Here is a 57,671-nt window from a genome sequence, read left to right as displayed (position 1 = left end):
ATATTCATTATGGAGGTGTGAATGTTTCCGCAGAAGTGCTGGCTCATAAGCCTATGGTAGAAAAATATGCCAAAGAATATGGCGTTGAAGAATATGTCAACATACTTCTTGCGATTATACAGGTGGAATCGGGCGGTACTGCGGAAGATGTTATGCAGTCCTCGGAATCCCTCGGTCTTCCACCTAATTCATTGAGTACAGAAGAATCCATTAAGCAAGGTGTGAAGTATTTCAGTGAATTATTAGCCAGTAGCGAAAGGCTCAGTGTAGATTTAGAATCGGTTATCCAGTCCTACAATTATGGTGGTGGTTTCTTAGGGTATGTGGCTAATCGTGGAAATAAATATACCTTTGAACTGGCTCAAAGTTTCTCAAAAGAGTATTCAGGTGGCGAAAAAGTGTCTTACCCCAATCCCATAGCCATACCTATCAATGGGGGCTGGCGATACAACTATGGCAATATGTTTTATGTGCAACTGGTAACGCAGTATCTTGTCACAACAGAGTTTGATGATGATACGGTACAAGCCATCATGGACGAAGCACTGAAATATGAGGGCTGGCGATACGTTTACGGTGGAGCTTCCCCGACTACTTCTTTTGATTGTAGCGGACTGACACAATGGACGTATGGAAAAGCTGGAATTAACTTACCACGAACCGCACAACAGCAATATGATGTGACCCAGCATATCCCACTATCGGAAGCACAAGCTGGCGATTTGGTTTTCTTTCATTCTACCTATAACGCTGGCTCTTATATTACTCATGTTGGGATATACCTTGGCAATAACCGTATGTTTCATGCAGGCGACCCAATCGGTTATGCCGACTTAACAAGCCCCTACTGGCAACAGCATTTAGTGGGAGCAGGACGAATCAAACAATGAGAAAGGAAGATTTAATGATGAAATTTAGAAAAAATCAGAATAAAGAAAAACAGATACCAAAGGAAAAGAAACCTCGTGTCTACTATAAGGTCAATCCTCATAAAAAGGTTGTGATTGCCTTGTGGGTACTTTTAGGGCTTAGTTTCAGCTTTGCGATATTCAAGCACTTTACAGCTATAGATACTCATACTATTCACGAAACAACTATCATAGAAAAGGAATACGTTGATACTCATCATGTAGAAAATTTTGTAGAGAACTTTGCGAAAGTCTACTATTCATGGGAGCAATCCGATAAGTCCATTGATAATCGAATGGAAAGTCTAAAAGGCTATCTGACAGATGAACTTCAAGCTCTCAATGTTGATACAGTACGCAAAGATATTCCTGTATCGTCTTCTGTAAGAGGATTTCAGATATGGACGGTAGAGCCAACTGGCGACAATGAGTTTAATGTAACCTACAGTGTAGACCAGCTCATTACAGAGGGAGAAAATACAAAGACCGTCCACTCTGCTTATATAGTGAGTGTCTATGTAGATGGTTCTGGAAATATGGTACTGGTTAAGAATCCGACCATTACCAACATACCTAAGAAATCAAGTTATAAACCAAAAGCCATTGAAAGTGAGGGGACGGTTGATTCCATTACAACCAATGAAATCAATGAGTTTTTAACGACGTTCTTCAAGCTCTATCCTACAGCGACAGCCAGTGAACTTTCCTACTATGTGAATGACGGGATATTAAAACCAATCGGAAAAGAGTACATCTTTCAAGAACTGGTAAATCCTATTCACAATCGTAAGGATAATCAAGTCACGGTATCGCTGACAGTGGAGTATATCGACCAGCAGACCAAAGCAACGCAGGTATCTCAATTTGATTTGGTACTTGAAAAGAACGGGAGTAATTGGAAGATTATAGAATAACAAATATTGGTACATTATTACAGCTATTTTGTAATCACGTACTCTCTTTGATAAAAAATTGGAGATTCCTTTACAAATATGCTCTTACGTGCTATTATTTAAGTATCTATTTAAAAGGAGTTAATAAATATGCGGCAAGGTATTCTTAAATAAACTGTCAATTTGATAGTGGGAACAAATAATTGGATGTCCTTTTTTAGGAGGGCTTAGTTTTTTGTACCCAGTTTAAGAATACCTTTATCATGTGATTCTAAAGTATCCAGAGAATATCTGTATGCTTTGTATACCTATGGTTATGCATAAAAATCCCAGTGATAAAAGTATTTATCACTGGGATTTTTATGCCCTTTTGGGTTTTTGAATGGAGGAAAATCACATGAAAATTATTAATATTGGAGTTTTAGCTCATGTTGATGCAGGAAAAACTACCTTAACAGAAAGCTTATTATATAACAGTGGAGCGATTACAGAATTAGGAAGCGTGGACAAAGGTACAACGAGGACGGATAATACGCTTTTAGAACGTCAGAGAGGAATTACAATTCAGACAGGAATAACCTCTTTTCAGTGGGAAAATACGAAGGTGAACATCATAGACACGCCAGGACATATGGATTTCTTAGCAGAAGTATATCGTTCATTATCAGTTTTAGATGGGGCAATTCTACTGATTTCTGCAAAAGATGGCGTACAAGCACAAACTCGTATATTATTTCATGCACTTAGGAAAATGGGGATTCCCACAATCTTTTTTATCAATAAGATTGACCAAAATGGAATTGATTTATCAACGGTTTATCAGGATATTAAAGAGAAACTTTCTGCCGAAATTGTAATCAAACAGAAGGTAGAACTGTATCCTAATATGTGTGTGACGAACTTTACCGAATCTGAACAATGGGATACGGTAATAGAGGGAAACGATGACCTTTTAGAGAAATATATGTCCGGTAAATCATTAGAAGCATTGGAACTCGAACAAGAGGAAAGCATAAGATTTCAGAATTGTTCTCTGTTCCCTCTTTATCATGGAAGTGCAAAAAGTAATATAGGGATTGATAACCTTATAGAAGTTATTACTAATAAATTTTATTCATCAACACATCGAGGTCCGTCTGAACTTTGCGGAAATGTTTTCAAAATTGAATATACAAAAAAAAGACAACGTCTTGCATATATACGCCTTTATAGTGGAGTACTACATTTACGAGATTCGGTTAGAGTATCAGAAAAAGAAAAAATAAAAGTTACAGAAATGTATACTTCAATAAATGGTGAATTATGTAAGATTGATAGAGCTTATTCTGGAGAAATTGTTATTTTGCAAAATGAGTTTTTGAAGTTAAATAGTGTTCTTGGAGATACAAAACTATTGCCACAGAGAAAAAAGATTGAAAATCCGCACCCTCTACTACAAACAACTGTTGAACCGAGTAAACCTGAACAGAGAGAAATGTTGCTTGATGCCCTTTTGGAAATCTCAGATAGTGATCCGCTTCTACGATATTACGTGGATTCTACGACACATGAAATTATACTTTCTTTCTTAGGGAAAGTACAAATGGAAGTGATTAGTGCACTGTTGCAAGAAAAGTATCATGTGGAGATAGAACTAAAAGAGCCTACAGTCATTTATATGGAGAGACCGTTAAAAAATGCAGAATATACCATTCACATCGAAGTGCCGCCAAATCCTTTCTGGGCTTCCATTGGTTTATCTGTATCACCGCTTCCGTTGGGAAGTGGAATGCAGTATGAGAGCTCGGTTTCTCTTGGATACTTAAATCAATCATTTCAAAATGCAGTTATGGAAGGGATACGCTATGGTTGCGAACAAGGATTATATGGTTGGAATGTGACGGACTGTAAAATCTGTTTTAAGTATGGCTTATACTATAGCCCTGTTAGTACCCCAGCAGATTTTCGGATGCTTGCTCCTATTGTATTGGAACAAGTCTTAAAAAAAGCTGGAACAGAATTGTTAGAGCCATATCTTAGTTTTAAAATTTATGCGCCACAGGAATATCTTTCACGAGCATACAACGATGCTCCTAAATATTGTGCGAACATCGTAGACACTCAATTGAAAAATAATGAGGTCATTCTTAGTGGAGAAATCCCTGCTCGGTGTATTCAAGAATATCGTAGTGATTTAACTTTCTTTACAAATGGACGTAGTGTTTGTTTAACAGAGTTAAAAGGGTACCATGTTACTACCGGTGAACCTGTTTGCCAGCCCCGTCGTCCAAATAGTCGGATAGATAAAGTACGATATATGTTCAATAAAATAACTTAGTGTATTTTATGTTGTTATATAAATATGGTTTCTTGTTAAATAAGATGAAATATTTTTTAATAAAGATTTGAATTAAAGTGTAAAGGAGGAGATAGTTATTATAAACTACAAGTGGATATTGTGTCCTGTATGTGGAAATAAAACACGATTAAAGATAAGGGAAGATACTGAATTAAAAAAATTCCCCCTCTATTGTCCGAAATGCAGACAAGAAAATTTAATTGAAATAAAGCAGTTCAAAGTAACTGTGATTACAGAGCCAGACGCAAAGACGCAGAGCCGATAAAATGAGATTAATACAATCTCATTTTATCGGCTCTTTCCGTTATGTATGGATTCTTTTAATTAGTCTTCGATGTTTCTTGCTTCGTTGATACCGCTGGCTAAAGATTCCATTAAGGATAGTTCTTTGTCTGTAAAGCTATCCATGTATTTCTCTATCTGTAATCGTCGGGTGCTTTTTACCAAGTTATTAGCAGGTAAGAAAAATTCATCAACGGAAACATGAAGTAACGATACAAGGTCATAAAGAACTTGTATGCTGGGGTGTTGCCCTTTATTTTCAATATTAGTTAAGTACCGTGGGTCAATTTCAATCAATGCTCCCACTTGTTCACGAGTTAAACCTCGTTTCAATCGAGCTTCTTTAATGGCTAAACCAAAGGCTCTAAAATCATATTTATCTTCTTTTTTACGCATAGTAGACCACCTCTATACATTTTATTGTTCCTACTGAATTAAAAACAGGTATAGAAAAACGTGTTATATGGTTTATAGGTTTATATTTAATAAAAAGCACTACTAAACGCCAATAAAAAAAACCGTTATATGGTAGTGCTATTTACGCTGTTAAAATATTGTATATTACTTCCAAATGGCGGTTTGTTGGAGGTCAACGTCGCCATGAAGTACATCATATACAATAAATTTCCTTACATTGGGTTCTTGTCAAAAAAAGTCGTCTATCTGCAATAGATAAGTACGTCCACCAATGTGGTTTTATAAATCATATAGATAGAATAACAGAAGCATGTAAACAGAGAAATAAATCTGTTTATATGCTTTTTTGGCTATTCAGAACTTTTTTACAAAGTTTATTTATCAGTAATGCAACAAATCCCCCTTTCACATTGGGACTAAGAGTGAAAGGAGATAAACGAGCAAGGCTCACTTCCTTTCCTAGACAGAAAGGGGGTGAGAAACATGAAACCATCTTCTTTTCAGACCACAATAGAAAATCAGTTTGACTATATCTGTAAACGTGCTATGGAAGACGAGCGAAAGAATTATATGCTTTATCTTTCAAGGATTGCAAAGCGTGAGGTGTCCTTTTCGGATGTTGGCGATTATCTTGTTAGCCAGTTTGCGACAACAGATAACTATTCAACTGACTTTCAGATTTTTACACTCAATGGGTTATCAGTAGGCGTTGAAAATGATTTGTTGAGTGAAGCATTACGTGAGTTGCCAGACAAGAAACGTGAAATTCTACTGCTGTTTTACTTTATGGACATGAGCGATTCAGAAATTGCAGACCTGTTGAAATTGAACCGTTCTACTGTCTATCGGCATAGAACCAGTGGACTAGCCTTAATCAAGAAGTTTATGGAGGAGGAAAACGAAGAATGAGAAAAGAATATTCCAGAATTCCATTCCCATTGATTGTAAAGGCTTGTGATGGCGATACAGAAGCGATTAACCAGATTCTACATTATTACAGAGGGTACATTGCTAAACGCTCTCTACGGTTGATGAAAGATGAATATGGCAATCAAAGTATGGTCGTTGATGAGGTCTTACGTGGACGAATGGAAACCAGGTTGATTACAAAAATCCTGTCATTTGAGATTGAGTAGCACCGATTTATCTCTCTTTTCGTGGAAGTGCGGACGAGCTTTCCATACTTCCCGATTGGGGAGGTTTGTTATTCCATCAAAGCATATTGTCTTTCAGTATGTTTTGATAGGCTGACAAGCCATCTGTTCTTTGAAAACTGAATAACAGCAGTCGAATACATTTCGATAAGAAAAGAGCCAACGGAGCTGACCGCCATGACCTGCCCTGTAAAGATAGCGAGCGATTCATGTCAGTGATCCGAGAAGTAATCTTTAGCAGGATTGCCAGCGAAGACATTCTTATCGTAATAATGATACTCCTGTATCGTCATAGTCCGAGCGTTAAAAGCGTCGCAGGCAATGAGTACAGTTGGACGAGAACCGTGCAAGGGTGGAACTCCCGTGAGCTTTGCTAAAGCTGTTCGATTGCTTGTAAAACTACTTTTATGAAATCTAACGTGTGATTGGGAAAGGAGGATTTTATGAAGCAGACAGATATTCCTATCTGGGAGCGTTATACCCTGACCATTGAAGAAGCGTCTAAGTATTTCCGTATTGGCGAAAATAAGCTCCGTCGTTTGGCAGATGAAAATAAAAATGCTGATTGGCTGATTATGAATGGCAATCGTATTCAGATAAAGCGAAAACAGTTTGAAAAAATTATTGATAAATTGGACGCAATCTAGCGTCGCCAAAGGGTCTTGGATATGATAAAATAGCATCAAGTCGTATCAAGGCTCTTTCCATTTTGGAAAGGAGCGAAAGCCATGTCAGAGAAAAGACGTGACAATAAAGGTCGCATTTTAAAGACTGGGGAGAGCCAACGAAAAGACGGAAGATACTTATATAAATATGTAGATTCATTTGGAGAACCGCAATTTATCTACTCATGGAAACTGGTGGCTACAGACAGAGTACCAGCAGGAAAGCGTGATTGTGTTCCTCTTCGGGAAAAAGTTGCGGAGCTACTGAAAGACATTCATGATGGCATTGATGTTGTAGGAAAGAAAATGACACTTTGTCAGCTTTACGCAAAGCAGAATGCTCAAAGACCCAATGTGAAGAAAGGCACGCAAACTGGACGGAAATATCTGATGGATATTTTGACAAAGGACAAGTTAGGTGCAAGGAGCATAGACAGCATTAAACCGTCTGACGCTAAAGAATGGGCGATTAGAATGAGTGAAGATGGATATGCTTATCAAACCATCAATAACTATAAGCGTTCTTTAAGGGCTTCATTCTATATTGCGATTGAAGACGATTGTGTTCGGAAGAATCCCTTTGACTTCCAGCTAAATACCGTCATTGATGATGATACTGTTCCTAAAGTCGCATTGACAACGGAGCAGGAAGAAAAGCTGTTATCCTTTGCGAAAGCTGATAAGACCTACAGCAAGAATTATGATGAAATCCTGATACTCTTAAAAACGGGTCTTCGTATTTCAGAGTTTGGCGGTCTGACACTTCCAGATTTGGATTTTGAAAATCGTCTTGTCAAGGTAGACCATCAGTTACTACGAGATACTGAAAATGGATACTACATTGAAACTCCCAAGACTAAAAGTGGCGAACGACAAGTTCCTATGGTTGAAGAAGCCTATCAAGCGTTTCAGCGAGTGCTGGCGAATCGGAAGAACCGTAAATGTGTTGTGATTGATGGTTATAGTAATTTCCTTTTTCTCAATGGGAAAGACTATCCTAAAGTGGCAAGTGATTACAATGGTATGTTGAAAAACCTTGTCAAGAAATACAATAAATATCATGAGGATAAGCTACCCCATATCACTCCACACATTTTGCGTCATACGTTCTGCACTAACTATGCAAATGCAGGAATGAACCCAAAAGCATTGCAGTACATTATGGGGCATGCGAATATAAACATGACGCTGAACTATTACGCACATGCTACATTCGATTCTGCTATGGCAGAGATGAACCGCTTGGAAAAAAAGAAACAGCAGGAACGTCTTGTTGCTTAGTAGTACAGATGAATTTACTACTAATTTACCACTTCTGACAGCTAAGACATGAGGAAATATGCAAAGAAACGTGAAGTATCTTCCTACAGTAAAAATACTCGAAAGCACATAGAATAAGGCTTTACGAGCATTTAAGAAAATATAAAAAGATAATTAGAAATTTATACTTTGTTTCAAAGAAAAAAGAGATAACATTGATTAACAGTTTCATTTCTCCACCTCTTCTTCTCTCGCATTGGGATTCTCGGATTGAAAGACGTTTATTAACTCCTCTATGTCTTCCTTTGTTGCATAAGATTTAGCAAAAAGAAAGGCAGTCGATCGATAGGATAAAAAACGGTTTCTTTCTTTATTTTTTTGCTTCCATTTTTTCGTTGCACGCATTTGGCTTTTAGATGTTTTCTTTTCCATCCTAAACTCCCTTGCCGTGCAATTTTTCTATTACGTCTGATAGGATTCTACGATCAATAGGATTCAAATTTTCTTTATTTAAGTTCATTGTTAGATCATAGATAGATTGAACTTTCGGATTTGCTTCCTCACCTGCTCGCTCGTTATATCTTTCGTTGTAGTCGTGTATATTTATTGCAATATTTCTAATCTTGAATATTTGACTTTGATTTGTATTTAAATCAGTTAGCCTTATTTTTTTCTTCGATTGTGGCTCAATTTTATAACCGTTTAAAGTCGATTCATTGTGTACCATATCGAAAATAACGGTTTCTATTTCGTCTATACTTTTCCCGGAAAAACGATTGTTTTTTTTAGGATTATTTTCATCATTAATAAATAACTCGCTTACTGCGTCAGGTATAAACTCTTTGTAATTATCTATTATACTAAGAGCTTCTTTAACATTAATTTTTCCTGATAAAAAAGACTTCATATCGTCTTCTCTTAAATTGTTTTTTATTTTTGTATAGTCAGCTACTTGACGTTCTTTTAATCCTATATTTTCAGCAATAAGCTTTCTAGTAAGTCCCTTTACCGATGGGTCTAGCTTTTTTAATTCCTTAATATACTTTTCTAGAAAAACTATTTCACGGTATTTATCTTGTACAGATCGATTATTTTCATCATGGTTTGATTGCACAACGGCTATTTTAGCTTTTATGAGATCTAGGGAATTTTCAATCGGGAACAGAATACAAGGTACCATTGCGTCACCATGTATTGCTATTTTTGCTCTGCGATGTCCATCAATAATTGTATATTTGCCACTAGGATTCTCATATACTAATAAAGGTTTTTGGATTCCATATTGATCTATACTTTCTCTAAGTTTTTCATCATCCTCCGGATCCCTTTCATAAATTAGATTCTCTGGATCGATTAGAAGATCCTCGGGATCTAAAAGAATAATATTATTTGTTTCATTCATGTTAAGTTCCTTCTCCGTTTATTATTACTGTAATTATATCAGATAAATGTGCAATGACACCTATCTATGAGAGAGAACTTATAGTTATATGAGCCTCGCTTAACGCAAGGCTCTTGTTTTATTGTTCACTACTATCAGTCGGTGCTGCTTCTTCAGGAGACGCGACGATTTCGTTTGTGTTTCCGTCTTTGTTTATTTCTTCTTCGATCTTTGTTTTAACTTCTGCAACTAAAGCCTTCTCTTCCTTAGTGAAGGAAGTTTCCTTGGCTTCAGATTGTACTACGGATTCAGATTCTCCATTGATTTCATCGGTGATTTGACCTTTTACATCGTCAATCAGTTTCTTTTCTTCTTCATCCTTTCGTTCCTCAGCTATTTTTTGTTTTTCTGTTTCGTCAAAAGTATATTTTTCCTTACCTTTTAAATCTTTTCCGTATAGTTGTACAACAACGACTCGAGATACACCGCTATCTTCGTAGTTGCCTACTCCTACGCCTACGTTCCTGTCATACTCATTATGCTTCATAACCTCATTGTGTACAGGAGAATTAATAAAGTTATCCAAAGCACGTTTCATTTCTGATTCAGATAAAGTCCCACGTATATTCTGAATATTTTCACCGGCAAAGTCGTTCATTTTCTTAATTGCATCGCCATTCGTTCGAGTATGGCTAATGGTTCCGGTCGTCATTTTTTCATATACAATTTCAGCAACACGTTCTTTTGCAATTTTGACTAGTTCTTTATTGTCTTTGACTTTAGGAAGCCCGTTTTCTTTTCTGTAGTTATTCAAAAGATCGAGATGTTTTTGAGCCATAGCCTCATCATATCGAACTTTAACAGTAGCGGTTTTTCCATCTTTTAATTTGACGGTTATCTCTTCATATACGATTTCAGGCGTTTGTTCTGGGCTTTCATCTTGTTCTTTTTTATCAGAGTTCTCACCTTTTGAATTGAAGAGCTTATCAAAAGCTTCGTTGTCTTTGCTTAGATCGTCATAGATCTTTTTGTTAGATTCTTCATCTTTCAGAATGTCCAGGAGATCTAAAGTGCCTTCTTCTTTTTCCTTGGGTTCTTCAGGTCTTGTTCCAGGTTCTTCTGTTCCAGGGGTTTCTACACTGAAATCAAACAGTTTATCAAATACTTCGTTATCTTTGCTTAGATCATCATAAATCTTCTTATTCGATTCTTCATCTTTCAGAATGTCCAGGAGATCTAAAGTGCCTTCTTCTTTTTTCTTGGGTTCTTCAGGTCTTGTTCCAGGTTCTTCTACAGCTTTCGAATCTTTAACTGTGTCTTCGTCTTTCGTTAAGATATTACGAACATAATAGGTTCTGCCGGAGTCATATGCTTCTAATAGATTCTTTAGAGCTTGTTCATTTACTCCTTCGTTAGAGTAAATTACGTTAGATAAAGAAATTTCTAAGCCATTAACTAAAGCAGTCTTCTGATTTAACTTTAAGTGAATAATTTTTCCATCCTTTTCAAGAATTAGGACGCCATCTTTAACAATTACTTTAAATCCCATTTTTTCTAAGTCTGCAATTTTCAAATACTTAATTCCATTAATTTGAATCTTCTTGTCATTCGCATTCACAGGAGCATGGTTGGCATACGCTACCCCTGCTGAAGAGAGCATAGTTGTAGCTAATGTTACGGACAATACACTTTTGACTAACATTTTCTTTTTCATTTTAAACCTCCATACGAAATGTGATTGAGTTATATCTTGGTTAGATGATATCATGTGCGATTGCACATATCAACTAAGATTTTGTAAATTCTTCAGATTATGTTTTTAATCTTAGTGTAATAAAAACGATTCAAGCTTCGTTCGTAAAGCTATCTCTTCAAAAGTGAATGGATAAAAGAGTCATTAATCATTTTCTTTATTACACTAAAAGGGAGTAAATTACTAAATATTTAGGTTCTATCTTGAACCTACATGAATTGGTCTATAAATTAAAATCAAACAATTCTTTGATATCCGTTACTTATGGTTTGATAAACTTTTCGAAGTTTATTTTAAATTGAGTCTGACCAGAATTATAATAAAAAAATAGTGCCGGTGTTTCCACCAACACTATTAACACTATTTAATATAGAATTTCCTCTTACTTTCCTACTCGAACTGTCATCAGAATATCATCAATATAGTCGTAAGCTTTTTCGAAGTTTTCCCTTAGTGCCTTATCTTGAATTTCCGCTGGATCTCCTCGGAAATCTGCACCGTAGTAGATGCCATCTTTATGAGCAAGGATCACAGGACCATTACACCAATCAGTCCTCGGATTTTTGACTTTTGAAAGGCGAAAGAGAAAACCATCGCCACCTATTTGTTCATTCGACTTTTCATAGAAACAAAGCTCGTCGTTTTCGAGCTTGTAATCAATATTTGCATCTTTCGGTAAAATAAAGGACATATCTATTTCCTTGATGTAGATCCGTTTCGCTCCAGGAATATCCTTTTGAGGATAGCTTCCGACGGTGACGATGCGCTCGTTTGGCATCCATTGGACTGAAAGCCCCGTCGCCTCCCCTAAGTAACGCGCCGGAATAAATGTGCGATTTTTTTCTAGATATGGCGCGACATCCATCGCCACATCTTTTCCGTTTTGACGATAAGATTTTATTCCGATCGTCATCACGACTTTTTCTTTACCTTTCGTTAAAGTTGCTTCCTTTTTATCTTGATTCCACGACACGACATAGCCTAATTCTTCAGTGACCGCACGCAAAGGAAGAAACGTTCGATTGTGACGGATAACGGGCATCACATCTTCTTCTAAGGGTTCCCGCCCATTAACGTAAACTCCAACGTAACGTCCAACAGGAGAAGGTCCCTTCGCCAAGGCTACTGAAGGGAGAAGCAATAAACATGATAACAATACTGCCATCTTTTTCATTAAAGGCCTCCTACACTCATTCATCTATGCATTCATCTATCTATACGTTAAGCTATCTATGGATCATATGCCATTATACCGAATAGCTTTATACTGACTCTCTACTTTCGATTTTGAACGTATTGTATGAGATACTCGATCATATCCATTTAATTTCGTTGCTTCATACAATACATAGTCCCCGTTGCTGTCACGCTTTTCAAATAACATAACGTGTTCTTCCGGATAATTCAGGGCATCTCCTGGTTGCAGACTGCTATACGAAATCCGTCTTGCCACATTTTCAATTGTAGTTGTGCCTCTTTTGGATGTTAGGCCCCAACATCTACTTACATATCCTGAGCAATCTAAACCAAAGGTATTTCCAACTTTGCCAGACCTTGTATTAATATTTCCTGCTCTGCCACCATTCTTTAACCCTCGAATAAACGATTCCTTAGTGTCAAAGCCACCCCAACAGTATGGCATACAAGTATATGTTCCAGCGCCATTAATATAACTAGGTTTAGAGTAACCTCTCATTGCACTGATGTTTCTACTGGTACATTTCCACGAGAAAGATGTATGGTATGAACGAGCAATATTCATAATTTGACTCCTCGAAATTGAGGCCTGCACCGGAGAAGGCACTACTTCAGGGGAAATCTCAATTCCACTCTTCTTATCAATAGTTTCTGGTTGGCCTTCTACAGTAGTTGCTACTATCTTCAAAACTTCTTGATTTTCTTTTGCATTATAAATTTTTCCATTATCAAAAATAAAGGGCTCTAGCATATCTGCGTGTGTTATTGCTTCTTCTTCATTGATAATATTACTATTTGGATCTATTTCATCCAAAATACTCGTGCTTTTCCCATTTATATTTACGGTTTTACTAACCAAAAAATTTCCCTTTTCATTTACACCAAGTAATTTGGCTCCATATAGGGGATAGTTAGAGATAATCTTTAGATTAGCTAATAGCTCATTATTTAAGTTCGAAACTGTCATAGTTCCGTTGTACGCATTTTCGCTATTCTTTTCTAAAGCAAAAGTATAAATATATTCATTGGAAATTCGACCAATAAAATTATTCACAGCTACAAACCTTTTACCTTGATCCATATATTGAATTGTGTGCTCTGTATCATCAAAAAGCGTAATATAGATACAACCATTCACAACTTCAAATTCGGAGATAGCCTCATTTTTCCCTAGATCAATGTCCTTGATTTTGGAACTACCGTTTACTCCAATTATCTCAATCTGTCCATTTGCTATATCTAAAATATAGATATTGCCTTTATCTTCGCATATCATCGATGGAGACTCTAAGCGGACTGATGCATCCATTCTTCCTTCTGTAGAGGATACTTTACTTACTTTATTTTTCGCATTATCCAAGATAAATATATTTTCTTGTTCCACATCAAAATCCGTTGGACCATATTGATTACCTTCTTGGTCATAGTAAATACCAAAAGAGGAATCTTGTCTATTATTTTGGGCATTGTTCTTATTCAATATAGATATTGCATGGTTCATGTGTAATACAGGGATTTGCTGATGGATCGACTCTATTGGTTCTTCCAAAACAACTTCTTCTTGTGCATGTACAGGGATGCTAGACGCTACTAAACATAAAGCAACAATCGCAAACCTAATATTATTTTTAAAAGTCATCCTGACCACCTTTCTAATAGAAAAATTTTACAAAACAACAGAATTACACACTACTCCAACAATACAGATTAAAAATCACCCCCTATTAAAATTCCTAGTGCTAAAGTACTAAAAGGTTTTCCTCTTGTTTAATTATACAACCTTTTACCATGCCCCGCAATGTCTTTTTCCTGCCAATGCTATAGGAAATCTCTAGAAATAGACCCTTTCATCTACTTTCTGTCATATTAATGACTTACCAATTCACAAATCGTTCTTTATCTAGACAGCTCTTTTTATATCTTTTGATTTTCAATTTTCTTTAATGCTATTTTCTTTGCCTGCTCATAGCTAAGTTTTGTCTTGTCTACTTTACTTAGCTTTTCCAAAAACAAAGGCTGATAAACGTTAGCTTGCCCAATGAAGCTTTCCATCTCAATAATATTTTTAAAATCAGGCATTCTAGACTTTTTTCCTTGTAGGATCTCCTTATATAGCTTCTTCATATAGAGAATAACTTTATAGTCTCTATCGATATTTTCAAAATGGAAAATTTCTTCTAAATTAATTGATTTAGGAATTTTAAAGTACGTCAAACTATTAATCGTATCTAGATAAAAGTCTCTAAACTCTTTCTCCATCTTTTCTTTTTCTTCTTTCAGAGTATAGAACTCTCCGTCAAGATAATCTGAAAGAAGACCATATTTAATTTTCAAGTTTATTGACCTATCCCAATATAATGTGCCTATCTTTTGAGCTTGAAAATAAATTTGAATTATATTAGATCTACTTTCAGTTTCTCCAAGTAATTGCTGAATCTTTGTTTCATAGACCAACTCTAGGGGCGTTACTAGCTCTAATATCATTTTTTCGCTTATACCTAGAACTATTCCTTCTTCATTTTTAAAGACTATTATAATTCTCGTTAGTTTCCCCATGAGATTTATTTCATAGGCATCGATGATATCTTTTTGTTCTAATTCTGTCTCAAAAGCTTTTAGATCTATCTTTTGACCTATTACATCATTCACCCTAGAAATAAAGTCATTTATTGCTTCATATCTTATGGCATTAATTTCTTCTTCAAAATTGACAATCTCATCGCTAAAAAGTGAATAGCTTGACTCCATGAAGGCTGAATATAGATCGTTTAAAATCGTTTCATCTTCTATAAATAGAAAATATTGAAAAAAAGCCTTTAAATAGGACTCGGTATCTTCACCTATCTCTCTAGCGATCATCTCTATCTTCGAATCTGTCATGCTTGGTCACCTCTTTATTTGTTTTCTCAGAAAGTTCAAGCTTCCCTGTTTCTTTAAGTTTGTGGATGTGTTGAGAAAGATCTAGTGAAGTGATATTAAGTTTTATAAAGTCTTCTAATGACTGTTCTCTTCTTATATCTATGATCTCACCATTTAACTTTGTAATTAGCTCGGGTTGATCGAGTAAATTACAAGATATATCTATTTTCCGTTGACCATCAATCTTTTTGGTCATGAGATGTACATCTCCTAGGTCGGTAAAATCAATATCTGAATAACCCTGAGAGGCAATACAAAAATCTGATAATTTCTCTTTAGCTTCTTCCAGAGACTGATCGAATGAAATATCTCCATCATTGAATTTCAGATTAATTTCCGTAAGCCTATTCATTTTCTCTACATATTCCTCCTCATTTATAAATGGTTTTAACACTTCTTCTTTGGCAGTTTCTAAGTTTCTTTGTTGTTCTTTTAGTCGCTCTTCCGTACTATTTATTAGTTCCTTAAAATATTCCGGAGATGTCATGTTTTTTATTCTTGTGATATTCCAGTGCCCCGCCTTCGAAGCGAGTTCTTTATAGTTACGTTCCTCTCCTGCGATATTTAAAATATATTGCTTGTCGATAGAACTGTAATCTATGAAGATTTTAAATCCTTCATACTCTGCAAATGGTGTTGTTTTCTTAATACTTCCCTGATAAGACTCTATAAAGGCTTTTGCAGCCTCTTTTTCATCTTTATATACATTTCCATTAATTTTAATTTCAAAAGGCTTATTCTCGCTTCTACGAGCTCTTTCTAAATCCTTATTTATAACATTCATGTTATTTTCAAGTTTTTTCATGGTTTCAGGATATACATTTGCTATTTGATTTTTAAGTTGATTTATATTCTGCAAATAACCAGCTTTTTCAATGCTCAATCGATTAACATCATTTTCTAGTTCCATCTTTTCTTTAATCAAAGGATTGTTAGCACATAAAGCTTTTATCTCCGCATAGTTTAAGGTGATTTCATCTACGTCTTCAATGGATCGAAGAGCCGATTCTTCTGTCATTAATTGACTGATAAATCGTTGCTTGTTCTCTAGAATTTGATACATATAGGCATCGAATGTTCCTTCGGTAATATAAGTGTATTCGAATACTTCCTTATTTTCATTTCCTTGTCTTACCATGCGACCAAGCCGTTGTTCTCTATCTGCCGGTCTCCACGGGCAATCTAAATGGTGTAAGGCGATAGCCCTGTCTTGCATATTCGTACCGGTTCCCATTTTTTGAGTAGTACCGATGATGACTCTAACATCGCCTGAACGAACCTTCGCAAATAGCTTTTCTTTTTCTGCAGGAGTATTGGCATCATGTATAAAGGCAATTTCTTGGCTTTTGAGACCTTTTTTAATGAGTTTTTCCTTAAGATCATGATGAACATTAAATTCATCTTTATTCGGAACAGATAAATCAGAAAATACAATTTGTGTGGATTTACTATCCATAGTTTGATTATAGATTTCTACAATCTTATCGACGCAAGCATTCACTTTACTGTTGTCTTCATCTGGCAGCATCGGGTCAAATACCCTTTGATCAAGTGCCAGTTTACGCCCGTCGTTCGTGATCTTTAGCATATTGTCAATTCTAGGATCAATCCCGGATTTTACCTTGTCAGCTCTGGAAGAGAGATCTTCGATAATCTCTTTTTGTAATTCGCTAGGCTTTACCTTTACTACTTCAGACTTTAGATCAGGAACCGGCAAATCTAAGCTTTCAGGCATCTTTATATCTGCAAAATTTAAAAATTGTTTTTTTAGTTCTGGCATATTATTGAATCGATTAAATTTTGTTTTCATCTTATAGCTTGTACCATCGACCGATAGTTCAAGCACATTTTTAATCTCTCCAAAGGTGGAAGCCCAAGCGTCAAAATCCAATAATCCGGTTCGGACAAGATCTTCATTGTTCAAATACTTTTGCATAACAAAAAGTTCGCACATAGAATTTGAAACAGGTGTCCCGGTTAAAAAAAGAAGACCTTTACGACCGGTCTTCTCATCTAAATATTTAGTTTTCATATAGAGGTCATATGCCTTTTGAGACGCACTATTGCTAATTCCACTTACTCCTGTTAAACTCGTGGGAATTTGTAAATTCTTGAATTCGTGAGCTTCGTCCACAACTAGCTTGTCAATTCCCATTTCCTCAAAGTTGACAATATCATCACGGCGTTTTTCTTTCATTAACGCCTTTATTTTCGACTCTAGTTTTTTCTTCTTTTGCTGTAATTGCTTGACGGAAAACCCTTGTGTGTATTTATTGCAAGAATTTAGTTTTAGATCGAGTTCTTTCAATTGTTCTTGTAGGAATCTTTTTTCATATTCTTGCGACACGGGAATCATACCGAACTGACTGTGTCCTACAATAACGGCATCATAATTTCCACTGGCGATTTTCGCCATTAATTTATGCCTATTCTTTTTTTCAAAATCCTTTTTTGTCGCCACAAGGACCTTTGCGTCTGGATATAATTTTAAGAAGTCTCTACCCCACTGCTCCGTTAAGTGATTGGGTACGGCGATCATAGCCTTAGATGATAGACCTAAGCGTTTCGATTCCATTATGGCTGCAATTGCAGAAAAAGTCTTACCTGCTCCAACTGTATGAGCTGCCAACGTATTTCCGTGGAATATTGATTTGGCTACTACGTCTTTTTGATGTGGACGCAAGCTAATAAGCGGATTCATGCCGCTAAACGGAAGATTTTCTCCTGTATACTTTCGAATAACTATATTGTTAAATCGCTCATTATAGATCTTTTCTAATTCACTTGTCCTTTGAGGATCACTGAAAAGCCAATTCGCAAATTCTTGCTTCATGTATTCTTGCTTTTGTTGTACCAAAATCGTTTCTTTTTTGTTTAGTACTTTTTGTTCCTTGCCATCGACATAAATTGTATCTTCAATTTTTAATCGTTCATTCTGATTAAGTGTTTTCTCCAAAATATGCCACGAGTTCATACGACGGGTGCCAAATTTAGTCGTACTATAAACGCTCCAGTCATTCCCTTTATCAGGTACATACCACTTCGACGTGGCTTCCGAAAATTCAATCCGCTTACTTCCACCTAACACTTCTCTACAGAAATCAGAAATATACCTCTCAGGAATCCATGTAGAGCCTAGCCTAAAGCTTATATCTTTCGCTTTAATTGCTTCAGGTATTGCTGATTCGAGGGCTTCTATCATCGATTTTCTTTCCTCTACTGTAAAAGAGTCGATATTTGCTTGGAACGTTTCTATTTTTTTGCGAATATCACCGGATAAAAAATCTTCACGATATACTAATTCTCCTGTACCTCTCTCGCTTTTAAAAGCCAGCTTTTTCTCTAAAAGATCGTTTTTAATTTCTGCGGAATCTCTTCCCATAATTTCAGACATAAAATTCAGATCAATTCTACCTTTGTGATTGAGAGAAAGAATGACAGCATCTACCAGATCTTCTGTATGCTCAGGAACTTCTACTCCCTTAATAACACGTTCTCTGAAGACATCAGCCTTCTGTTCAAACTTACCGTCATTATCTAATTCTTCTAATGCTAGAAGAATGGCAATGGAGTCGTCTCCTCTGAAAGCTTTAATCTTCGAAGGTTCATTAATGCGACCGTGCTTTTCGACAAATTCATCATATACACTATTGAGCTTTTCCATTTCCTCATCGATCGCTTTACTATCGAAATTATTATATTCCAGGTAATAAAGTTCTTTAACTGTATCACGTAGCTCGATCATACCGCTAAGCAGCTCGACATCTTGTGAGATCTCTTCGACGACGTTTTCATTCTTGTAGTATATTTTATCTCCTACTTTACAGTAGGTGTAATCCTCTACATCAGACAAATCAGGCAGTTCCGCTGTAATTTGATTTTCTTCTTTTTTAGGTTCGATCGACCGTTCATTCGGCTCTTTGTATATACCTTTAGGTAGATTTTTAATGGCTTCTTCAAAGAGTACTGAAAAATCTTTATCGCCCAGCTGACAAGCAGCAACCTTCCCGAAAGGACCAGTTCGCTCTACCATAGTTCCAATGATCATTTCAGGGTGTTCTATAAAATACTGATTCAGGGATATTCCGTTTTCATCTCTCCCCAGCTCATTCCAGGTGCGATCACTGTTTTCTCCCTTTTGGAAAAATAAAATATCGGAAGTGACAGACGTTCCTGTCTGCTTAAAAGCTTCTTCTGGTAATCTTATAGCCCCTACCAGTTTTGCTCGATCTGCCATGTAGTTTAAGAACTCACTATTTGTCTTATCCATTGTTCCTTTTGATGTTATAAAAGCAACAATGCCACCATCGTGAACTTTATCCAGAGACTTCGCAAAAAAGTAATCATGAATTAAAAAATTCTGCTTACTATAAGCTTCATCATATAGCTTGTAATTTCCGAAGGGAACATTACCTATTGCTATATCATAGTAGTCATCTTGTAGTTTCACATCTTCAAATCCCGAAACTTCAATAGTAGCTTCCGGATAAAGCTGTTTTGCTATGCGACCGCTTAGCGTATCTTGCTCTACTGCATGAAACGATGACGGCTCCAAACTCTTTGGTAAATTGCCTATAAAGTTTCCTATTCCGGCACTCGGTTCTAAAACATTTCCGCCTTTAAATCCCATGTTCTCTAAAGCACTGTAGATTCCATCGATAATCCCATTCGACGTATAAAACGATGTTAACGTGGACTCTTTAGCGGATTCATATTCCTCTTCCGATAAATATTGTTTAATTATTTCTCTTGAACGCTCCCATTGTCCACCTTTTGTTTCATTAAAAACGTCTGCAAGACCGCCCCAACCGACATAGTTTCCTAAAATTTTTCGCTCGTCACTTGTAGCATATCGACTTTCGTTCTCACAACGTTTGAGGACTTCTAACGCTTTAATATTATTTTCCAGTCGGACAGAAGGCGGATCAAAATCCTTAACTAAATCGAAGCTTTGTTTCTCATCTTTTACAGAAACATTTTGTACTTCACGTACATTGAGTTCATATTTTTCAGCACTGGCTTCAGTAAACTCATCTAGGATATTTCCTGTATAGCTTCGATCGGTTAAATCTACGAGGGCAGCTTCAATATCAGCATAACTTTCATAATCAAAATCGTTATTATTAATCCAATAACCATTATACAAAAAAACCGATTTTAGTTTTTGTTCATTTAAGTCTAGGAGAAGATCTGCCTCATATCCCAAACGACCATTTACACTATCTTTAATAAGGCTCGGCTCTTTCAATACACCTTTCGGTATTTGTTTTCGATTGAGTAAATAGAAGTTCCCTTCAATTCCCTCAATTTTTTCAAAATTCTCTTTCTCTAGCGTGGAAACGACTTGCTGCTTAATCGGCTCTTCTTTAATTCTGAGTAATTGATCTTCGAGATATGCAAACTCTTGTGCATTAGCTTCTTCTCCATCTCCAATATCAATTCGACGATGCTCGATTCTTTCGCCATCGACATAATGGTCAAAATAAAACTTGAAATAGCCCATATAATCGTCTGTCATTTCATTATTTGCGTCGATTCCAACGTTTCTGTTGTGATTGAATACCAACTGATCTTTTTCTTTGATATCGTTGATTAGTTCCTGTGTTACTAATTGGCCCGAATAATCAGGAATTAGAGGATCATTTTCATTAAATTCAACAATCCAATAGTTATTGCTCTTGTCTTCTGAGTCTTTTTCTAGGTTCGTTTCTTGCTTATCGAGGTATAGACCTTGAAGAATTAAGTCATCAACATACTTAGCCGCATTTGACCAGGTAAGAAAAACTTCAGAACAGTTTTCCTTTTCTAATTTAACTCCTCTTGAATCATGTTCTTCTTGACTGCTACTGGAACCCGGAAAGACCGGCATACGACCACCCGTGCCGTACTCATCTCTTAAAAATTCTGCCTTTTCCGTTAAACCGTGATCTTCCGTGAAAAAACGATAAATTCGTTCTTTTCCTCCTGACATTCCACTTCCGCTATGAAAGAAGTCATATATTTCATCTTCTGTAATAAATGACTTCACTCCTTTGTTTTCTGTTAGGTTTGTCTTGTATGCACGACGTTTTAATTCGAGTTCACTTAATTTTTGATAAAGATCATCTACCTTATGAAAGTTAAATCGCAGAAGATCTTTGTCATCTTTATATGCTTCTAAGAAGTCGCTATATTCCTCTTTGATGCCTTGGAGAGAAACGGGATTTGATAGCAATGCCGCAATATCCTTGGTATCTTCTGAGAAGCCTCTTCGTTCGTTCTTTAGTGTTTTGAAATAGCTTCCTGTGCTTTCCGCATTTAGATCGTGTATTAAATACCATAGCGATTCTGCAATTTTCTCCCTCTCGAAAGTGAGTGCATTTTCTAATTCTTCCTTCGTAGCGAAATCGCCGGTTTGGAGGAGTTCGTCAGTTCTTTTCGCTACTTCTTCCCACGAAATCGTTGTATAGCTTTCCTTAGCAGATGTACCATGTGCTATTTGAAGACCTTCGTCTGTATAATATGCTGCGATTTGATTGTCATCGATATAAAAACCGTTGCCACCTTTAAATGACTGCTTTAAAAAATCGCCTAATTCTTCTATGCTTTTGTCTTTTGAAAACTCTGCAACAATAGCAAGTCTTCCTCCATCAACATTCCCACCATGAACTAATATAGTATCTATAACTTCCTGAGTGATAGGTGTGGGAGGAAAGTTAAATTTCAATTGTTGACTTAAAGCATTGGATTCGGGTAATGACTGTTCTACTTGATCTTTTGCCTTATTTTTGTTTACATCGAGTGCTAATTGACTAATCTCTCTAACTCTTTCCTCAGTTGATAAAACTTGAGGATTAAGTTTTTCCGCTTCGATGTAACTGTTAAAATCTATTTTTGTGAGTAGAGTCTTTAAGTTTTCTATCTCTCCATTAGATAACTCTTCTATTTTAAGTAATGGAGACAGCTCGTTTAAAACTTTTAGATTTTGAGTAAAAGAGATATTCCCATCTAAGATCATCGCTTGCAAGCAAACCTCGCCTATAATCTTATCCACTATTCCTGGAGAATAATGGCTGCTTAATGTCGCATTATAAAAATCGATCGTTCGATCAGCGTTTATATGAGCTAGGTACAAAAAATCATTTGTTTCTCTATCGTTTATATTTTGATCTGAAACTACATATCCATTCCCCAGACTGAAATAGCCTAGTTCATAGTCTTCGTTTTCATCTTCCCTGTTTCGTTCCTCTTCTCTTTCATCGAGTTGCCCAATACTCTGTACTGTGGAATCTCGATAATCGGCATCATATCGATCAATAACACCGTCGTTATCCATATCCATATCCAAGGCAGTTTTATTGTTTTGCTCATTTAAAAAAGAAGCCATATCTTGCTGAATGACTTCTTTTTGTGTTGCTTCCTCAGGTGGAAACATGACGAATCTATTGGATATTTCTTGTGTTATATCTTCTATGCGTAAATTAGAGTGTGCAGAATTATTTCTTCTAATTCCGTCTCGATTTGTAGAACCCCTTGTAGATAGGCTTGATAGTCGCTCTTCTGAAGATTGGAATCGATTTTCCGTTCCTCCATCATCTTCGAGCGGGATTCCTTGATTTTCTCCGCTTCCTCCTCTATATTCGCCAGATAGTTCATCAGTTGTCCGGTTACTTCGAGTTCGCTCAACAGTTCCATATCCGAAAGCTTCTCGCTCTCTCTGAGATACTTCCACCTCATGTGTCCGTATTTCCTGATCGGTCTTTGTTCGCTCTTGATTTTTGTCTCCGGAATCCAATATCCGTTGATCTTTTGATACTGTTTGTTGTTCATAACTTTGACTGTCATTTTGAGCCTCTCTTTCTATATAATCCTTAAATTCGTAGCGTAGTTGATTAATACTTTCTTTTGTTTGTTCATTTGCAAGTCTACCAACGACTAAAAACTCACTAAATGACAAGTTTTTTAAATTAGTAAAATCTATTTCTCTTAACTGTTCTTGAGGTACACCTATACGATAGAGTGTTTGATACAGAACAGTATGAAATAATACGTCTTTTTGGTTATCTGACAATTCATCAATTATATTTCGTGATGTTATGGATTCTTTTATTTCATCGCTAAGAGCCTGATACCAATTGGTACCATATTTTTCATTAAACGCCTCTCTGTTTATTTGCCATACAAAAACCTGGTCATTGTAGTTTACTTTAGTTCCTGTATCAGAAATGTCGAAAAGATAATTCATTTTTTGCGTGGTTTCGTCTGGTACTGCTATCCCGGCACTCCCACGTTTAACATATCGTCCTACTCGTGTCCAAAAGTCATACGGAGCGCAAGCTTTTGCATCAGGTCTTTGGCTGTATATAGCAACCTGTCTCATAAAATCATATTTATAGTTATAGGCAGCAGATTGCATAAACCCTTTCCATTGTTCAGCTTCAAGCAACCCCCCAATCGTATTATAAATATTATCGTAAATTTCATCATGTTTATTAGCGTTCATCTTCTACCTCCACATTACTATTCCATGGAATATATGTCAATACTAAATAAAAAAAGAGGTAACAAAAAATTTTGCTACCCCTTTCTTTCTTAATCTTTTATAGATCTAGAGCTTAAAACGGTGTTTCCATTTTATCTATAATCATATAATTGTCATCTTCATCTACAATGTTGTATTTACTTTTTAAAATTTCGATCGAGCGAACATAAATAGACGGCTCAGTTATAGTGGTCAATCCAAAATTAATAGAACGAATATTGAGCTTGCCCATGAGAATAACGTCTTGACCGTCTTCGAGATTTCCTAGCGTCGTCATTAAATTATTGTCTGTATCAGCAGACGAAATATAGCGACAGGGTACTAACATTTTTTCTTTCTGATTTTCTACTTCTAATTGAAAATTCATCGAATCAAAGGTTCTGCCATCTTTGCCCGTAAATTGTTCAACAGCTTCCTTTGAAACTACTTTTCCTGAAAACATGCAATGATTCATAATATCCTCCTAGATTTCTCTTTCATCTTGATTTTTCATTTTCTTATCTTCCCGATCGACTTCCTTATTTTTTTGTCTATCTTCTTTAGCTTTTAGCATCTTAAAACTATAAAGATGAACGGACGTCCGATCTTTTCCTTCTTTATTTTTATAGTGCTTTTCCGCACCTTGAACATGGACAAAATCTCCTTGTTTCAAGTCGGCGACCTTTAACGCATTCTTTCCATAAGCACTGATCGATCGAGAGGCTTTTTCTCCATTTTCATCTTTATAAACAATAAAGAAGTTAGCTACTTGAATTTTTTCACCTTCACGAGTCGTTATATCGGTAAGGCTTACATCTTGTGTCAGATTACCTCTTAAAGAAACAATGTCTTGCCTCTTTACACCTTCAAGAAGATCACAATCATTTAAATTGATTGAGACAGCCTTCTCTCCGGACTTTTTAGAGTATTCTTGCTCTGTTCCATACACTCGTATTAGATCTCCTTTTTTGAGATCCATGACTTTATCTATATTATGTTTATAGGCACTTACAGGGCGGTATTCTCTTTCTCCACCCTCATTTTCAAATACGATTGAAAAATTGGCAACGGAAAAGGGCTTACCTTCTTTAGATATTGCAGCTTCAATCTTGATATCTTCTGCAATATATCCTTCTTGTACAATTCTTTTTTTGTCTTTATTTTGAGTCATTGTTCTCTCTCCTAAACTATTTCTTGTTTTCAAAATCAAAAATCACTTCATGATCTGAATTCAATTTTAATTTTGCATTAAACTTATTGCCTTTCTTGGAAACAAAGCCTTTTATAAGTTTTGTCTCTCCATTTTCCAGAAGTTCTGCAACTTCTGATTCATTAATGGATTTTCTACACATTTCCGTGAAAATATGAAAATTACATTCCTTATTCGTACAAAAATAAACCTTCTTCGTCTTAATTATTGCATTACCACAAATAGGACAAGATCCAATTTGATTGCTGCGAATTAAACTTGAATCAGGTTCAAAATCTGAACAATGGTCTGTAATTTCCTTAATAATCTTCTTTAAAAAATTCTCAGCTTGATAGTCGCCGGTGGAAATTAAAGATAGTAAATTTTCCCACTGAGCTGTTGTCTTAGGATCTTTAATTCGACTATCAACTACGGTGATGAGTCTTTGTGCCTTCTCTGTAGACCTGAGATTCTTTTTATCTCTCACTAGATATTCGGACTGGATCAACTTTTCAATAATAGAAGCCCTTGTAGCAGCAGTACCTAAGCCTTTTCGCTCTATCTCTAAACTCGTATCTAGATCTTCAGTTCCCGCCGTTTCCATAGCTCCTAAAAGTGTTGACTCATTATAGGGTTTTGGCGGACTTTTCGTTTTTTCAACGATAGAGATATTTTCAATTGACAGAAGCTCATTTTCTTCAATTCTGAAAATTGGACTGTTCTCAAGGCTGATTTCTCTGTATAACTTCTCGACCGACTTAAAGCCTTCTTCTTCAATAATTTTGCCAACTGCTTGAAGTTTAACTTCAGGACGCTCTTTAAAGATAGCCTCTGCTTTTTGTTGCCTGATGATGTGATCTCCCGAAACCGATTCTAATAGCCTATAGTAAATGAGTTCATAAATTTTAATTTCTGAACTTGGCACATTATGAAGATCTTCATCTAAAGATTCTAGTGTCGGCAACAGTGCATGGTGATCAGAAACTTTACTATCATCAAACAATCGATCGTGATTGCTCTTTTTGTCGTTCATTTCGTATAACGGACAATGATGAATTAGTTCTTCCGTTGTACTTTTCATACCTTCAGTGAGATAACGTGAATCCGTTCTTGGATAGGTTATAAGCTTCTTTTCGTATAGACTCTGTGCATAATCTAAAGTCTGCTGGGCTGTGAAACCATACACTTGATTGGCTGTTTTTTGTAAACTCGTTAAATCGTAAAGACGAGGAGCGGAAGTTTTCTTTTGATCTTCAACATAGCTAGTAATTATAATATGTCTTCCCAGATCACCGGGAACATCTTCTTTCTTTTCCCATTGATTAATAGATCTAAAGAGGATCTTTTGATTGTCCTTGATCGCCTGTACTTCTAGTTCATAGTATTTGGATTTCACAAAGTTTTTAATAGCATTATCTCGTTCAACTACCATGGCGACCGTAGGTGTTTGTACTCTACCAATTGTTAGTTTTTCAGAATAACCTACAGTGTATAGGCGTGTATAATTCATTCCTACCAACCAATCGGCTTTTGCTCTTGCCAGTGCCGATTGATAAAGCGAGTCGAACTCACTTCCATCTCTTAACTTATCTAAACCCTCTCTTATGGCTTTATCTTCAAGTGAAGATACCCATAGCCTTTTTATGGGCTTAGAGCAGTTTGTCTTAGCATAAACAAGTCTGAAAATAAGCTCGCCTTCTCGACCGGCATCTGCTGCACAGATGATTTCACTTACTTCTTTTTGATTCATGAGTGCTTTTACTACTTTAAACTGATTCTGTGTAGATTGCACTACATTGAATTTCCATTGAACCGGGATCATGGGCAAAACTTTCAAATCCCAGTTTGCCCATGAATCGGTATAATCTTCCGGTACTGCCAATGACACTAAATGCCCGACACACCAAGTAACAATATAGTTTCCACACTCAAAATAGCCATTACGGCTATGACTATTGCCAATCACTTTTGCAATTGTTTTTGCGACAGAGGGTTTTTCTGCAACAATTAATTTCACAAGCTCCCTCCTTATTCTTCGTCGTCATCGTCAAATTCGTCTTCTGCTTCTATAAACTCGTCTTCCATGTCCTCCGCAAGTATATCGCCTTCATCTTCTAAGCCTTCTTCATTTGCTTCTTTCTTTTTCTTTAAATACTTTAAGACTAAAGCTACTGCAACTCCGCCTAGAATAATGGGTAACATTAGCATTCGCTGAATTTGTTTTTTCTTCTCTTTTTCAAGCCTCTTTTCTTCCTGGAGCTTTTCTCTATTTTCTTCTCGAAGCTTCCTACTTACTTGCTGGAACTCTTCTCTTTCTTTTTCTCTCTCACGAGTTTCTTCCGTCAAGTTCTTGGTCATACTTGCGAGTTCTTGTTCGTCTGTCGTACCCAGTAATACTACATCTTCACTGTATTCGTCGTAATTTACTAATAGCTTTAAAGTCGTACCATTCGCCGTCGTAAAGGGAATTAAATCAAACTTATTACCTCTGGAGTTAAAGTCGTTCCCTTTCTGATCGACATTCATGATGATTCGACCTCTCGACTCATGAATATCATTTTTCTTCGAAGGATCAAAAGGTACAATCTTTTTATTCTGTTCCTGACTATCTTGATACTGAGGCGTATCTGAGCTAACGATTGTTTCTTCTTTTACGTCAGTCCCATATTCATTTATATTTGATTTTCCTGTAGCAAAGGCTTGTGAAGAAATGCTTAAAAAACACAAAGCCATTGCCACTATTTTTAGCTTATTCTTCATCTTGATCCTCTCTTTCGTCTTCATCATCTTCATCAAAGAGGCTCTGATCGATTTCATATAACTCTGTATCATCATTTTCGTCATAATCTGCCTCGTAGTCCTCGTAAAATTCATCGTCATCATCATCGTCAAGTTCATCGTCGTCAAACTCTTCATGTGTTTTCTTTTGATCTTTAAATCGTTTTGCGACGATAACACCGACAACGACTAAAATCATCAAGAAGATTGTTCCACCATTTCCTTTTTTCTCAGGTACTTCTTCTTTGTTTTGTTTTTGATCTTCAAGACGTTGTCGTTCAAGTTCTTCTTGCCGACGTTTTTCTTCTTCTTCACGTTCTTTTTCCTGTTGATCTAAATCTTCACCACTCATTACCTTCAAGCGGTCTTCGGAAAGTTCACTGAATAGTTCCGAGTCAATAATCTCTCCTGTGTCAGGATTTCTAGTTGTCACGAGATAGTATAGCTTCCCATTTTCAGCTCGGAATTTTATAAATTGCTGTACATCAGGCTTCTTTTCTTCCGGCTTTGCCATTGTCGGCGTAGTAGCTTTTTCAGGCACTGTTTCCGATTCCGTTTTTTGTTTAGGCTCAACTACAGCTTTTGGAGCAGACGGAGCAGTTTGTACCGTTGACTTTTGTGCCGGTGACGTTGGTGTAACTGCTTTTTTAGGAATTGGATTTCGTCTTGCTGCCGGTTTTGCTGCCTGTGTTTTTTTCGGCTGAGACGGCTGTTTTTTAGACTCCGGCTTTAACTTACTTTCTATATATCGATTCTGTGACGGATTGTTGTATAACTTTAATTTGTTGGCTATCTCCTGATTGCTCGCATAAATAGGCTGTGCAATTAGTAACATACCTAAACAAAGGATAAGCCCTTTTTTAATGTGCGATTTCATCTTCTCCTCCTTCTTCTTTGTCAGGAACTTCCTCGGAAGATTCCATCATATTTAATAAAGGAACTAAATCTTTAAGATCTAGTTCCTTTTCAACAAATATTTCTTCTACTTCTTTACCAAGATCAGCATAGTAATCTTCGTTTAGAACATCTAACTCTTTCTGCATATCTGCGATTTTCGATTCGAGTTTTTGAATCTTTGTTTTCTTTTTTATAACTTTTTCTATCGTCATTTTTTCTCCTTTACGGTAAATAACTTCCGAATCCAACAAGTTTACTTCTCCAGTAACTCGTATTAATGTTCGCTATAATGACACCTCTACTGGAACTGGCGTGTATCATTTTTCCATTTCCAATGTAGACTCCGACGTGTGATATCGGTTTACTCGTATTATAGGTTTTGTGGAAGAACACTATATCGCCAGGCTTTGCCTGATCTGCAGAAACCTTTCTTGCACCGTTGTACAAAGATACGGTTTCTCTCGGAATATTAATACCTTTTTGCTTATAGACGTAATGTACAAAGCCACTACAGTCAAAGCCTCGTGGACTTGTACCGCCCCAAACATAAGGAACGCCACTATAGCGTTGTGCTTCTTTTAATAGTGATGTTCGCCGTTCACTAACATTTCCTCCCGGCTTATAACCTTTTGGAAGTATCGCTACACGCACTTTGCGTCGTCCCCAATTGTAGGCTTCTTTTTTAGTTTCAAACAGCAAGTCAAGGCGTTTACCTTTAATGGCTCCACCTGTATCTTCTGCACGACAAACACCGTAGCCTTCTACCCATAAAACGGTTCCTAGCGGAATCACTTTCGGGTCAACAGCTACCACGCCTCGTACAAGTTTTGTCCCCATGGCAGTTCCATTGTAACCGCCATTTTCTCTAGGGTCAGGTGTGTAGGCAGTTGCAATAAAATAATCGCCTAAAGGTTTGGCTTCGCTTGGCATTGCGCCACCTTGACCCCAACCTCCGGAAGAGAAATCTATACTGCCTATGCTTGGACGTGGATTGTACATCTTGTACTGGACTCGTCCGCCTTCTGACCATAAATGAAAATACGGATTTAGTATTTGATTTTGGTCATTAATAATTTGAATAGATAGCTTACCTGACGCAGTACCGATTTGATCTCCGATTTTAACCTTACCGGTTTTGGTCGGACTAACTCCTCGATACTTAATCTTCCAACCTGTGTCATCAGTTAAAGTTAGACCACCGCTGCTCGAAGATACTGCACCGTCATTTACAGCTACTACCTTTTCACCGCCGGCATTAATATCCAACCAGTTATAAAGAGTAACCTTATTGTTTATAACGTTCCAACCGAACATTCTTGATATCTTGCCCTTCCAATCACTTTCTATTGGAGATTCGAAGAGCATGAAGTTACCTTTAGATTCCATATAAATATCGAATTTTTCAAGGTCTGTTACTTTGTCTGAGTCTCCTGAACTTCCAGAAATCTCCGGAGTAGAAGGTGGTGGTGTCGGCGGATTAGGCTTGGGTTTTGGCTTGCGCCTTCCATTGCCTTGAATAAAAGGTAGCGGATTGACAGGTTTGCCATTGACATGTACTTCGTAATGTAAATGAGGACCTGAACCGATACCGCTCCTACCTGTACGAGCAATAACTTCTCCACGTTGAACACTTGAGCCTACCGCCTTGGGCGCTCGACCGTTTAAATGTTGATATAACGTTCTCAGACCACCTCCATGGTCAACAACAATATACCAACCACGGAAGCGATTGAATTTATTCGTTATAACCCTTCCTGATTCTGAAGCGTAGACAGGCGTACCAACAGACGCACTAAAATCCACTCCTCTGTGAAATGTACTAGCTCCAGGTACAGGCGCTTTACGTGGACCAAAAGGCGAGGTAACTCTTATATGCTTTAAAGGCTGTGCAAATTGACCATTGCCATAATCTCCCATTTCGCCAGTTGCCCCTGAATAATCTCCTCCACCTAATCGAGAGCGAAGCACCGTTTCTAAGTCATTAGTATAAAGTGTCGCTTCTAAAATCTTATATAGGTAAGGGCTTCCATTCCGTCGGTAGCGTACTTCCGTGCGTTTAACAACTTTGTATTGATACTGTTCCTTGAATATACTCTCTAATTCTCCGGTAACATCTTTCAACTTGAAATCTTCAAATTTTACCGTTAAATATGCAATAAGCAAATGTGGATCGTGACCTATAGCGTCATCTACAACGTGATACTCATCAAAGCCAGGATAAACTTTCTCGATGTTTTGAAGCTCCCATTGTAGCTTTGCTTCTTTTTTCATGTAGTATTTGTCTGCTTCCGTAACATCGATAAAATCTGCAAGATAAGACGTGTTACCTAAATAGGTAATACCTACTAAAGATGATGATACACAAGAAAAAAGCACAAAAATAAGCAGCACGATGATGAGTGCCAGTGCTAAATATTTAGCACCTTCTTTTTCCCCGACCCTTTTAATCGCTTGACCGGGATTTTTCATCGCATTGCTTATTCTTTCTCTTAATGATTGAGCATTTGACGAAGCCCCTTTTGATTCTAAGTAGGATTCTCTTGCTTTTTTCTTATTCCTAGCTTTTTGATATGCCTTGTTAATCTTTTGGGTAGCTTTTCTCGTTTTAACGGCAGTCTTAGCTGCCTTGTTGCCAGTTTCAACTGCAAGATTCTGATCTGCATTTAGCTGATCTACCCGTCTAGTTGCTTCATCTTCAATGTTAAACTTGTGTTCTTTAACTTTATGAATCATTGATGATTCATCATTTTTTAATCGTGACGCATACTGCTTTCTTTTTTTAGCAGCTTTTAATGCCATTGCAGACATACCGACGCTTCGTGCTACGGTGTCAGCACCGGCGTTTTTATCTTTGTTTAATCTTGCAATTCGATCGGAAACACTTTCGAGTTTTTGATCGAGTTTTAAATGTTCAGCATTGACCTTTTCTTCGTCATCAAAGAACATTTTGTCCGAGAATCGTTTTTCTTTTTTTAAATCAGACTCTTTTTCTTGTTCATTACGATATTTTGAAGAATAGGCTTTTTTAATTAGCTTCTTCTTTTTCGCAGCACTATTTGAGTTTTCGGGTTCAGAGTTAAAGAGAAGGGATTCTTTAATATCCTTGTTTGTATATTCTTTTTCCGAATCCGCTCTTGCGTCTTCTCGCTCGTCTAAATCGCCATAATGTTGAACATTCGAATCCCTGAAGTCGGCATCATATCGATCAATAATACCGTCACCGTCGAGATCCATTTCATCTGTCATCTTAAACTTTTGAGCTTGAGCCGAAGAATTTTGTCTTTCCGCCTCCACTTTATTGTCAGCCACATCTGTCTGATATCTTTGATAAACAGTGTTCGCCTGTTTTTTCCTAAGCTTTTCTTTTTTTGGATCTTTAACACTATTACGATGTTGCCGTACAGAAGATCGATCAGCATCATAAAAATTTTGATCGGCGTAAGACTTAGGCTGACTACCGGTAGATGGCTCTTTCTCTTTTGATGAAAAATTCTCGTTAGAGGTTTTTCTTTTATTCAGCTTCTCGTATTTCTCTTTTCTTTCCGTTAAATCGACTACACGATTAGCGGGCTTGTCTACGAGTTCACGCTGAATAGCAGCAGAAAGAGGCGATTGAGTCGGAATAAACTTTTGATTTTCCAGTTCTTGAAGATAATCTTGACGACGTCGTTCTTCTTCAATTCGGCGTTCGTCAATTTTTCTGTTTTCTTCTAATCGCCGTTCTTCGTCTCGCCTTCTTTGTTCTAGCTCTTTAGCATATTCCTCTCTTTCACGCTCCCTACGCTCTTTTCTCATGAGGTTTTTTCTATAATTTAACCTCTTTTGCTGTTCATAGGAAGCCGTTAATTGAGCATTTATAGCTTTATCAGTCTTTCTAAAGTCTTGCTTAACGCTTTCTTGTTTCTTTATATTTTCTTGCTGATTGGTAAAGGCTCGATAGTCTTTGAAAGATGAAGCATGAAAAGATTCGTGCTTGGCATTGTAATCGTCTCTAGTTCTGTTCAGAGATTGGCTATAATTCTCCTTACTCTTTTGTACCTTGGAAGAATCGATAGGCTGTTGGCTAGGCTTATTTTTATAATTGTTTCTTTTCAAAACTTCACCTTCCTATCTAATACATTTTCTCTCCCGGTTTCGTTGTCATGAGTTTGTAGAGTTTCGTTTCCTTCGGGAACTTATCTATAAATGGCACAATAACATTGCCAAAGTATAATAAGCCCTCTCCTTCACCTGAATTGGTGATATAAGACAGTTGATCTTGTGAAATACCGAGACGATGAGCTAAGATTTCACGGTCGCCAGAAGCTTGGTTTAACATTAAAACAAAGTCTGAGTTTTCGATGATGTTTTCAATCTCTTGACTTAGTAGTAAGTCCTTAACGTTTTGTGTGATACCAGTTGGGATTCCTCCCCACTTTCTAAACCGCTTCCAGATTTCCACCGAATATTCCGCAGTTTGCTTTTCTTTTAGCAGCAAGTGGAACTCGTCAATGTAAAAACAGGTCTTTTTAAAGTTGTCTCTGTTAATGGACACTCGATTCCAAACTTGGTCTTGAATAATCAGCATACCTAGCTTCTTCAGTGCATTACCCAAGTTTTTAATGTCGTAGCAAATGACTCGATTGTTAGCGTCTACATTTGTACGATTGTTGAAAACTCGAAGGGAACCTGTTACATAAATTTCAAGAGAGGTCGCTAATCGCTCAGCTTCTATATCCTTTTGTCTCTTTAATTCATTGTATAGGTCTTCCAGGATCGGAATATTTTCAGGAATAGGATTTTCTAAATATTTCCGATAGATCGCTCTTGTACATCGGTCGATAATGGTAATTTCTGTCGGCTGTAAACCTTGCGTACCACCTGTGATCAGTTCGAATAGGGATAGAATAAACGACGCTTTAAACATGATTGGGTCGTCGCCGTCGGCGTAGTTAATATTAATATCCAAAGGATTAATATGATGTTTGGAGTTTGGTGATATTTCAACAACTTCACCACCTAGCGCCTTTACCAATGGCGAATATTCCGCTTCAGGGTCACAAATAATAATGTCATTATCTGTGATGAAGAAAGCATTCGTCATTTCCCGCTTGGCCGAGAAAGATTTACCGGCACCAGGAGTACCTAGAATCAGTCCATTAGGGTTTTTTAGTGTACCCCTATCTACCATAATCATATTGTTGGATATGGCGTTTAAACCGTAATAGAGGGCTTTCCCGCCCATAAATAACTCTTGGGTTGTAAAGGGTACAAAAATAGCTGCACAAGACGTTGTGAGCTTTCTTTCAAAGTCTATTTGATTTACCCCAATCGGTAACGCAGACATAAGTCCTTGTTCCTGTTGATAGTCCATACGTTTTAAACTACAGTTGTATTTTTGAACGATACCATTTAATTGGAAAATGATATTTTCAAGCTTCTTTCTATTTTTAGCAAAGGTCGTAATCTGGAAGCTTACAATAAAATGACGCTCGTTTCGCCCTTGGAGTTCTTCCAACAAATTCTTCGCTTCTTCAGAAAAGCTCGCAAGGTCTGAGGGGATAATATCCATATCGTAACCTGAGCGAACGGCTTTCTTTTGTTCCTCAATCTTCGTTCTATCCAGGTCGGTAATTGTCCGCTTAACTTCTTTAATTGCTTCTTGTTGATCCATTGATCGAATATGAATATTCACCAATAGATCGTCTTCGATGTCTAAAATTTCAGCAAGCATTTTATCCGACAGTTCAGGAGCGTCAATTCTTAAAAAGCTACTTGCACCATACATCTGCCCCATTTTAAATATTCGTGGATTTTGAAAATTAAACGATGAGGGAGATATATAGTCCTTCGTCGTCATGCTTCCGGTTCTTACATTATGCCAATCAAACGTCGTCCGTTCTCTGTCGCTTCCCTGATTTAAAATATCATGAAGTTGTTCGACACGTTGTTTCCCGGTTAAACATTCAGCCTGTACGCCTAGTGTTTTAAAATTATTGCGAATATCTGTTTCTATTCGTTCAAGTCTTGGAATAGCTTCTTTTAAATTTTTAGCTTTAATGGTAAAAGTAATAAACTTTCGTTTAATCAAACCATTGTTGCCTTTTGCCAATTGATTACGAAGCATTCTACTATATTCCATTCGAATATCATTGAACGGGTCATTCTGCTTTTGTATGCGAATATTGTGCATGAGCCTGTCAGCAAAACCTGTTAAATTTAAAAAAGTCAGTTGGAAATCAATCGTCGAGTCGAAGTAGTTTAAAAACTTACAATAGTCGTCGAAAATCTTTCTTTGATCTTCAGGCTTTGCTAATCGGTAGTTAATGTCAGTAAACTCAATACATTTGTTATAGCGTCCTTCGTCAAGCTTCATAATACCGTCTTGAAAGATCTTGTCGTAAGGTAAGCTATCTTGCGTCGTGTAGACTTCGTTGTCCTCTTTCTTAACGAGTAATTGCAATAAGTTTTGTAAAACTTGAGGAGTCTTTGATTCCGACTTTTTGGCTTTTGTGTTGCCAAAGTCTTCTTTATTTTTCTTCGCTGCGTCGATGTTTGATTTTAGACGCTGTTCTTGCTTTTTTTGGAAATTTTGATTCAAGATGATCTCACCTCTTTTTCTTCTTTTTTGTTTTTCCTTTTATTTTTGTCGTAACTTCTCGCTTACTTTGAGTCAGCGTCTTATAGCGTCGTATGCCAGGTCTAAAATATTTCTGTCGGCACACAATGTAGAGATATTTCTCTAGAGTCATGCCGTCTTTTTTAAAAATACCGGCAACAAAAAAAGGACTTGCAATAATAAACATTAAAATTGAACGCACGTCACTTGGTAAAAAATGACGTGTAAACCAGTAAGCGGGAATTGCAAAAGCCGCTCCTATCGAAAAACAAATCAATTGTCTTTTTGTTAGGTTAAATGCGACTTTAGATTCATACTTTGACAGGTCTCTCGGTACATTTACATAAGCCATTGCTTCCTCCTTTCTTTACGCTGCAGAGACAATCGAACTTGCTGCCGATTTTGTTCTAAAGAGTACAATCACGGCAAGTAAGCTTGCTGCTAGGAACGAGAACATAAATGTCCATGGATTGCCATTTTTTGCTACTGTTAGAGACTGCACGAATACCGACCATGCTCCTAGAGTGATGATAATAAATAAACCTTGCAAGCCTAATGCGACCGCTGATTTGATATAAGAGTCTCCAATATGTCCATATCGGCTCGATGTTAGAGTCGCAAAGGGTAATGCACCTACAGAAATAATAAAGTACATCTCAATAATACGTCCTACACAAATGACCCAAATAACAATGCCTAATGCCCAGACAATCATCTGCATAGCATTAAGTTGCGTGGTAAAAAACATTAGGTCTACTATGCTCATCTTTTCTATACTTGCTTTCATAGCTTCTTGCCCTACCTGGAATTGTTGAATACTAATTCCTGAGGCTGAGCGTATGACAGACTGCATAACATCAAATATTGCCATTGAAAATTCAAAAGCATGACTAACTAAATAAATGGATATCGATGTTTTAAAAATCCATTTAAAAAATATAAAGGTTTCAAAATCATTAAAATTGTTCCTGTCGATAACTAGATGAATTATTTCATAGATCGCAATAAAGGTAATAATTAAGACGGCGATTGGTATAACCGCCGTCTCATTAATGTTTTTTGCTAAATTGTACAAGTCTGAATTATATGCTTGTGGAGTTTGTGATACGACATCGCCTGCTTTCGTCATTTGGTCGTTCATCATCTTCTGCATATTTTCAAAGACCTTCATACAGTTATCGATCATAGGTTGCTTTAAACCGTTAAGGAACTTCTCCGCTAACTGCATAAGCACCTCCTCGATAAAAGGCTATTATTAGCTTGTTTTGTCTTAAAATAAACCCGATAATAGGGGAATTAGTTTCGTTCCAACTAAAACAACGCCACCACCAGCCATTAACTGCTTAATACCTTGCGATTTTGCGCCGGGATTATCGTTCCCATAGCCTTCCAAAAGATTGATTACGCCCCACGCACCGAGACCGGCACCTAAAGCTACTACTAATTGTTGTAAGGTTGTAACTGCACTACTAAAAAATCCCATAATATTCTCCTTTATTTAATCTTTATAATTAAAGCAAACTTCGTACTCTTCGCATTCTTCATCTTCCAGTTCGTCCAATAAATCTTCCCATGCCCTTTCATAGAGCTTAATTTCAACAGTGGTATCTGCCGTTCTTTGAACAAACTTTTTTAGCTTTTCAAGAGCTAAAATGCCCATAGCGCCGACTGTTGTTATAGAGGAGAATGCTACTACCCCTACTGCAACGCCATAAGAAAATTTCTCACGCTGTTTTCTTTTCATCATTACCTTCTTCCTTCTTTATTCTGTCAATATACGTACTCATTACTTGTTTTGGAATCGTTGTTTTCTTTTTTAGATAGCTCATGCTTCTTCTATATAGATATTTTTCGACATCAAAAGCATATTTGTCGTTATAATCGGATAACTGTTTATAACGTTTATGACTTAGTAGATCGTATTTATCACTAAAAAAAGGTCTGGAACCACGAATCTGCAAAATGCACTTACCGCCGTCCATGACGGCTACTTCATCTTGCGTCATTAATGAGCGACCTGTCTTTTGATACGACATACCATAACTCTTTTCTCTTCCTCTATTTTCAGAGTCATTAAATAAGTCTATTGTCTCCTTACCTAACAGTTCTTCCATTTCTTTGGAAGTTGTTTTCTCCTTGCCACCCAGGAAAAGAGTAGTATCGCAGTTCCCAACAATGGTATCTGCTTTTTCTTTATAGAGGTCTTTTAATTGCGATTGGGTCTGAAGAATAACACTAGCAGAAATTCTTCTCGAACGAATCGTAGCAATTAATTTTTCGAAATTAGGTATTTGTCCAATGTTGGCAAATTCATCGAGTAAGCAACGGACGTGGACAGGAAGTTTCCCACCAAACTTATCGTCTGCTCGCTCACACAGTAAGTTAAAGAGCTGAGAATAAAGCATTGCTATAACAAAGTTAAAGGTCGTATCGGTGTCGGAAACAATAATAAATAGAGCAGTTTTACGGTCGCCGATTTTATCTAGTTCAAGGTCGTCGTAAGACATAATTTCTTTTAATTCGTCTATATCAAAAGGAGCTAATCGCGCACCGCAAGAAATTAAAATGGACTTAGCAGTTTTTCCGGCTGCTAATTTATACTTCTTATATTGACGGACTGCAAAGCAGTCTTTTTTCCGCTCTTCAAGTTCTTCAAACATGATGTCGATAATGTTTTTATAGCTTTCGTCCTCTTCACTTACCTGAGAATTGTCGATCATATCCACTAATGTTCCAAAGTTTCGATCTTTCTCTTCAAGTTCAAATACGATGTAGGCAATTAATGCACAGTAAAGTAGACGTTCTGCTTTAACCCAAAAGTCTTCTCCTGAGTGACTGCCTTCACCTTTTGTATTAATCATCAGAGTATTTACAAGCTTTAAGATGTCTTTTTCTGTTCTTACATAGGCGAAAGGATTATAGTGCATGGACTTTTTAAAGTTGATTGTATTAAACACTCTAATTTGATAAGCTTCACGCACTGCTTTCTTCTTGCCTTTTTTATCTTTTTTAGTCACAATCTTGCCACGAGCAAGCATTTTTCCCGTCTCCGTCAAAAGACTGCCTTTCGGGTCTGTTATAACGTAGGAGCTATGCTGTTGCATAATATTAGGTTTTACATAGAAGCGTGTTTTACCTGAGCCAGAACCGCCGATTACCAGAACATTTTTATTTCTCTCGAACTTCTTTTTACTCACCGGCATTCTTTCTTCCATAGTTAATGATTCTGTCTTTGTCAGAATAATATTCTCGTCAGGATCGCTGCTATTAATGTATGGCTTGATATCTTTATGATCTGCCCATTTCGCAGAGCCATACTCTTCACCTTTCCGAAACTTCTTCGCATTTTTAGCTTTCTGCCATACGATGATTCGAATGAGTACACTTGCAGCTAAGGCATAGAGTGTAAATTTTCCCAAGGGTATAAGTGGAATTTCAGTATTAAAACACATCGCCAGATTTTTAAATGCAAACCCAAAGGAAACACGATCGATTAAAAAGAAAAGTCGATTAAAGAAAAAGAAAAATAGTATATAGGGGAAAATCAACGCAAACAGCGTTTTCTTATTGACTTCTCTCAAATCCTGTATTTTAGAATCCACATAATCCTGAATGTCTTTTGAAATTTGATTGATAATATCCATAAATAGCCCTTTTTAAGTAAAAGAATAGGAAGAGGGAATATCCCCCTTCCCATCAAGTACTATCTTGCAATGTGAACGGTAACCGTTCTATTGTCTTTGTTCCACTCAATGTCTTGGTTAATACCGTCATCGGTATTGCCATTGGTTACTTCGAATACCTTCGAAATATCTGTTAGCGGTACAAAGATTCTGTCTTGTACGATTTCAGGTTTCGCAGAAAGTTCTACCGATTTTCCGCCTACCTTAATGGTCTTACCTTCGTCGATATTGATTATTGCTTCCATACCGTCTTTGGTGAAGGTAGCAGTTCTTGTTCCATGATCCCACTTAACATCAGCACCTAGTACATTTGCTACATACCGGAGCGGTAACATAGTTCTGCTGTTGCGAATGAAGGGGCTAACGTCCATTTTGTAGATCTTAGTATCTTTATTCGTTGCTTGTGCATATTTGTTGGAGTCAATCATAAAGACGTATTTTAATGCAGTGTATTCGCCGTCTTTACTAATTGTTTCCTCTTCAATCAAGGTTCCGCCAATTGCTTTTTCTACCTTATCGATAAAGTCTTTTAAGGACTTGATGTTTTTGCCGAGCAACCCATTGATATGCTTGTCGTCAAAAATAAAGTTTTCGTAAGGTTTCAAGGTTTCTTTTAAATCCTTAATCGCTTGTTTTACTTCATCATCTTTTGCATCTTTTTTGGCAAAAATATCTTTAGCCTTCTTAATTGCTTCATCGAGTTTTTTGTTTTCTTGTTCGCTTAGACGTTTACGATCAACTTTATCCGCTCTATCGAGTTCTTTCTTTAGTTCCTTCTTCAGTTCGGAAAGGTTGGAATCGTGGTTTGCCTTTGCTTCTTCACGTAGTTTAGATAGCTCTTTATCTTTTTCAGCACTTGCTGTTTTTTCAGCTTTCAGGCTGTCTTGAAGTTTTTTAACTTCATCGGCAAGTTTTGCATTATCAGCTTTTGCTTGTGCTAATGCTTCTTCAGCTTTCTTTAAAGCGCTTGCGTCAACGGACTTACCGTCGATCAAATCTTTAATTTTTGCTTCAAGGTCTTTTACATTACCTTCTAGCTTTTTAGCGTTTGCTTCAAGTTCAGCAATCTTGGCTTCTTTTTCAGCGAGTTCTTTCGCTAAACCTTCTTTTTCTTTATTCAAGGCGTCTTTTGCATCGTTGTTGTCTTTAATTGCTTTTTCTAACTCTGCGATCTTAGCGGTGTCTTGATTACCTTTTGCTTTTTCGTCGGCAAGTTGTTTTTCAAGGTCTTTACCTTTCGCATCTCTGCCGGCAATTTGATCATTCAGTGCTGCAATTTTGTCAGCAAGTTCTTTCTTGAGGTTATCAAGTTCAGATTTGGAGTCTAACAGATTTTTGTTAGCTTCTCCTAAATCCTTCTTCATTTCATCAAGCTTAGCTTGCAGTGCTTTAATGAGTTCGGATTGACTTCCGACTTTATCATTCAATTTACCGATTTCGGCTTCTTTTTCTGCAATTGCTTTTTTTAATGCGCTAAGGTTATCTGCAAGCTTTTGATTTTCTGCTTTTGCCTTTTCTAATTGATCTTGGAGAGCTTTCATAGTTTCGGCATCAACAGCTTTACCACTAATTAGATCTTTAATTTTTGCTTCAAGGTCTTTTACATTACCTTCTAGCTTTTTAGCGTTTGCTTCAAGTTCAGCAATTTTAGCTTCTTTGTCGGCGAGTTCTTTTGCTAAACCTTCTTTTTCCTTATTCAAGGCGTCTTTTGCGTCATTGTTATCTTTGATCGCTTTTTCAAGTTCAGCAATCTTCGTGGCGTCTTGATCGCCTTTTGCTTTTTCAGTAGCTAATTGTTTTTCAAGGTCTTTGCCTTTAGCATCTTTATCTGCAATTTGACCGTTAAGATTAGTGATCTTGGCTTCTAATTCTTTTTTAAGATTTTCTAAGTCGTTTTTAGATTTAGCAAGCTCTTTGTTTGCTTCTTCTAGATTACCTTTCAGCCCATTGAGCTTTTCTTGAAGTTGCTTAATGACTTCGTCGAGATCGCCAATTTGCTTATTGAGTTTGTCAATCTCAGCCTTTTTGTCATTAATTGCTTTTTCAAGCTCAGCAATTTTAGCCCTGTCTTGTTCGCCTTTCGCTTTTTCAGCAGCCAGTTGTTCTTCAAGTTTGCTAAGTTCGCCTTTTTTGGCGTTCAATTGATCTTCCAGGCTTTTAATTTCGGCATTCAGATCTTTTACTTTTACAGTAACAGCTTGACCGTCTTCGCTAACAGTAATGTCATCAGTAGAGAGTAACTTGTAACCAAAGAGTTCAGGAATTTCCGTCAATTTAATTTTACTTCCGGATTCAACGGACATTTCTTTTGTAGCTACAGTTTTACCGGATTCGTCAACGTAGTTAAGAGTAACCTTAACAGCTGCTTCTTTTACATTAACCGTTACGTCATAGTCTTTACTTAACTCTTTAAATTCGACAGGTACGTCTACTTCTTTCGTCGATTGATCTTTAAATGTGATTTTTGCTTTCGCATTTTTCCTTTCCGCCGGTAAAGTTACAGTGATAGCTCCGGTTTGCTTTCCAACCTTACTGGTGTCTACAGGAGTCTTTTCTTCGATTTTAACTCCTTCTTTCGGATTGGTAATCGCTTGGGTTAAGTCTGCCTTTTCGCCGGGCTTAACTGTTAATTCCTTGATTTCAGGTGTATATGCTGTACGCTCAGGTCGAGATACAACGTCTACCTTTGCACCTTCAGGCAGATTGTCAATGGCACCTTTAATATCGTCGTCGCTTTCTGATTTCGCTGTATTAACAGTCGGATCAGTCGGTGCCTCACCTTTTAAAACATACCAGAATCCATCTTTTTCACCATTGTTAGGATAGGTTCCTTTAGGAGCAGTAACATCTTCGATATAGTTAGATTTCGAAGACACCTCTTCTGCCCCTACAATTCGATATAGATCTCCCAAATATTCAGCATTTGGACTACTCTTAGATACTGTTACTCTTCCATTTTTTATAACTTCAACTTGACTTATATCAGCTAAAACAAAGGAATGCATTCTAATTTCTGGAGAAAAATAGTCTCCCTTTGGATAAGCGTCGTTGTCAACAATATAATCTGCACCAGTTGTATAAAGTGTACTTGGCAGTTCACCACTAACTGGACCACCGTAACTTGCTTCAAAGTACTTTTGATATGGTTGAGATAGTTTTACCATATTTCCAGGCACAATAGTGGCTTTTAAATATCCATCAACTTTAATACCCGGAAAACCGCCTCCTATTTCCCCAATGCCTTTATATACTCCATAGTTTCCATTAGTAGCAAATGATCGGATGTCTCCCAGTTTAGGTTCTCCGGACTCTGTTTTACTTACATTATATTTTCCCCATATATACTGTTTTGATTGAACGTTCTTGTTTGTACCTGACTCTACCTTTGCTCCTTGATTAGTTCCTTGAGCAAAACTTTGAATAGGTAAGCTCGGTGCAAGCATTAATCCCGCAAGTGCCAAACTAAGTGCTTTCTTTCGTGTAATTTTTTTCACCATTATTATTTCCTCCTTGGATAGTTAACTAATATTTATAATAAAAGGCTTTCGCCTGAATTTTAGTTTCGATTCATTCCTCGGTCTTTTTGTTTTAACTTATCTTCTCTATTAGCTGCTTTTTCTCGTAACTCATCACGAATTTCTTTAGCAGCATTATAGCGTTCTTTATAAGGTTTCCTGTCGCCTTCACGCTCTCGTTTTGCCTCTAAACCTTGATACGTTCTTTTCAAAACCTGATCTACTTGTTTAGTGTCTTTAGCGTGAAAGTACAGTCGAAACTTTTCATCATCAATAGGTGCAACGGCAAATTGAATACCTTCCTTATCACAGGCTTTTACTAATTCTTCTTGCAGATCAGTAGATATAACCTGTTCTTGATCAAGTTGACCATTCATTTTCTGTCGTTCCTCCCATATTTTCATGTCGTCATACGTGGCTTTTTGTACTGGCGATGAGTTGATATTTGTAAAAAGCTTTCTGGATAAATCCAGAAAAAACATTACTTTACGTCTATCATGCACACTATCAGCTAAGCCTTCTTGTATGCCCATTCCCATGAGATCACCTACCTACGAGTTATAATTTGATTTTCTTGCTGCCAACTATCGATTGTTCTTTTGACTGCAAGTAGGAAATCTTCCCACATTTCATCAGGATCGTCATATGAAGCAAAGTCTATACCGACGGTTCCTAATGCTTTTTCGTAAATTTCAGGATCAACATCATTCCACGAGTTCTTTAATTCAACTTCACGAATAAACTCATTTGCGGAAAGAGGTTGCCACTCATCATAGTCCATTCCTTTAAACGATACGCACCACTCCTTTGGGTCTTTCGCACTCTTAAAAACACGGTCTAACAAAAAATCATTAATCATCTAAATTCACCCTTCTTACGTCGTACAACGAGAAGTATTAGCTTCCCTCACTATCTATGCTATACGGACAAAACGCCCAAAACGGACAAAAAACGGACAAAACGGACAAATTTAAAAATACCTTTTAATGTAACGGTCGTGTATTTTACGGGCATAGCTTTCATCATTACTCCCCATTTCTCCGGATATCCGCTTCCAACTAGATTTGTCGATATATCGTCTTGTAAAAACATAGCGGACTCGATCGTCCTCGATTGTCGATATAAATGACTCAATTTTATAAAGAGATTCGACTGATTTATTCAGCCTTTGTGTTAATAGCTTCTTCAAAGCAGTCGTGTAGTCTGATTGAGTTTCCCTACCACGAATTGTTATGTGCATTTTCTGAAAAGGAAACGAGCTATTCGAACCGACGACAGTATCTGTAACCTCTGCGTCGAGATTATCTAGTCGTTCAGAAAGTAATTTAATTTCCCGCTTTAAACAGTGATACTGGCTTAATTGATCTTTCGTTAATGTTAAGTTCGGCAAAATCCTTGCTCCTTTCCTCATAACGTAAGCCGACCGGTAAACGCATAAAGCGTTCGTCTGCTTTTTGTTTTTCTTCCATGCTCTGATAGATCATTCTAAAGTTCGCTCTTTCCTGAGCGATATTTTGTGATAGGCAGCAATTTTGAAATCCTAATCTTCTAGCAGCTTCTGCCGTCATAGAATCTTCAGATTGTAGCCAATTCATAGCTTCAATTTCACGAGACGCACCAAACCGTTGTATTGCTCTCTGGACTAGTTGCCATGCCTCAGACCAATCTTTATTCGGCAAAGATTTGGGACTGCACAACTCGTAAATGTCGGATATAGCCGGAGGGAACCTCTCGGTATTAATCCAAAACTCAATAGCGAGTCTTCTTTTTTCAGGATCCAGTACCGACAATTTGCGATGCCACAACTCCATCATTGCGTGATCAGTTAAAAATTTATATTGTGGATAAGCCGCTTTTAGCACACTTAAACATTCCGCTACAGCCCTGTCGTCATCACTAATTGTCATGACACACCTCCACGCCATTCATAAAAGTCCGCCACTTCATCGACAACAGTTTTAGGTGTATGATTCATAGTATTTTGCTGATGAACCGGTAATATTCTTTTCCAACCGTTCACCATGGACTGCTTGAGGACATCGATCATTTCTTTTTCCGTCGAACCTATCTCCTTTAATTCGTCAAGAAACATTGGCAATATAGACGGAGTTATAGCAGCACCTAACTCTTTTCGATAAGCAATAAAGTTAAATAATGCGTCCTGAAGTTCAAAGTTTGAGGTAAAGAAAAATACGAGATTCGTAATTTCATTCTCATCTGATTCCTCGTTTTTTTCGACTGAATTAAATTTTTGACTTCCCCCGGCGATTTCTTTATTGGGGTTATTTATACTATGTTTTAGATTAATACTTTCTTTATCTCTACTTTCTTTATTATATAAAGCAGTCTTTTTGACTGATCTGGTCATTCCGTTTAACTGATTTGGTAATTCAGTTTGACTGATCTGGTCATTCGCTTTGACTGATCTGGTAATTCCTTTTGACTGATCTGGTAATTCATCTTGACTGTATGAATCCTCTGAGCAGTCATTTTGAAGACCCTGTTCATTCATTTTGACTTCATCATTTTGTGGCACTGGATCCTCTGGAGCTTGTTCATTTTCACCAAAAACTATTTTTTCGATTGCGTCGTAGTGAAGCTTTAAATATCTCCTTTGTGGAAAACCGTCGAACTTGACTGAAAGTATTCCCATATCTTCAAATTCTTTAAGTAGCCTGTATTGCTTCGATTGCGAGAAACCGGACATGTTTTCTATTGAGCTGACTGTTTGATAAAACCAACCCTCATCGTCGCCTTTTTTAGAAAACATCTCTTCTCCTTCAGCAAGAATGCTAAGAAGATAGGCTCTGTCTAATCCGAGAACTTTCAAAACTTTACGATTAATCGCAATAAATCCTGACCACCCAAGAAGAAGTTGTTTTAGGCTATTTTGCATATACAAGATCCTCCTTAAAAAACGAAAGATCTTTCTAATTCTTCCGCAAACTCTATAAGATCATCAGGCTGTTTACAGTGCAAGAATCTCCACTCTCGAAATTCCTTTGTTGAAATCAATCCGTATTCAACAGCTTCATTTATCGTGGCTAAAGCATCTGAATAGCTTTCGTACCACTTATAAACGTTATAGTCATCTGTATAAAACCACGTTTTACTTTCTCCGGGCATCATAATCTTTTCGACCGAATCATCAATTATTAGTCTCTCAATAGTAACGTCATCATAATCGATTGAATCCCAGTTTATTAAGTCATTTAAACAATATGCTTTCATATGACTTCCTCCAATTCATTCAAAGTCCTCCGGCACATGTCACGTGTCTCAATAAGGCTCTTTATAATATCTTCATTCCAATTGCATTTGCACTTGTCGTTAAGGGCGAGATCGACAGCGAAAATAACGCTAACCAGTTTTAGTCTTATATAGTTCGCTCTTTCTTTTGAGGTTACTACCATAGCCAACCACTATCTTTCCAAGTAGTCATTTAGAGCTTTTTTCGTGATAATTCTCTTTTGTGGTGTCACTTGCTTATAATCAAGTTCTCCACTTTCCATGAGGCGGTATAGCTGAGTCCTTCCGATACCGCTATATCTAGCAGCTTCTTTTACGGACAAACCATATTTGTTATTTTCAACTAATAGATTTTCTATATTTTGTAATTGCTTTTTAACTTCATTAAATCCAACGTCATTCAATGCAACTGCTTCCATATTTAACTCCTTATTTGTCGTTGTTTAGCATAAAACAACATAGTGATTTAACAATAATTTCAACTCGGTAACGCCAAAAAAGAATTAAGAAAAATGTACATCTTATTTTGCAATCCGTTCTATATCTCGAACTTTTGCAGTAAGAAATATTCTGTCACATCAGAAATACCTAAAATGTAGGATATCTTTAGGATTTCACTTGTTTTAAACTCTGTTAAACCATTTAATTTATTGGACAGTGTACTTACAGGAATTCCTGTATTTTTAGACAACGAACGAATGGTAAATCCCTTTTCAGCCATTAGTCCTTTTAATTTATTGTAGGATACTTCCATAATATTTCCTCCTTTGGACAGTTCTATATCTCGAACATACATTTATATTAGCAATGCTATAATTAAATGTCAACCTATATTTCGAACTTTTTTCTTTTTATTACGTGCAACGATTGAAATTTCGAACACCCTTTGATAGACTATATGTACAGGAGGTTGTTAGATGAAAAAACAAGAAAATCTAAAAAACTTTGGTGCCAGAGTTAAAAAGGCTAGGCTCTCCAAAGACTGGTCTCAGGAAGAACTCGCTAATAAACTTGGTACTAGTAAAAGTGTTATCTCCGGATATGAGTCTGGACGTAATGATCCAGCATACTCTATGGCACTTAAAATAGCCGAGAAATTAAATGTTTCTATAAACTGGCTCTTCTATGGCAATGAAGACTTTAATAATATTACTAATGCCATAAATCCACCTTCCACGAAGCAATACCCTTTAATAGGAACCATTGCTGCAGGTGTACCAGTTTTAGCTGAAGAGAATATAGAAGAATATATTAGCCTAGATAAAAAAATCAACGCTGATTTTTGTCTTAGAGTCTCTGGTGACTCAATGGTGCTTTCTTACATTTTTGATGGTGATATAGTCTTTATTAGGCAGCAACCTGACGTCGAAAATGGCGAAATCGCTGCTGTTCTTATCGATGACTCTGCGACATTGAAGAAGGTCTACAAGCATGGAAATGATGTAGTTGAACTTCGAGCAGAAAACCCAAAGTATAAACCTATGCTTTTTGATAACCACTCAAACATTTCAATTATTGGTAAAGCTGTTTATAAATTAAGTAAGATATAACTGATTTATAGTAAGTAAATAAAAAAGCCTCCAGTCGACTGACTGGAGGCAAGCACCTTCGCATGAAGGTACTGGTGACACATTTATCTTATCATGCGAAAGTGCCTATATCAAGATTTGTAAGACTTTACTTTCTAGATATGAGGTGACATTATGAAAAAAATCAAAAGAGCCAATGGTGACGGAAGTATCTGGACAGAAATACGCAATGGACGAGTTTATTATCGTGGAGCTGTCACAATTGAAGTAGATAATAATGGCAAAGCAATTAGAAAAACCGTCGGCGGGTATGATCGCCAAACAGTCGTTAAAAAGCTACGAGAATTTCAGGTCTTAGCAGATAAAAATATTCTTATCGAACCTTCAGATGAAGTTTTCGCAGACTATTTTAAACACTGGATCTTTTCTTCCAAAAAAGAAAAAATTATGCCAACAAGTTTTCAAAAATATGAAACGGAATATAGATTACGAATTAAAAATTCTACACTTGCTAAAATCAAAATGAAAGACTTAAAAGCAACTCACCTACAATACCACTTTGATGATTTACAAAAAAAATATCCACTCCCCACAATACAAAAAAACTATAGAATTATAAAGCATTGTCTTGACTTCGCAATGAATCATGAAGATATTTATAAAAATCCCATTGCCTCAGTCACGATACCCAAACGCAATTCGAAAATAAAAAAACGATCTATGCCTATGACGGCAGAACAACAACAAAAATTTGTTTCCAATTTAAAAAACACTTCTCTAGATAATTTCATATATATGTCGCTTGCCACTGGTGGTCGTCTTGCCGAAATTACAGCACTAACTTGGGAAGACTATACTGGACACTCTATTATAATCAATAAACAATATAGAAAAAGTGCTGAGATTAAGGAAAATGGAGAAAAAACCTGGCACAGAGAAATAAGCGTTCCCAAAAGCGACACCAGTATACGAGAAATACCGGTTACAGATACTACTATAAAAATGTTGAATCGCCAAAAGGAAATTACCTTAAATTTAAAACGAGACTCTGACCATTTTATAGACCGGAATTTAATCTTCCCAGACGATAAGGGAAATTATATTGAAAGTAAGCGTCCCACAAGAAGAGTTAAAACAATTTGCGAAAGTATCAATCTACCTACTTTTACATTCCATGAGCTTCGCCATAGTTATGCTACTAGGCTTTATGAACAAGGCGTTCCTGTTCGAACTATTCAATTGCTGTTGGGACATTATGATATACGAACAACGGAAATTTATGTAACAGTATTAGATGATTCTAAAAAATCGGCAGTCGATTTATTAGACGGCATTATATGAAACTATGCTTTCAGTGTGCAACGGAGTGTGCAACCGTTCGAGATTATTTGAGATAAAATGAAAGCCACTTGCTATTTCAAAAATAACAAATGGCTTAAACATGCGGTTTCAAGATTATTTGAAACCCTTTGAAATTGTATGGTGGAGACGGCGGGGGTCGAACCCGCGTCCGAGAACTCTTCCACCGAGGTTTCTCCAAGCTCAGTTTTTCTTTAAATTTCCCTTAAGGCGAAAAGAAAAACAAAAGGTCGCATTAAGGTAGCTTCATAAATTCCGGCATCGGGGCAAAGCTTGACCGATGACGTTTCACCACTGATTTGACACTTCCCTAAGCCGTGGTCCTCTTAGTTCCGTGGGTAGCGTAATTTACGCTGCCAGTGCTACGTTGTTTTCGTTAGCATTTAATTTTTTGAGCCATTTTTACGTTGCCTGACTCATCAACGGCTTGCTACCCCGGGTTCCGAATCCCCGTCGAAGCCATTTCGTCCCCATGGGTAAGTAATAGCGTATCGTTTTTTGCTCTATCTGTCAATCGCCCGCGAAAAAAGACCCGGCACAGCCGAGTCTCTCGTCAGTTTTTCGTATCGAAGTTTTCCACCAAGTCGCCGCCTTTGGTGTAGAGATAGTGGTACAATCCGCCCTTGGCCATGAGCTCTTTGTGGTTGCCCCGCTCCACGATGCCCTTGTCTTTTTCCATAACCAGAATGGTGTCGGCGTTTTCCACGGTGGAGAGCCGGTGGGCGATGGTAATGGAGGTGCGGCCTTCGGTGAGGGCGTCCAGAGAATGTTGGATGATCATTTCGCTTTCGTTGTCCAGGGCCGAGGTGGCTTCGTCCAGAATCAAGATGGACGGGTTTTTCAAGAAAACGCGGGCGATGGAGATCCGCTGTTTCTGACCGCCGGAGAGCTTCACGCCTCGCTCGCCCACGTGGGTTTGAAAGCCCTCCTCAAGATCCATGATGAAGTCGTAGGCGTTGGCCAGCTTCGCCGCTTCCATGACTTCCTCGTCCGTGGCTTCCGGGCGGCCGTAGCGAATATTTTCCATGACATTGGTGTTAAAGAGGTACACGTCTTGTTGCACCATGCCGATGCTTTTTCTCAGGCTCTGTAAGGTAAGGTCCCGCACGTCGTGGCCGTCGACTTTTACGGCGCCGTGATCTACGTCCCAAAAGCGGGGAATGAGATTGCAGATGGTGGTCTTTCCCGCGCCGGAGGGGCCCACCAGGGCCACTTTCTCTCCCGGGCGAATGGCCAGATGAAAATCCTCCAGCACGTTGAATTTGCCTTCGTAGGAAAAGTCCACGTGCTCGAAGGCGATGGCGCCCTCGGCGTCCACCAAGTCCACGGCGTCGACTTTGTCCTTAATATCACTTTCCGTGGCCATGATTTCATTGAAGCGCTCGATGCCGGTGAGGCCTTTTTGGAAGGTTTCGGTGAAGTCGATGATGCGCCGCACCGTGGCCACCATGGTGGTCACGTACATAATGTAGGCCACCATGTCGCCGGGAAGAATTTCCCCCGCCATCATGCACCAGCCCCCGGCGATAATGACGATGAGATACATGATGCCGTCGAAGTTTCTTGTTACGGCGTTAAAGCCTGCCATGGCCTTGTAGTATTCCCGCTTGGTTTCCAAAAAGCGGGTGTTTTCGTCGTCGAAGCGGGCCTGCTCGATGTCTTCGTTGGCGAAGGATTTCGTGACGCGAATGCCGGAGATGGAATCTTCAATGGTGGCGTTTAAATCCCCCATTCTGGCCCGCTGCTTCCGCTGCGCTTCCAGCATGCGGATGCGAAATTTCCGCGCCGCCACGAGCATAATGGGAATCATCAGATAAAGGACCAAGGTGAGCTTCACGTGAATGGATACGAGGATCACGAAGGTGGTGATGACTTTCACCGCGGCGATAAAGTATTCCTCCGGGGCGTGGTGGGAAAATTCCGTAATGTCGAAGAGGTCGTTGGTGATGCGGCTCATGATCTGGCCCACTTGGGTGTCGTTGTAGAAAGAGGCGCTCAAGGTCTGCAGATGATTGTACACGTCCCGGCGCATGTCTTTTTCGATGTTTGCCCCCATCATGTGGCCGATATTGGTCATGTAGTAGGCGGCGATGATTTCCACGGCCTTAATGACGAAAAATAATAGGGCCAGCCGGGCGATTAAATGGGGCGTAATGAGGTCGATGTCTTTTACGCCGAGATTGGTTAAATGGCGCAGGATCATGGGCAGAATAATTTCCGAAACGGTGGTGAGCCCGGCGCAAAGAAGGTCGGTAAATAAAATGCCTCGATAGGAGGCAAAGTAGGGTTTTATGGATTTAATTTTCGAAGAAAATGTCATAACACACCTTTCTGTCGGTTTTTAAATAATCAGAGAAATAAAATAAAGTGCCAGTAAGTGGGCGGGATAGAAGATGTAGAAGAACCAGCGGCCGCCTCGGCCCCGCTTGCCGTTGTACTGATAAATCAAGGGCAGGGACAGATACACCGTGCCGTAAAGGGGCGCCTCGAAGAAAAAACCGATAAGGCCCATGAGCATGGTGCGGCGGCGGTCGTTGCATGCCAGATAAAACAAGACCATGGCGATAATGCCCACGGCGCTGTAGTCGAATTTCAAGACTTCGGCGAGAACGGCCGCGGCGATGAAGAGCAACACGGCATAAGCCTGCTTCCCTTTTCTGTCTCCGTCCAGGATTTTTTTCATTCCGACGACGGTCGCCGCACCGAGAGCCATTTCAAAGAGCACATTTTGGTGATCCCAATAAAAAACCTGCCCGAAAAGGCCCAAGTCGAAGGGCACTTCGGCGATAAAGGCGAAGAGCACGAGGCGCTGAATTTGTTTTTTCCAGTCCCCGCTGAGCAAAATTCCCTGGACGAGGAAGAAGCAAAAAATGGGAAAGGCGATGCGGCCTGCCAGGACACCGATGGTGGCGAGGAGGCTCGGCATCGGGATGCCCGAGAGGACGGGAATCCCCCAATCGTTCACCACATAGGTCGGCGTAAAGCCCAGGCTATTTAATGCCACGCCCTGGCTCATGTGGTCGAAAAACATGAGCACGCAGGCGATCATCTTCAGGGCGTTTCCGGAAAGGCCCTTATCCCTATGCCATGCGGCCAAGAGGCTTTCCTTTGCCTCAGGCGACAGAAGCCTATTCATCTTTATCCTCCAATAAATTCTGATAGTCCATGTCGTAGGTCGCTACAAGGGCGAACTCCGGATGGTCCTTTTCTACCTTCCACTTTAATTCGGCGTCGATATCCTTGGCCTTGCCCTCTAAATCCATGGGCAGGAGCACGTCGAAAATTAAATTCAGCCCGTCCTTGCGAGTGACGATGCGAAAATCGTGGAGATCCAGGCGGGGATCCACTTCCCTGAGCTTCTTCTTCACGTAATCGTAAAGGGCGTTGCTCCTCGGATCGTCGATGCGAATGGGATCGATGTGGATCGTCGTGGCCATGTGGTACTTGGCTTCGATGTCCCGCTCGATTTCGTCGATGTCCTGATGAATTTTCATGACGTCGTCTTGGCTGTTGACCTCCACGTGGAGGGTGAGAAATTGATTGTTGGCGCCGTAGTCGTGATACATCATGTCGTGGACGCCCAGGGCCACCGGGTAACTCTTAATGTCTTTCATAATGGCGCGGACCAGCTCCGGATCGGTTTTTCTGCCCAAAAGGGAATCCACCGTCTCCTTCAGGCTGTCCCAGCCGCTTTTTAAAATAATCCCCGCCACGATGAGGCCCATCCATCCGTCGATGTTCAGGGAAAAAAAGTGATAGATCACGAGGGAAAAAAGAACCGCCGCCGTGGCAAACACGTCGCCTCTGGCGTCGTAGCCCGTGGCGATTAAAAGCTCCGAATCCATGGCCTCGCCGAGAGCCACATTGTAGCGATACAAAAATACCTTCCCCGCCATGGCAAAGATGAGGACGCCCACGGCGAGGGCCGATGTCTCCATGACCTCGGGGTGAATGACGGTCTTTGCCGATTCCCACAAAAGGCTGAGCCCGGTCCAGATGATGATCAGGCTCACGAGAAAAGAGGCCAGATACTCCATGCGGGCGTGACCGTAGGGATGGTTTCTGTCCGCCGGCATGGCGGCAAAGTGAAAGCCCCCGAGGGCGATCACCGAACTCATTAGGTCCATGGTGTTGTTTAAGCCGTCGGCGATCATGGAAATGGCGCCGGCCAAGGTGCCGATGACGATTTTCGACAGGGCGAAGAGAAAGTTCAGCACGATGCCCAAAACGGCGGCTTCTCTGCCCATGGCGCTGCGCACGGCCTGATCTTTGGGATCCGGCATTTTTTTCTGTATCAGTTTATCCAGCATAAATTCCTCACATTAAAGGGCGCTCTGAGATTCCGGCCTCAGATCCATCTTCAACTTCGTCATCTTCAGGCCCTGCATTTCGTTTACCGTAAAGAGAATGTCGCCGTAGCGCACCACGTCCCCCTGCTTGGGGATGCGGTCCAAGAGCTCGATGACGAAGCCCCCGATGGAATCGGACTTTTCGCTTTCCAAGCTCATGTGGAAGTAGTCGTTGATTTCGTCGATCCTCAGTTCCGGATCCACTAAATACACGCCGCTTTCCAAAAAGATCACGGCGGAATTTTCCAAATCGTACTCGTCGTCAATATTGCCCACGAGCTCTTCCAAAATATCTTCCATGGTAATAATGCCGCTGGTGCCGGCGTACTCGTCCACCACCACGGCGATGGAAAGATTCCGCGCCTTGAGCTCGCGGAAAATGCGATCCGCCACGGCGCTTTCGCCGATAAAGTAGGGATCGCGAAGGATTTCTCTCAGGCGAATCGTCTCCCCTTGGGCCAAGAGGCGCACCACATCTTTCATGTACAGAATGCCGATAATGTGGTCGATGGAATCTTCGTAGACGGGAATGCGGCTGTACCGATTGTCTTTTAAAAGCTCAAAAATTTCCTCTTCCGTGGCCTCCACGTCCAGGGCCACGACGGAAGTGCGGGGCTTCATCATGTCCGAGGCCGTGGCCGAAGAAAAGTCCAGGACATTGTCGATGTAGGCCCGCTCTTCCCGCTGCAGAACCCCTTCTTCTTCCCCCACTTCCACCAAGGCTTTAAATTCTTCTTCCGTAATGGTAGGGGCTTCGTCCACGTGGGAAAACAGCCATTTCGTCACCAGGCCCGATAAGGCCGTCAAGAGAAAGACCACGGGCTTAAAGATCGTCGTGATCCTCGAAATGGGCTTTGCCACTTTTCGGCTGATCATTTCCGGCTGTTGTTGGGCGGCGGTTTTCGGCAGTACCTCCCCGAAGATCAAGACCAAAATCGTCATGACCACCGTGGCTACCACCGGGCCGCTGGCGCCGAAAAGCTGCGTGAAAAACACCGTGGCCACCGCCGAAGAGGCGATGTTCACGATATTGTTTCCGATTAAAATACTGGAGATCACATCTTGGGGCTTTTCCAAAAGCTTCAAGACGGTCATGCTTTTTTTGTCTCCCTCCGTGGCCCGTTGGCGCAGGCGAATTTGATTCACCGAAGTCAGCGCCGTCTCCGACGAGGAGAAAAAGCCCGACAAGGCGATTAAGATCACCACAATCGGTATATAAAACCAAACATCTTCCATTTAATTCGCTCCCAAATTTCCTTCAAATACGTAGCGGTGATTTTTTACATCCAAGACCTTGGCCCGAAGGGTGCCCATGTGCTCCGGCATAAAAGCGTTGGGATCCAAGACGATTTCCCGTTGCGCCGGCGAAAGCGTGAGCCCCGGAATGGACACGGCCTCCTGAGCCATGGCAAGGGCCGCCCCTTCCGGCAAAGGAAGGCGCCCCAAATTTAAACGCTCCAATTTCATGTGCACGGTGCCGTCTTCATGGGCCACAGGTCGGGTCTTTAACACCAGCTCGCTCTTCATGCCGTAGGCCTCCACGGGTATGCGGAAATAAAAGCCGTCGGCGATAGAAAAGCGGGCGTCGCTGCCGCTTTCCTTCAGCCCGCGGCGCATGGCGCTTTCCAGAGCCTCTTTCGTCAAGGTGATTTCGTAATTCGATTGTTCTATGGCCGCCGTTTCTTCCTCCTGAGGCAAATCCTCGGGCCGTGAGAAAAGAAACAGGCCGAGAAGAACGATAATGTTCACCGCCAAAAGCAAAAGAAACGCAATTTTCCACGGGCAATTGTGCATGGTACGCTCCTGTGATATGATTTTTTTGTACGCAATCGTACTACGCTTATCATACTATAATACGAAAAACAATTGTAGCAGTAAGGAGGATTTATGCTGGAAAAAATGAACACTCGGCGGTGGATCGCCGTGGGCGTCGCCGTGTTGATTTTGGGGATCAGCGCCATCTCGAGCGGCATCAGCGACAAGATCAACAGCGAAGCCCGCATGAAAAAAATGGAAGCGTCCCTTATGAATGCCGTAAACGGCATGAACGAAGAAGTCATCGAAGAAGGCGATTCCGCCAATCGCATCGCCGTGATCAGCGTGGAAGGCGCCATTATGAATGTGCCCCAAGCTTCTTTTCTCACCGAAAGCTACGACCACAAGGCCACATTGAACGCCTTGGACGACATCCTTCAAGACGACACCATTAAGGGCGTGCTCTTGAAAGTGAACTCCCCGGGCGGCGGCGTCTACGAAAGCGCCGAGCTCCACAAGCGGGTCAAAGCCATTGTGGACGCGAAAAAGCCCGTCTACGTGGCCATGGGAAACACCGCGGCCAGCGGAGGCTACTACATCTCCGCGCCGGCGACGAAAATTTACGCCGCCCCCTCCACCCTCACCGGCTCCATCGGCGTCATTATGGGTGGCACCAATCTTTCGGGCCTTATGGAAAAATTAGGCATCGCCAATCAAACCATTAAAAGTGCCGCCCACAAAGACATCGGCAGCAACACCCGCCCCATGACCGACGAAGAGCGGGCCATTTTGCAAAGCGTCGTCGACGATCTCTACGGCGAATTTCTGAACGTGGTCTCTCAGGGCCGCCACATGGACATGGCCACTCTGCGCCCCTTGGCCGACGGAAGCGTCTTTACGGGCAAGCAGGCCAAGCAAAAGGGCCTCGTGGACGAATTGGGCTATTCGGAGGATGCCCTCGCCGCGTTGAAAAAGGCCATTAAATGCGACAACCCCGAAGTCTTTAACTACACCAAGGGACTGGGCGACGGTTTCTTCGCCTCCCTCTTCAGCCAAAAGGCATCGGACAAGGAATTGGCGGCCAAGCTCGTGCTCGGCGCCCTGGCCGACAACGACCGGCCCATGTACCTCTACGGAGGTGAATAATGAAAGGTCAACACTACGATCCCTTCACCGAAAAGAAAAAAGGCCTCTTTCATCGCGAGAAAGAGGCCCCGGAAGAGACGAAAACAAATGCCAAGGCCATGGCCGAGGCACTGAACGAAAACGTGCACAAAGAGACTTCGGACGCGCCTGCCGATCGTGAGGCGGACATCCGAGATGAAGCGGAGCAAGAAGTTGAAGCAGAGAAAATGGTGACCGATACAGCCGCAAGGGAAGCAAAGATCGAAGACCCCGCGCCTATTTTTGAGCCGACGCGGGAGCAACAAACGGCCTTCGATCCCAAGCCTGTCAGGCGTCGTTACAGCCACCCGATTTCCGCCATGGTGGCGGCGGGCTTTTGGATTCGCACCGTGGCCTTTTTAATCGACGCCGTCGTGGCGAGCGCCTTTGCGGGCATCTTCGCATCGCCCATAAACGCCCTCTTCCTCGCGGAAGGGACCATGGCCGCCAAGGCCGTGAGCGGTTTCTTCTTCTACCTTTACTTCGTCCTCTCCACCTACTTCACTAACGGCCAAAGCCTCGGCAAAATGATCACGGGCATCCGGGTCATTCATCCCGAGGAGCCTCGCCTCTCTTGGACCACCGTGGTGATCCGCGAAGGCTTCTGCCGCCTGATCCAAACCACCTTCGTGCTGCTCTATGTCATCACCGCCTTTTCCGAGCGCAAGCGCAACCTCGGCGACTTCCTCTCGGACACCTATGTGGTGAAAGATAGCCTCTACGTCGTGGAGAAAAACGAAGGGGAACTCTTTTACGCCTACGAAAATTAAATCTGGGCATAATAAAACTGCGGTCAATCTAATCACGCCGCAGTTTTATGTTGCCCGAAAAAGTGGCATAAAAAAAGACCGCCTATTGGCGACCTTCTTTTTAATGGAGCTATCGACGGGACTTGAACCTGCGACCTCTACATTACCAATGTAGTGCTCTACCGGCTGAGCTACGATAGCACCTCAATACCTATATAATTATAGGCGAGGTTCCCTTTTCTGTCAAGGGCTATTTTACATTCTTTTTAATTTGCCTTTACTTCGCTTCTTTTCAGAGGACGCTTCTTCCGTTCCGTCCTTTTCCTCGTCGTAAAACTCGTCTCCGTTGTCCGTAAAGATCACCGTGTCGCCGGCGCAGAGGACGGTTTGGCCCGTGGGCACGAGAATGTTTTGATCCCGCTGCACCATGAGGATGAGCTCCGTGGGTTTAAAATGAATGTCCATAATGCGCTTGCCCTGCCAGGGATGGTTCTTGCGAATGGTGAATTCTTCCAAATTGCCGCCCACCTCGTCGAAGTGGCTCTTGCCTCCGATGACCACTACGTCGTCTTTTTCGAGAATCGTATCGCCGCGGGGGACGATGGTTTTGCCGTCTCGCACAAGTTTCGCCACGATAAAGTCGAAGGTCAGGTTTAAATCTTTCACCGACGTGCCGACCAGGTCATCGTCGTGGACATGGGTTTCCAAAAAGCCCACGTCGCTTCGGTCTTGGTAGTAGTTAAAGGTCTTGAGCACGGTGTCGTTGGGATCCAGCATGTCCATTTTTTTCACGACCCAAGGCAAGAGGGAGCCCTGGATCAAGCTGGAGGTAATGCACACGGCAAAGACGATGTGAAAGAGGTCCCCTACCAGAGGCGCGCCGCTGTTAATGACCATGATGGCAAAGGCGATGGCCGCCGCGCCGCGGAGCCCGGCCCAACAGAGCACGGCTTTTTGCTTCACTGTGGATTCGAAAAAGGCCATAATGCCGAAGACGGCCGCAGGGCGGGCCACAAATGTCATAAACAGGGTGACCGCAAGGCCCAAAGGCAGCCAGTGGACGAGAGCCGACAGATCGGATAGAAAGCCGATGAGGAAGAAGAGGCTGATCTGCATAATTTCCGTGAGGCCGTCGAAGAAAAAGACCACTTCCCGCTTGCCCATGTATTCCTGATTGCCGACGATGATGC

47 protein-coding genes, 1 tRNA gene, 1 other RNA gene and 1 pseudogene (2 of these 50 cut by a window edge) are annotated in these 57,671 nt (G+C 39.5%); 13 read left to right on the top strand and 37 right to left on the bottom strand.

The genetic code is table 11. The annotated features are described in order from the left end of the window. The 5 genes from DG046_RS03895 to DG046_RS03875 all read left to right on the top strand — a co-directional run. Nucleotides 1-890, top strand: partial view of a bifunctional lytic transglycosylase/C40 family peptidase gene (locus DG046_RS03895; RefSeq protein WP_000769868.1) — the 3' portion only. It extends 112 nt beyond the left edge of the window; only the last 890 of its 1,002 coding nucleotides appear in the window; the start codon falls outside the window, past its left edge; it ends in the stop codon at nucleotides 888-890. Nucleotides 891-904: 14 nt separating this feature from the next. Beyond that, nucleotides 905-1,822 (top strand): conjugal transfer protein, encoded by a 918-nt coding sequence (locus tag DG046_RS03890; protein WP_000975335.1) that lies wholly within the window; start codon nucleotides 905-907, stop codon nucleotides 1,820-1,822. 274 nt (nucleotides 1,823-2,096) lie between these two features. Continuing rightward, on the top strand, nucleotides 2,097-2,183 hold the full coding sequence (locus DG046_RS03885; RefSeq protein ID WP_011058339.1) for a tetracycline resistance determinant leader peptide: 87 nt from the start codon (nucleotides 2,097-2,099) through the stop codon (nucleotides 2,181-2,183). Between the two features lie 15 nt (nucleotides 2,184-2,198). Beyond that, entirely contained in the window at nucleotides 2,199-4,118 is a 1,920-nt protein-coding gene (gene tet(M), locus DG046_RS03880) for a tetracycline resistance ribosomal protection protein Tet(M) (protein WP_000691736.1), read from the top strand. A gap of 118 nt (nucleotides 4,119-4,236) precedes the next feature. After that, nucleotides 4,237-4,404: a cysteine-rich KTR domain-containing protein gene (locus tag DG046_RS03875; RefSeq protein WP_000336323.1), complete on the top strand. Its 168-nt coding sequence runs from the start codon at nucleotides 4,237-4,239 to the stop codon at nucleotides 4,402-4,404. A 59-nt stretch (nucleotides 4,405-4,463) separates the two neighbouring features. On the opposite strand, the gene DG046_RS03870 is transcribed toward DG046_RS03875, so the two are convergent. Beyond that, entirely contained in the window at nucleotides 4,464-4,817 is a 354-nt protein-coding gene (locus tag DG046_RS03870; protein WP_001227347.1) for a helix-turn-helix transcriptional regulator, read from the bottom strand. A 504-nt stretch (nucleotides 4,818-5,321) separates the two neighbouring features. Between DG046_RS03870 and DG046_RS03860 the strand changes: the two genes are divergently transcribed. The 4 genes from DG046_RS03860 (at nucleotide 5,322) to DG046_RS03840 (ending at nucleotide 7,938) form a co-directional block, all read left to right on the top strand. Further along, a complete protein-coding gene (locus DG046_RS03860; RefSeq protein ID WP_005957428.1) occupies nucleotides 5,322-5,747 on the top strand; it encodes a sigma-70 family RNA polymerase sigma factor in 426 nt (141 codons plus the stop codon). After that, nucleotides 5,744-5,974, top strand: coding sequence for a helix-turn-helix domain-containing protein (locus tag DG046_RS03855; RefSeq protein WP_001224508.1), 231 nt, complete (start codon nucleotides 5,744-5,746; stop codon nucleotides 5,972-5,974). Before DG046_RS03860 ends, DG046_RS03855 begins: the two co-directional genes overlap by 4 nt. Nucleotides 5,975-6,435: 461 nt before the next feature. Further along, nucleotides 6,436-6,639 (top strand): excisionase, encoded by a 204-nt coding sequence (locus DG046_RS03845; protein WP_000814510.1) that lies wholly within the window; start codon nucleotides 6,436-6,438, stop codon nucleotides 6,637-6,639. 81 nt (nucleotides 6,640-6,720) lie between these two features. After that, a complete protein-coding gene (locus DG046_RS03840; RefSeq protein ID WP_001291569.1) occupies nucleotides 6,721-7,938 on the top strand; it encodes a tyrosine-type recombinase/integrase in 1,218 nt (405 codons plus the stop codon). Between the two features lie 207 nt (nucleotides 7,939-8,145). Here DG046_RS03840 and DG046_RS03835 read toward each other — a convergent pair whose 3' ends face one another. The 28 genes and pseudogenes from DG046_RS03835 to DG046_RS03695 form a co-directional block, all read right to left on the bottom strand. Further along, complete coding sequence (locus DG046_RS03835) at nucleotides 8,146-8,349, bottom strand: hypothetical protein (protein ID WP_068367200.1); 204 nt, start codon at nucleotides 8,347-8,349, stop codon at nucleotides 8,146-8,148. A 1-nt stretch (nucleotide 8,350) separates the two neighbouring features. Beyond that, entirely contained in the window at nucleotides 8,351-9,319 is a 969-nt protein-coding gene (locus DG046_RS03830; protein ID WP_108831251.1) for a ParB/RepB/Spo0J family partition protein, read from the bottom strand. Nucleotides 9,320-9,437: 118 nt separating this feature from the next. Next, entirely contained in the window at nucleotides 9,438-11,012 is a 1,575-nt protein-coding gene (locus DG046_RS03825; protein ID WP_068455153.1) for a CAP domain-containing protein, read from the bottom strand. Between the two features lie 421 nt (nucleotides 11,013-11,433). Further along, a complete protein-coding gene (locus tag DG046_RS03820) occupies nucleotides 11,434-12,225 on the bottom strand; it encodes a copper amine oxidase N-terminal domain-containing protein (RefSeq protein WP_068367206.1) in 792 nt (263 codons plus the stop codon). 63 nt (nucleotides 12,226-12,288) lie between these two features. Continuing rightward, nucleotides 12,289-13,887: an NHL repeat-containing protein gene (locus tag DG046_RS03815; protein ID WP_108831250.1), complete on the bottom strand. Its 1,599-nt coding sequence runs from the start codon at nucleotides 13,885-13,887 to the stop codon at nucleotides 12,289-12,291. Between the two features lie 275 nt (nucleotides 13,888-14,162). Further along, complete coding sequence (locus tag DG046_RS03810; RefSeq protein WP_108831249.1) at nucleotides 14,163-15,128, bottom strand: hypothetical protein; 966 nt, start codon at nucleotides 15,126-15,128, stop codon at nucleotides 14,163-14,165. Then, nucleotides 15,097-23,649 (bottom strand): SNF2-related protein, encoded by an 8,553-nt coding sequence (locus DG046_RS10065; RefSeq protein ID WP_234411452.1) that lies wholly within the window; start codon nucleotides 23,647-23,649, stop codon nucleotides 15,097-15,099. The genes DG046_RS03810 and DG046_RS10065 overlap by 32 nt, the downstream gene beginning before the upstream one ends. 112 nt (nucleotides 23,650-23,761) lie before the next feature. Then, nucleotides 23,762-24,142, bottom strand: coding sequence for a hypothetical protein (locus DG046_RS03795; protein WP_108831247.1), 381 nt, complete (start codon nucleotides 24,140-24,142; stop codon nucleotides 23,762-23,764). A gap of 9 nt (nucleotides 24,143-24,151) precedes the next feature. Beyond that, the gene (locus DG046_RS03790; RefSeq protein WP_068455170.1) at nucleotides 24,152-24,838 is read right to left on the bottom strand and encodes a single-stranded DNA-binding protein; all 687 of its coding nucleotides are present in this window, start codon (nucleotides 24,836-24,838) and stop codon (nucleotides 24,152-24,154) included. Between the two features lie 16 nt (nucleotides 24,839-24,854). Then, entirely contained in the window at nucleotides 24,855-26,873 is a 2,019-nt protein-coding gene (locus tag DG046_RS03785) for a type IA DNA topoisomerase (protein WP_159082046.1), read from the bottom strand. 11 nt (nucleotides 26,874-26,884) lie between these two features. Then, nucleotides 26,885-27,616, bottom strand: a complete 732-nt coding sequence (locus tag DG046_RS03780) for a DUF4366 domain-containing protein (RefSeq protein WP_159082045.1) — start codon at nucleotides 27,614-27,616, stop codon at nucleotides 26,885-26,887. Next, the gene (locus DG046_RS09620; RefSeq protein ID WP_159082044.1) at nucleotides 27,606-28,511 is read right to left on the bottom strand and encodes a hypothetical protein; all 906 of its coding nucleotides are present in this window, start codon (nucleotides 28,509-28,511) and stop codon (nucleotides 27,606-27,608) included. The genes DG046_RS03780 and DG046_RS09620 overlap by 11 nt, the downstream gene beginning before the upstream one ends. Next, nucleotides 28,495-28,743: a hypothetical protein gene (locus DG046_RS03775; protein ID WP_108831244.1), complete on the bottom strand. Its 249-nt coding sequence runs from the start codon at nucleotides 28,741-28,743 to the stop codon at nucleotides 28,495-28,497. The genes DG046_RS09620 and DG046_RS03775 overlap by 17 nt, the downstream gene beginning before the upstream one ends. Nucleotides 28,744-28,753: 10 nt before the next feature. Further along, a complete protein-coding gene (locus DG046_RS03770; protein ID WP_108831243.1) occupies nucleotides 28,754-32,626 on the bottom strand; it encodes a CD1108 family mobile element protein in 3,873 nt (1,290 codons plus the stop codon). Between the two features lie 16 nt (nucleotides 32,627-32,642). Then, nucleotides 32,643-35,111 carry a VirB4-like conjugal transfer ATPase, CD1110 family gene (locus DG046_RS03765; protein WP_445323175.1) on the bottom strand — a complete coding sequence of 823 codons (2,469 nt, stop codon included), beginning with the start codon at nucleotides 35,109-35,111 and terminating at the stop codon, nucleotides 32,643-32,645. A gap of 7 nt (nucleotides 35,112-35,118) precedes the next feature. Beyond that, nucleotides 35,119-35,481 (bottom strand): PrgI family protein, encoded by a 363-nt coding sequence (locus DG046_RS03760; protein WP_108831242.1) that lies wholly within the window; start codon nucleotides 35,479-35,481, stop codon nucleotides 35,119-35,121. Nucleotides 35,482-35,496: 15 nt separating this feature from the next. After that, complete coding sequence (locus tag DG046_RS03755) at nucleotides 35,497-36,357, bottom strand: VirB6/TrbL-like conjugal transfer protein, CD1112 family (protein WP_068455200.1); 861 nt, start codon at nucleotides 36,355-36,357, stop codon at nucleotides 35,497-35,499. A 42-nt stretch (nucleotides 36,358-36,399) separates the two neighbouring features. Continuing rightward, nucleotides 36,400-36,612, bottom strand: a complete 213-nt coding sequence (locus DG046_RS03750) for a Maff2 family mobile element protein (RefSeq protein ID WP_108831241.1) — start codon at nucleotides 36,610-36,612, stop codon at nucleotides 36,400-36,402. Nucleotides 36,613-36,627: 15 nt separating this feature from the next. Then, nucleotides 36,628-36,876, bottom strand: a complete 249-nt coding sequence (locus DG046_RS03745) for a hypothetical protein (RefSeq protein ID WP_108831240.1) — start codon at nucleotides 36,874-36,876, stop codon at nucleotides 36,628-36,630. 52 nt (nucleotides 36,877-36,928) lie between these two features. After that, nucleotides 36,929-38,767, bottom strand: a pseudogene (locus tag DG046_RS03740) (VirD4-like conjugal transfer protein, CD1115 family); the annotation flags it as partial. Nucleotides 38,768-38,832: 65 nt separating this feature from the next. Beyond that, nucleotides 38,833-42,309, bottom strand: a complete 3,477-nt coding sequence (locus tag DG046_RS03735; protein WP_108831238.1) for a stalk domain-containing protein — start codon at nucleotides 42,307-42,309, stop codon at nucleotides 38,833-38,835. A gap of 59 nt (nucleotides 42,310-42,368) precedes the next feature. Continuing rightward, nucleotides 42,369-42,866, bottom strand: coding sequence for a hypothetical protein (locus DG046_RS03730; protein WP_108831237.1), 498 nt, complete (start codon nucleotides 42,864-42,866; stop codon nucleotides 42,369-42,371). An 8-nt stretch (nucleotides 42,867-42,874) separates the two neighbouring features. Continuing rightward, nucleotides 42,875-43,186: a hypothetical protein gene (locus tag DG046_RS03725; protein WP_108831236.1), complete on the bottom strand. Its 312-nt coding sequence runs from the start codon at nucleotides 43,184-43,186 to the stop codon at nucleotides 42,875-42,877. A 466-nt stretch (nucleotides 43,187-43,652) separates the two neighbouring features. Continuing rightward, entirely contained in the window at nucleotides 43,653-44,234 is a 582-nt protein-coding gene (locus tag DG046_RS03720) for a replicative helicase loader/inhibitor (protein WP_159082043.1), read from the bottom strand. After that, nucleotides 44,231-45,223: a hypothetical protein gene (locus DG046_RS03715; RefSeq protein ID WP_108831234.1), complete on the bottom strand. Its 993-nt coding sequence runs from the start codon at nucleotides 45,221-45,223 to the stop codon at nucleotides 44,231-44,233. Before DG046_RS03715 ends, DG046_RS03720 begins: the two co-directional genes overlap by 4 nt. Before the next feature lie 14 nt (nucleotides 45,224-45,237). Then, nucleotides 45,238-45,558: a hypothetical protein gene (locus tag DG046_RS03710; RefSeq protein ID WP_108831233.1), complete on the bottom strand. Its 321-nt coding sequence runs from the start codon at nucleotides 45,556-45,558 to the stop codon at nucleotides 45,238-45,240. 191 nt (nucleotides 45,559-45,749) lie between these two features. Further along, entirely contained in the window at nucleotides 45,750-45,995 is a 246-nt protein-coding gene (locus DG046_RS03700) for a helix-turn-helix domain-containing protein (RefSeq protein WP_108831232.1), read from the bottom strand. 119 nt (nucleotides 45,996-46,114) lie between these two features. After that, nucleotides 46,115-46,330 (bottom strand): helix-turn-helix domain-containing protein, encoded by a 216-nt coding sequence (locus DG046_RS03695; protein WP_159082042.1) that lies wholly within the window; start codon nucleotides 46,328-46,330, stop codon nucleotides 46,115-46,117. Between the two features lie 163 nt (nucleotides 46,331-46,493). Between DG046_RS03695 and lexA the strand changes: the two genes are divergently transcribed. Together lexA and DG046_RS03685 are read left to right on the top strand one after the other, a co-directional pair. Further along, a complete protein-coding gene (lexA, locus tag DG046_RS03690) occupies nucleotides 46,494-47,126 on the top strand; it encodes a transcriptional repressor LexA (protein WP_068455308.1) in 633 nt (210 codons plus the stop codon). A 153-nt stretch (nucleotides 47,127-47,279) separates the two neighbouring features. Then, the gene (locus DG046_RS03685; RefSeq protein WP_108831230.1) at nucleotides 47,280-48,446 is read left to right on the top strand and encodes a tyrosine-type recombinase/integrase; all 1,167 of its coding nucleotides are present in this window, start codon (nucleotides 47,280-47,282) and stop codon (nucleotides 48,444-48,446) included. Between the two features lie 139 nt (nucleotides 48,447-48,585). On the opposite strand, the gene ssrA is transcribed toward DG046_RS03685, so the two are convergent. The 6 genes from ssrA to DG046_RS03655 all read right to left on the bottom strand — a co-directional run bounded on the left by ssrA (nucleotide 48,586) and on the right by DG046_RS03655 (nucleotide 54,607). Continuing rightward, nucleotides 48,586-48,936, bottom strand: a transfer-messenger RNA (tmRNA) gene (gene ssrA, locus DG046_RS03680). An 81-nt stretch (nucleotides 48,937-49,017) separates the two neighbouring features. Next, complete coding sequence (locus tag DG046_RS03675; protein ID WP_108831229.1) at nucleotides 49,018-50,784, bottom strand: ABC transporter ATP-binding protein; 1,767 nt, start codon at nucleotides 50,782-50,784, stop codon at nucleotides 49,018-49,020. A 21-nt stretch (nucleotides 50,785-50,805) separates the two neighbouring features. After that, nucleotides 50,806-51,600 (bottom strand): TraX family protein, encoded by a 795-nt coding sequence (locus tag DG046_RS03670; protein WP_108831228.1) that lies wholly within the window; start codon nucleotides 51,598-51,600, stop codon nucleotides 50,806-50,808. Next, nucleotides 51,593-52,774: a cation diffusion facilitator family transporter gene (locus DG046_RS03665; protein WP_108831227.1), complete on the bottom strand. Its 1,182-nt coding sequence runs from the start codon at nucleotides 52,772-52,774 to the stop codon at nucleotides 51,593-51,595. The genes DG046_RS03670 and DG046_RS03665 overlap by 8 nt, the downstream gene beginning before the upstream one ends. Before the next feature lie 12 nt (nucleotides 52,775-52,786). Next, complete coding sequence (locus DG046_RS03660) at nucleotides 52,787-54,049, bottom strand: hemolysin family protein (RefSeq protein WP_108831226.1); 1,263 nt, start codon at nucleotides 54,047-54,049, stop codon at nucleotides 52,787-52,789. Beyond that, nucleotides 54,050-54,607, bottom strand: a complete 558-nt coding sequence (locus tag DG046_RS03655; protein ID WP_108831225.1) for a DUF2140 family protein — start codon at nucleotides 54,605-54,607, stop codon at nucleotides 54,050-54,052. Nucleotides 54,608-54,700: 93 nt separating this feature from the next. On the opposite strand from DG046_RS03655, the gene sppA reads away from it, so the two are divergent. Next, nucleotides 54,701-55,714 (top strand): signal peptide peptidase SppA, encoded by a 1,014-nt coding sequence (gene sppA / locus DG046_RS03650; RefSeq protein WP_108831224.1) that lies wholly within the window; start codon nucleotides 54,701-54,703, stop codon nucleotides 55,712-55,714. After that, nucleotides 55,714-56,502 carry an RDD family protein gene (locus tag DG046_RS03645; RefSeq protein ID WP_108831223.1) on the top strand — a complete coding sequence of 263 codons (789 nt, stop codon included), beginning with the start codon at nucleotides 55,714-55,716 and terminating at the stop codon, nucleotides 56,500-56,502. Before sppA ends, DG046_RS03645 begins: the two co-directional genes overlap by 1 nt. Nucleotides 56,503-56,606: 104 nt before the next feature. Here DG046_RS03645 and DG046_RS03640 read toward each other — a convergent pair. Then, nucleotides 56,607-56,682: transfer RNA gene (locus tag DG046_RS03640), tRNA-Thr, on the bottom strand. 54 nt (nucleotides 56,683-56,736) lie between these two features. Next, nucleotides 56,737-57,671: the 3' portion of a potassium/proton antiporter gene (locus DG046_RS03635; protein WP_255419579.1), read on the bottom strand. The gene runs 730 nt beyond the window's last position; only the last 935 of its 1,665 coding nucleotides appear in the window; its start codon lies beyond the right edge, outside the window; the stop codon is at nucleotides 56,737-56,739.

The sequence above is a fragment of the Aedoeadaptatus coli genome, assembly GCF_900343085.1.
Lineage (GTDB): Bacteria > Bacillota > Clostridia > Tissierellales > Peptoniphilaceae > Aedoeadaptatus > Aedoeadaptatus coli.
The sequence above is the reverse complement of the archived record's forward strand: the minus strand, read 5'-3'. Positions and strand labels throughout refer to the sequence as shown.

Bases quoted from the DNA above. Each gene is read 5' to 3' on its own strand.
- DG046_RS03890 (WP_000975335.1), top strand. From the start codon at position 905: ATGATGAAATTTAGAAAAAATCAGAATAAAGAAAAACAGATACCAAAG.
- DG046_RS03885 (WP_011058339.1), top strand. From the start codon at position 2,097: ATGCTTTGTATACCTATGGTTATGCATAAAAATCCCAGTGATAAAAGT.
- DG046_RS03870 (WP_001227347.1), bottom strand. From the start codon at position 4,817: ATGCGTAAAAAAGAAGATAAATATGATTTTAGAGCCTTTGGTTTAGCC.
- DG046_RS03860 (WP_005957428.1), top strand. From the start codon at position 5,322: ATGAAACCATCTTCTTTTCAGACCACAATAGAAAATCAGTTTGACTAT.
- DG046_RS03855 (WP_001224508.1), top strand. From the start codon at position 5,744: ATGAGAAAAGAATATTCCAGAATTCCATTCCCATTGATTGTAAAGGCT.
- DG046_RS03845 (WP_000814510.1), top strand. From the start codon at position 6,436: ATGAAGCAGACAGATATTCCTATCTGGGAGCGTTATACCCTGACCATT.
- DG046_RS03840 (WP_001291569.1), top strand. From the start codon at position 6,721: ATGTCAGAGAAAAGACGTGACAATAAAGGTCGCATTTTAAAGACTGGG.
- DG046_RS03835 (WP_068367200.1), bottom strand. From the start codon at position 8,349: ATGGAAAAGAAAACATCTAAAAGCCAAATGCGTGCAACGAAAAAATGG.
- DG046_RS03830 (WP_108831251.1), bottom strand. From the start codon at position 9,319: ATGAATGAAACAAATAATATTATTCTTTTAGATCCCGAGGATCTTCTA.
- DG046_RS03825 (WP_068455153.1), bottom strand. From the start codon at position 11,012: ATGAAAAAGAAAATGTTAGTCAAAAGTGTATTGTCCGTAACATTAGCT.
- DG046_RS03820 (WP_068367206.1), bottom strand. From the start codon at position 12,225: ATGAAAAAGATGGCAGTATTGTTATCATGTTTATTGCTTCTCCCTTCA.
- DG046_RS03815 (WP_108831250.1), bottom strand. From the start codon at position 13,887: ATGACTTTTAAAAATAATATTAGGTTTGCGATTGTTGCTTTATGTTTA.
- DG046_RS03810 (WP_108831249.1), bottom strand. From the start codon at position 15,128: ATGACAGATTCGAAGATAGAGATGATCGCTAGAGAGATAGGTGAAGAT.
- DG046_RS10065 (WP_234411452.1), bottom strand. From the start codon at position 23,649: ATGAACGCTAATAAACATGATGAAATTTACGATAATATTTATAATACG.
- DG046_RS03795 (WP_108831247.1), bottom strand. From the start codon at position 24,142: ATGAATCATTGCATGTTTTCAGGAAAAGTAGTTTCAAAGGAAGCTGTT.
- DG046_RS03790 (WP_068455170.1), bottom strand. From the start codon at position 24,838: ATGACTCAAAATAAAGACAAAAAAAGAATTGTACAAGAAGGATATATT.
- DG046_RS03780 (WP_159082045.1), bottom strand. From the start codon at position 27,616: ATGAAGAATAAGCTAAAAATAGTGGCAATGGCTTTGTGTTTTTTAAGC.
- DG046_RS09620 (WP_159082044.1), bottom strand. From the start codon at position 28,511: ATGAAATCGCACATTAAAAAAGGGCTTATCCTTTGTTTAGGTATGTTA.
- DG046_RS03775 (WP_108831244.1), bottom strand. From the start codon at position 28,743: ATGACGATAGAAAAAGTTATAAAAAAGAAAACAAAGATTCAAAAACTC.
- DG046_RS03760 (WP_108831242.1), bottom strand. From the start codon at position 35,481: ATGGCTTATGTAAATGTACCGAGAGACCTGTCAAAGTATGAATCTAAA.
- DG046_RS03755 (WP_068455200.1), bottom strand. From the start codon at position 36,357: ATGCAGTTAGCGGAGAAGTTCCTTAACGGTTTAAAGCAACCTATGATC.
- DG046_RS03750 (WP_108831241.1), bottom strand. From the start codon at position 36,612: ATGGGATTTTTTAGTAGTGCAGTTACAACCTTACAACAATTAGTAGTA.
- DG046_RS03745 (WP_108831240.1), bottom strand. From the start codon at position 36,876: ATGATGAAAAGAAAACAGCGTGAGAAATTTTCTTATGGCGTTGCAGTA.
- DG046_RS03735 (WP_108831238.1), bottom strand. From the start codon at position 42,309: ATGGTGAAAAAAATTACACGAAAGAAAGCACTTAGTTTGGCACTTGCG.
- DG046_RS03730 (WP_108831237.1), bottom strand. From the start codon at position 42,866: ATGGGAATGGGCATACAAGAAGGCTTAGCTGATAGTGTGCATGATAGA.
- DG046_RS03725 (WP_108831236.1), bottom strand. From the start codon at position 43,186: ATGATTAATGATTTTTTGTTAGACCGTGTTTTTAAGAGTGCGAAAGAC.
- DG046_RS03720 (WP_159082043.1), bottom strand. From the start codon at position 44,234: ATGACAATTAGTGATGACGACAGGGCTGTAGCGGAATGTTTAAGTGTG.
- DG046_RS03715 (WP_108831234.1), bottom strand. From the start codon at position 45,223: ATGCAAAATAGCCTAAAACAACTTCTTCTTGGGTGGTCAGGATTTATT.
- DG046_RS03710 (WP_108831233.1), bottom strand. From the start codon at position 45,558: ATGAAAGCATATTGTTTAAATGACTTAATAAACTGGGATTCAATCGAT.
- DG046_RS03700 (WP_108831232.1), bottom strand. From the start codon at position 45,995: ATGGAAGCAGTTGCATTGAATGACGTTGGATTTAATGAAGTTAAAAAG.
- DG046_RS03695 (WP_159082042.1), bottom strand. From the start codon at position 46,330: ATGGAAGTATCCTACAATAAATTAAAAGGACTAATGGCTGAAAAGGGA.
- lexA (WP_068455308.1), top strand. From the start codon at position 46,494: ATGAAAAAACAAGAAAATCTAAAAAACTTTGGTGCCAGAGTTAAAAAG.
- DG046_RS03685 (WP_108831230.1), top strand. From the start codon at position 47,280: ATGAAAAAAATCAAAAGAGCCAATGGTGACGGAAGTATCTGGACAGAA.
- DG046_RS03675 (WP_108831229.1), bottom strand. From the start codon at position 50,784: ATGACATTTTCTTCGAAAATTAAATCCATAAAACCCTACTTTGCCTCC.
- DG046_RS03670 (WP_108831228.1), bottom strand. From the start codon at position 51,600: ATGAATAGGCTTCTGTCGCCTGAGGCAAAGGAAAGCCTCTTGGCCGCA.
- DG046_RS03665 (WP_108831227.1), bottom strand. From the start codon at position 52,774: ATGCTGGATAAACTGATACAGAAAAAAATGCCGGATCCCAAAGATCAG.
- DG046_RS03660 (WP_108831226.1), bottom strand. From the start codon at position 54,049: ATGGAAGATGTTTGGTTTTATATACCGATTGTGGTGATCTTAATCGCC.
- DG046_RS03655 (WP_108831225.1), bottom strand. From the start codon at position 54,607: ATGCACAATTGCCCGTGGAAAATTGCGTTTCTTTTGCTTTTGGCGGTG.
- sppA (WP_108831224.1), top strand. From the start codon at position 54,701: ATGCTGGAAAAAATGAACACTCGGCGGTGGATCGCCGTGGGCGTCGCC.
- DG046_RS03645 (WP_108831223.1), top strand. From the start codon at position 55,714: ATGAAAGGTCAACACTACGATCCCTTCACCGAAAAGAAAAAAGGCCTC.